Source organism: Bifidobacteriaceae bacterium, assembly GCA_031281585.1.
In the GTDB taxonomy this organism is placed as follows: Bacteria; Actinomycetota; Actinomycetes; order Actinomycetales; family WQXJ01; genus JAIRTF01.
In genome coordinates this window covers 1-57671 of the sequence record JAITFE010000020.1, presented here as the reverse complement: position 1 = coordinate 57671, position 57671 = coordinate 1, and the positions used below count along the sequence as shown (strand labels likewise).

The following is a 57671-nucleotide window of genomic DNA, read 5'->3' as shown; positions in this document are numbered from 1 at the left end:
CGCCGCCAGGATCCCGCGTGATGGCGTGAGCACATCCCAGGTGACGAGGGATTCGCCCACTGGCTCCCAGGACTCGAATGGCATGGTGTAATGGACGCTCGCCGTTGGCGGCCGGCCGCGAAAAGGCACGTCGCCCCAAGCGAAGGCCGCATGCTTGGCGTCGAGAACGGCCAGTGTGCCGGGTCCCCACACGTTCAGGGCCCGACCGGGCCCCGGCCGATGCGCAACCGTGCCGCGGATCAGCGGGGTCTCGGTCCACACCCTCACGATCGCGGGCGAAGTAGAACGCCCGAAATATCCAACCTCGGCTGCAGCCCGGTCAAGCCACAGCACGTCATCGTGCGTCAAGTCATGAGTCTCGATGTCAAAGGCGACCATTGGCACGTCGGGGGCGACGCGTGTAACTGGCTTGAGCGCCCGGGAAGTGGAGATTTCCGGGAACGAATTGGCCTTCACTCGGTTATCCATCCTGCCCACGTCCACCACGTTGACGCCCGTGCCGCCATAGTCGGGTATTACAGGCACAAAAGAGTCTCGACGGTGCGCCACGGCGTTCGAAGCGTGGATGGTTGGCGGCCCAGCGAGTTCGAGGCGCCGGAGCGCATCCACCGCCCGCTGTTCCGCTGCGGGCGACTCTGTTCGACGCAGCCCTGCGGCACCGGCTCTGAGAGCCGCGAACACCCGATAGGGCGACGGAGGCCACTCGTGGCGACCGGGCGAGATGTCGCCGTCAAAGAATCCTGCGATTAGGCGCACATCGATGCGGATGATGCCAGGCCGTTCTGGGCCGGCCATTAGTCAGTTTCGCCTTTGAAAATCGATGGTATGGCGTTCGAGGCGTCGATTAGCTCACGGTAACCTGGCGATAGCCGCATTGTGACGCTGTCCGCCTTGCCGCCAATCGAGAGTTGCCTGCCAGCCCCCTTGCTGGCGTCGTCGAGACTCTTCTTGGCTTCCGCTAGCGCCCCGCCCAAGGATTGGTCAGTCAGGTCGAGTTCCAGCCGCTCCGCCTTTCCATCATGGCGGATGGCTTCGATCACGCTTGTGCCTGGGACCGGCACCAAGTCGCAACCGGACCGCAGGAAGAGATCGGCCCTCGCGCGTCCTGCGATCGCCAGCACGGCGAGGGCCAGGGTCACCGAGCGCCGCTGCTGTGCGCTGACCCCTTCGCCCAGCGGTGTCTGGGCAAAACCGCGCAAACTGACGGTGGAGATCCACTCGATGACTTCGGCGGTGAAGCCACGTTCTCCAAACTCCCCAAGTATGGAGCCTGCCCCGACCGACGAGGGTTTCCCAACAGACACGGTCTTGTCGACCTTCTGCTCAGGAGGCACCACAGCAAACAGAAGGTCGTCGTCGTCGCTCAACGTTAGCTGAACGTCCTTGCCTTCATTGAAGAGCGCCCGTTTCGCGGTGCCACCAACCACGGGCTGGGCGTCACGCGCTATTATGGTTGACGTGTAGCGCCTGGCCAGACGCGCACGCTCGGCCGTGAGGCCAGTGCCATACGAGTGCCAAAAGCCGAACACCAATGAAGCGGGCGTGTGGCGCAGCAGCGCGGACAGGTCGTTTCCCGGCGCGGTCAGGATCGATTGGCCAATCTTTGTGCGGGCGAACGGAACGAACCCGGGCACAGGTTCCGCGACATTCTTCTCAGTTTCCGCCAAGGCGAATTCTTCCCTGGGCACCAGCCCGAACCTAAACAGCGGGTCCTGCTCGCGATGGGGAGTGTCGAAGATGGTGAAACGCCGTTCGCCGCGAATGCTCTCCAACTCGGGCACCGTGTCGGGCCGCTCCGGCGTGCAGCCGGGATTGACAATGACCTCGAGCTTGGGAAGGTCCAGCACTTGGCGTTCAACAAGGTCGGCGATCCCAGATTCCGCGCGATTCGCCTGACTTGGCTCCGAGTCCACTGTCACGCAGGTGATGGTCAGACGTTCCCCCCCGTGGAACGCGGCCGTTCCGTCCGGGTTCACCACGCCCTGTGCCCATGTCGCGTAGGAACGTGCCCTATCGCCCAGATAGGTGGCCGGTTGAAATGGTTGTCGGTGGCCCGCGGTGGGCTCGAGCTGGTCACGGAAACGGATCGCCACCGCGCCCCGGTCAAGCGCGGATGCGAGTTCGGCGAAGAGAGATGTCTCGGTCACTGGGGTTCCTTTGGCAATAGCGGCTGACAGCCTTTCAAGGCAACAGTAGTGCATCGCAATGTGTAAACTGTTTCGTAAACCAACAACTCAGTTGGGATCGCCGTCGGTGCCGTCGTCAGGAGCCAGACTTGGGAAGCCTTATTCAGCTAGTGCTGGTGCCGAAGGCACAGGACGAACCGTGGACCAGCCGGCGCATACATGACGTGAGCATGAGCCTGTTCCCAGACCGGATCCCGGCCCCAAACGCGCGCAGCTACGCAGGTGTTCTGTGCCAAGTAGTTGGGCACAGTCTGTTCGTCCAGTCGACGATCGCCCCGACGAAAGTCCCCAAGGGCTTCCATTTGCGGGGGCCGCGCCGTTGGAATCCATCGCCAGGCAGGTCGATGCGGATCAGCGTCATTCTGGCTGCAGAAGCCAACGGCTCAGGCGGGCCCGCGCTGTTGCCCCGCGAGCTTCGAGTTCGGCGGCGACCACAGGCGATCCCCCTTGCGGAACGAGAGCAATGGGCGCGGACGCGTCTGGCCTGCCATGGCCTGCTCATGGCCCCGGACTCAGCCGCGATCTGCGGCGAACAGGAATCTGGCTATCAGGACCGACCTCCAATTGCATGGGTCCGCCTCTCCGGCGTCGCGGAGGTTATCGATCATCGCGCCGCAACGGAGGCTCTAGTGAAGGGAATTGGTCGGGGAAAGCCATACGGGATGGGGCTAGTCAGGCTCATCGGGCCGCCAGACGGTGAGGTTATCCAGGCATAGTCTCGCTAAAGCGCTGCCCTACTCTGCGGGACAGCTTGGCGGTAACGGCCCCGCGTGTGCGGGGGTAGAGGTTGGGTCGTTGGTTTGCGCTGGGCTCTGGTCCAGGCAGTTCCCCGCGTGTGCGGGGGTAGAGGTTTCTGGCGGGTGCTGAGGGATCGCCCCGGCGAGCAGCCCCCGCGTGCGCGGGGGTGCCAAGGCGGCCGCGTGGTCAGAGGGCACCCCGTGCCGAAGAAGCACGAGCCAATGCACTCTGGGCCGCTGAGACGGCCGTCTTCGGCGGTCTCAGCGCGCATGGGAATGCGCGCCTGCCGACGGGAGTGGAGCGCCTACGTACGTGGGCTACAGGGGCCAGCGGGCGAGGAGGTGGCTGGCCACCGCCAGGGCCGCCGGGCCGGCCAGGCCCGCGCGCAGGATTTCCGGGCCCAGTCGCGCGGTGGCGCAGCCCGCTTGTTTCAGTGCGTCCAGTTCGTCGGGCCCGATCCCTCCCTCGGGGCCCGTGATCAGATAAACCGCCGTCGCGCCGCCGATGCCGTCCCGGTCGGTTGGGCCGCAGGCCTTGGTCCCCGCGTCTGCGGGGGTTCGGCCGCCCAGCCCTAGCGCGCCTGCCAAGCCCGCCTCCGCTTGCTCGTGGAGCACTATCGCGACCGCCCCCGATTCGACCGCCCCGGCCAGGCGCCCGGCCAACGCCGGGGAGTCCACCGCGGGGAGGACTTCCGGAACCCACGCGCGGCGGGCCACCTTGGCCTCCGCCCGGGCCAGGGTCTGCCAACGTTCGACGCCCTTGGCCGCCTTGGCGGCCGCGCCGTCCAGCCACCTTGTGACCGAACGGTCCGCCTGCCACGGGATGATCGCGTCCACGCCCAGGCCGGTCGCGGCGGCGACCGCCGCCTCGTCCCGGCGTTGCTTGGTCAGCGCCTGGGCCAGGATCAGCCGGGGCACCCGGATCGGCACATCCTCGAGGCTCTCCACCAGCACGGTCAATTCCGGCGCCCGGCCAGCCACAACGCGGCTGACGGAAGTGTGGGCGAGCCGGCCGGCGGCATCGGACACCAAGGCGGACTCCCCCACGCGCAAACGCTTGACGGCGACGGCGTGGTGGGCCTCCTCACCCGCAACCGTCAGGGAATCGCCGACGCGCGCGGCCGCCAACGCCGCTGCCGACGCCCAGAACAGCGGCGCGGTCACTTGCCGGTCAGCTTGTCCTTGAGGCGCGCGAACATGCCGCCGGTGGAGGCGAAGCGCGCTTCCGGGCGCTCCTCGTTTCGCTCCAGCGCGAGGCGTCTGAGCAGTTCGCGCTGGGAGTCGTCAAGGCCGGTGGGCACCTGCACGTCCAATTCGACGCGCAGGTCGCCGCGCGTGCGCTGGTTCAAGCGGCCGGCGCCCAGGCCCTCCAAGGTGATGACCGTGCCGGGCTGCGAACCAGGTTTGACGTCGACCTCGCGCGGCCCGTCCAGAGTCTGGATCACAATCGCGGCGCCCAACGCCGCCGCCGTCATGGGGATGGGCAACGTGGCCAACAGGTTGTCGCCGTCGCGGACGAAGTCGGGATGGCGCTTGACCTTGAACTCGATGTACAAATCGGCGGCGGGACCGCCCGCCGGGCCGACTTCCCCCTTGCCCATCAGGCGCAGCCGGTTGCCGTTGTCAACCCCGACCGGGACGTTGATTTGGACGCTGGTCTGGCCGCGCACCCGGCCCTGGCCGGAGCACTCCGGGCACGGCGTGGCGATCACGTTCCCGAAGCCCTGGCATTGGCGGCACGGATCCATGGTCCGGACGGTCCCCAGCAAAGAGCGGACCAGGCGCTCGCGCACGCCTCGGCCCTGGCAGGCGGAGCAGCGGGTCGGCGCGGTCCCGGCCGCGCAACAGCTGCCACCGCAAGAGGCGCAGGTCAAATAGGTCGAATAGGCGACCTCCTTGGCGCCGCCGAAGACGGCTTCCTCAAGCTCCACCGTCAAACGTTCCAACTGGTCGCGGCCGCGCGAGGCGCGGGACAGCGGACCGGACTGGCCCGCCGCGCCGCCCGCGGCGGCGCTGAACATGGCCTCGAAGATGTCGCCGAAACCGGTGAAAGAGCCGGAGAAACCCCCGAACGGATGGCCGGCGGGCTGGCCGCCGCCAGGGGCCAGCGGATCCACTCCCAGGTCGTACATTTCCCGCTTCTTCGGGTCCGAAAGGACCTCGTAGGCGGCGTTGATCTGCTTGAACTTCTCCTCGGCGGCGGTGGAGTGGCCAACAATGTCCGGGTGGTGGGCGCGGCTGGCTTTGCGGTACGCCAGCTTGATCTCCTCGGCTGTGGCGCCCTTGGCAACCCCCAGGATGCCGTAATAGTCGTTCATGGTCTCCTTCGGCTACGCGGCCAATATGCGTGAAAGGTACAGGGCGATGGCGCGCACCACTGCAATCGAGCCAGGGTAGTCCATCCGGGTGGGTCCCAGCACGCCCAGGTTGGCGACGGTCCGGCCCGGGCCGTAGCCGGCCGCGACCAGCGAGGTCTCCTCCAGACCCGCCTCGGTTGTCTCATGGCCAATCCGGATGGCGATCTGGCCCGAATCGGCGGACATCTCCGTCAGGACCTTGAGCAGCACCACCTGTTCCTCGATGGCCTCCAGCACCGGCATGAAGCTCCGGAAATCAGCCGAGGAGCGGGCCAGGTTCGACGTGCCCGCCAACACGAGCCGCTCCTGGTAGCCCGCCTTAGGGATCTCCTTCAACCGGTCCACGACCGCTTGGACGGCGGGCCTGACGTCCTCGGAGAAGCCGAGCCAAAGGCTGTCAAGGTCTTCGAAGGCCTCCTCCAGCGAGGGGCCGGCCGTGGCCTCGTTCAACTTCGCCCGCAGCATGGCCGCCGCGTCCGGCCCAAGCGGGCCGGGCAACTCGATGAAACGCTGTTCCACACGGCCCGCGTCGGTGATCATGACCAGCAGGCAGCGCGCCGGGGCCAACTCGATCAACTCGATGTGCCGGACCCTGGTCATCCGGAGCGACGGGTATTGGATCACAGCCACCTGGTGGGTCAGCTGCGCCAACGCCCGGACCGCACGGGACACGATCTGGTCCAGGTCGAGCGGCCCGTCCAGCAAGGTCTGGATGGCCCGCCGTTCCGCGGCGGAGAGCGGTTTGACCGTCGCCAACTGGTCCACGAACAGGCGGTAGCCCGCGTCGGTCGGCACCCGGCCGGCCGAAGTGTGCGGCTGGGTGATCAGGCCGGCCTCCTCCAACACCGCCATGTCATTGCGGATGGTCGCGGGCGAAACGCTGAGGTGGTGGCGTTCCACCAGGCCACGGGAGCCCACGGGCTCGCCGGTTGAGACGTAGTCTTCAATGATGGCCCGCAGCACGGCCAATCGGCGGTCGTCAAGCATTGGCGTTTCTCCCCTCCCCCCACGTCCGGTAGCACTCAAGTGGTCCGAGTGCTAATTCTACTAGGCCTGTCCAGACCGCGCTTGAAGACCGCCCGGCGCACGTTGGCCGCCCGCCGACTGGCGCCCGCAAGCGAAGCCAGGGCTGCCGGGCGACTGGTAGCCGCCGTTGACCGCAGGTAGGCTGGGCGAATGGGATTTGACCGCATTTCGATAGACTCTCGGCGCATGGGCGGCCTGCCCTGCATTCGGGACACGCGGGTGACCGTCACGGCTGTGCTGGGCCAACTGGCCGCTGGCAAAAGCCCCGCCGACATCATTGCGGACTATCCATATCTGGTGGAAGAGGATGTTCTGCAGGCCCTCGCATTCGCGGCTGAAGCCACCCAGGAGCGAGAACTGCCGCTATTGGCCGCATGAGACTTCTCATCGACGCGAACCTCTCGCCCCGCCTTGCCGAGCGGTTGAGGGCCGCAGGCCACGACGCGACCCATGTTGTTGATCATGAGCTACTCCGAGCGACGGATGAAGAAATCGCGGCGTTCGCTGCTGCCCTCGGATACGTTGTTGTCACAGCAGATAGCGACTTCAGCACGAATCTGGCTCTTCAAGGCGGGGCTGCGCCATCGGTGATTCTCCTTCGGTCTGCTGAAGGCCTGATCCCCGCCGCCCTCGCCGCGCTGTTGACTGCGAATCTGGCAACCGTCGAAGCCGAGTTGGAGATCGGCGCAGTCGTGTCCATCCGCCAAGGGAGAATGCGGGTTCGCCGATTGCCCTTCCGGTAGCCCGCACGTCACGCGCGGCGCGCTTGGAGACCGCCCGGCGCACGTTGGCCGCCCGCCGACTGGCGCCCGCAAGCGAAGCCAGAGTCGCCGGGCGCGAATTAGGCGGTGGGCGGTAAAAGAGTTACCCTCGATTGGTCAGTTTTTCGGCGCCCCGCCAGGCGCCGGGCCAAGGTCGCTCTCGCCCCCAAACTAGGCCGTCCGCAAACGCGCGAGCTGTGAGGAGCTTGAGAGAAGAATGATCGCCTGGCATGTCTATCCGCTTGGCTTTGCCGGCCTCCCAATCCGGCCGGAACCCGATTCCCGTACCCAAGGCGCGGGTGCCTTCAAACACCTGGCCAACTGGCTTGACTACGCCCAGGCGCTCGGCTTCGAGGCCCTCAGCCTGGGCCCGGTCTTCGAGTCTCAGACCCACGGCTACGACACCCTCGACCATTTCCGAATCGACCCCCGGCTGGGCGAGGAGGCCGACTTCCTGGACCTGGTCCAACAAGCCCACGAACGCGGGCTCAAGGTCTACCTGGACGGTGTCTTCAACCACGTTGGGGACCGGCACCGCCTTCATTTGGCCGCCACAACCCCCGGCCCGGATCAGCCCGCGGCGAAAAGGTTCTTCCGCTGGGACGGCCCGCGAGCCCAAGTTTTCGAGGGCCACGGCTCGCTGATCACCCTCAACCACGGCGACCCGGCGGTCGCCCACTTCGCCCAGGACGTGATGGGCCATTGGCTGGAGCGCGGGGTTGACGGATGGCGCCTTGACGCCGCCTACGCCACCGGCCCCGACTTTTGGGCCGGCGTTCTCCCAGGCCTGCGTGAACGTTTCCCGCACGCCTTCTTCTTCGGCGAGGTCCTCCACGGCGACGGCGCGGACTTCGTGGCCCGCTCCACCATGGATTCGGTCACCCAGTACGAATTGTGGAAGGCCATCTGGTCCTCCATCAAGGACTGCAACTTCTTCGAACTCGACTGGTCGGTCTCCCGCCACAACGAGTTGCTCGCCGCCTACTCCCCGGTGACGTTCATCTCCAATCACGACGTCACGCGCATCGCCAGCCAGGTGGGCCCCAAGGGAGCGGCCGTGGCCTTGTTCGCGTTGATGACTTTGGGCGGCCAGCCCCACGTCTACTACGGCGACGAGCAGGGTTTCACCGGCGTCAAGGAAGACCGCCTGGGCGGCGACGATGCCGTCCGCCCCGCCTTTCCGTCCCACCCCGCCGACCTGGCCCCCTGGGGTTGGTGGCTCCACGACTTGCACCGCCGCCTCATCCAATGGCGGCGCGCCAACCCGTGGATGGCCCGCGCGACCACCGAACGCCAGGAGCTCACCAACGCCCGCTACGTCTACCGCACCACGGCCGAAGGCAACGCCGTGACCGCCACCCTGGACCTGTCCGACCCGCTCCGGCCGTCAGGCCGCCTAGTCGCGGACGGCCTCGACCTGGCCCTGTGAGCGCCGTCAGGGCAGGCGTTCCCGGATGATCCGGCCGATCGCGCGGGATTGGGACCCAAGCACCGTGGCCACGGCCTGGGCCTTGGGCAGGCGGCGGGCGTAGAAGGCCGAGTCGCCGTCCCAGAAGCGCGCGCCCGTGAACTCCTCCAGACCGGCCAGGGATCCCTTGTAGACCATCTTCGCCCCGGCGGCCCGCAGCACGTCGCGCAATGAGACCACATGGCGGCGCTGGTCCAGTCCGAGCATCAGCGCGCAGTAGCTGACGCAAGTGTGGGCGGCCCGCGAACGGACGCGAAGACCCAAAGAGTTGGCGACGGCATCGGGCAAGTTGTAGAGGCATTGCTCCAACTCCGGACGAAGCCGCTCCAACCGCGACCGGACTTCGGCCTGGACGGCGGCCGGCAACGAGAACAGGGCCAGGGACGAGCACCGCCCGCCCTCGAAGGTGTAACGCTCGCGCCCCTCCTCGACGAAGGCACCGTCGAGGGGCGTGGACCACCGCCGCCGCGCGAACGAATAGGACCTGAGCTGGCCGTCCTCAAGGAACACGACCGCCAAGTGGCCGTGCACCGCGCCCGTGCCGAACCTGATCAGCCGGGAGATGACCGTGTCCGCCGCGGAGGAGAGCAGGTAGACGCCATCGGGAATGGTCACCGCCGCCGCCTCAGACGTTGAACCCGATGGCCCGCAACTGCTCGCGGCCGTCCGCTGTGATCCGGTCCGGGCCCCACGGCGGCGTCCACACCCAGTTGATCTCCACGTCTTCGACCAGGCCTTCCAGCGCGGTCGCCGCCTGCGATTCGATCAGCCCGGTCAACGGGCACGCCGCCGAGGTCAGCGTCATGTCCACGACCGCCCGCCCCTCCTGGTCGATCGCCACGCCGTAAAGCAGGCCCAAGTCCACCACGTTGATGCCCAGTTCCGGGTCGATCACGTCCCTGAGGGCCTCCTCCACGTCCGCCGCCGTGGGCCAGGCCGGGGACTCCGGCCGCGCTGTGGGCAGTTCCGGTTCCGCGTTGCCCGATGCCGTTTGGTCGCCCGCCGCTGCCGGCCCGCCTTGAACGGGGCCGGGCGGGGGCGCGAAGTCGCTGCCGGTGTAAGGCGATGGCGCCATTTCCTAGATCCCTTCCGGTATGCGCGCGGGGCTGGAGTCCCCGGCGGCGGCCTTGGCGGCGGCGTCCTTCAGGGCCATCCACCCAAGCAAAGCGCACTTTACCCGCATGGGATAGCGTGACACGCCCTCGAGCGCCACCGCGTCCCCCAACTGGTCGGCCTTCGCCTCGTCAATTCCGCGCCCGCGCGAGCGCATCAACTCGGTGAACACGTCTCCGAGGGCCGCGACCTCCTCCAGGGTCTTGCCTTCGGCCAGGTCTTTCATCATGGACGCGGACGCCTGCGAGATGGAGCAGCCCTGCCCGTCCCAGGTGATGCCCGAAACCTGCCCGTCCCCAAGCGCGACCCGTAGTTGGATGCGGTCGCCGCAGGTGGGGTTGACCTGGAAGGACTCGCCGTCGAAGCCCTCCGCCAGGCCGCGCCCGTGGGGGTGGCGGGCGTGGTCCATGATCAGCTCTTGGTACATCGCGTCGAGCGAGCTCATGCGGCGGCTCCGAAGTAGCCCCTGACTTCTGCGAGGGCGGCGAGGAACTGGTCGACCTCGGCGGCGGTGTTGTAGAGGCCGAGCGAGACCCGGGTGGAGGCGTGCACGCCCAGCGCCCGGTGGAGGGGCTGGGCGCAGTGGTGGCCAACCCTGACCGCAATGCCTTGGGCGTCCAGGTATTGGCCCACGTCGTGGGCGTGGACGCCCTCCACGTCCACCGCGACGGCGCCCAGGCGGTCGGAGGCGTCGGCGGGCCCCAGCACGCGGACGCCCTCAAGCCCCGCCAGGCCGTCCAACAGCCGCACGGTCAAACCGTGTTCGTGCGCGGCCACGCGGTCCATGCCCAGGTGGCCCAGGTAGCCGACGGCGGCGGCCCAGCCGATCGCGGGCGTGACCGCCTGGGTGCCCGCCTCGAACCGGTTCGGCGGCGGCAGGAAGGTCGCGTCCCGCATGGTGACGATCTCCACCATGGACCCGCCGGTGAAACCGGGTGGCAGCGCCTCCAGGAGTTCGGCCCGGCCGTACAGGCCGCCCACCCCGTTGGGGCCCAGCATTTTGTGGGCGGAGAAGGCCGCGAAGTCCACCCCCAGGGAGGGCAGGTCCAACGGCAGATGCGGGGCGGTCTGGGCGGCGTCAAGCACCGTCAACGCCCCGACCCGGCGCGCCGCGGCGGTGATCGCGCCCACGTCGCTGATCGCCCCCGTGACGTTGGAGGCGTGCGTGAACGCCAAGACCCGGGTGCGCTGGTTGATGACGCTGCGCAAGTCGTCCAGCCGCAGGCGGCCGTCCGCGCCCACCCGGAGCCACGCCAACTCGGCGCCGGTACGGGCGGCCAATTCCTGCCAGGGCACCAGGTTTGAGTGGTGTTCGGCCTGCGTGACCACTATCCGGTCGCCGGGCAGGATGGCGAAACGGCGGCCCAGCCCTTGCCCGCGCCCGTCCGAGGCCGCGCCCAGCGCGGCCGTCAGCAAATTGATCGCACCGGTGGCGCCCGAGGTGAAGACCAGTTCGCCCGCGCTGGCGCCCACGAACGCGGCGATCGCCTCGCGGGCGTCCTCGAAGGCGTCCGTCGCCTCGCCCGCCAGGGCGTGCGCGCCGCGGTGGACGGAGGCGTTGTGGTTCTCGGAGAAGTCCCGCATGGCGTCCATGACCACGCGCGGGCGCTGCGAGGTGGCCCCCGTGTCAAAGTAGACCAGCGGCCGCCCCCCCTCAAGGCGACGGCCCAGGATGGGGAAGTCGGCCCGGATGGCCGCGAGTTCTTGTTCAGTAGGTGCTAAGGAAACGGTCATATCCCTCTGCCTCCAGCCGGGCGGCCAGGTCGGGGCCGCCCTCTTCCGCCACCCGGCCGGCCACGAACACGTGGACAAAGTCCGGTTTGATGTAGTCCAGGATGCGGGTGTAGTGCGTGATCAGCATGACCCCGGCTCCGGTGGTGGCCTTGGCGCGGTTGACGCCCTCGGAGACCACCCTGAGCGCGTCCACGTCCAGCCCGGAGTCCGTCTCGTCGAGGATCGCGATCTTCGGCTTCAGCAACTCCATTTGAAGGATCTCGTGCCGCTTCTTCTCGCCCCCGGAGAAGCCCTCGTTGACCGACCGCTCCTGGAACTCGCGGTCAAACCGCAGCGAGTCCATCGCGGCGGCGACCTCTTTGATCCAAGGCCGCAGCGGCGGGGCCTGGCCGTCCACGGCGGTCTTGGCGGTGCGCAGGAAGTTCGCCACGGTCACGCCCGGCACCTCGACCGGGTACTGCATGGCCAGGAACAGCCCCGCGCGGGCCCGTTCGTCCACGGTCATGGCCAGCACGTCCTGGCCGTCCAACAGCACGCTGCCGCTGGTCACCTTGTATTTCGGGTGCCCCGCCAGCGAATACGCCAGCGTTGACTTGCCGGAGCCGTTCGGCCCCATGATGGCGTGCGTCTCGCCCGAGTTGATCGTCAAGTCGACCCCGTTCAGGATCGCCTTGTCGCCTTCCGGCACCTCAACGCTGACGTGCAGGTCGCGGATTGCAAGCGTAGTCATCTACTCCCCCAGTTCGATCATGATTTGGCCGTCCTCGATGGTGACCGGATAGGTCGGCACCGGCCGGTCGGCGGGCAGGTTCTCGGGTTCGCCCGTCGCCAGGTCGAAACGCGATCCGTGCCCCCAGCATTCCAGGGTGCAGCCGTCGAACTCGCCCTCGGACAAGAGCACTGGTCCGTGCGAGCAGACGTCGCCGATCGCGTACCAGCCCCCGGCCTCCGTGTGCGCCACGACGATCGCCGTTGTGCCGGGCGCGCCCTGCTCCTCCGGGGGCCCCAAGACCGCCGGTTCCGGGCCGAGCCGCACCTGCACGGCTTTGACTTCGCCGGGGCCGACCTCCTCGGCGGCCGCGATGGCAATAGCTGTCATGGGTTCCTCCGTTGATCCAGTTTCGAGTCGACCGCCACTCTCAGGGCGTCTTCAATTTCGCCAGCGCCCAACTGGCCGATCAGCTCCGCGAAGAAGGCGTGCACCACCAGGGAGCGCGCCAGTTCCTCGGGGATGCCGCGCGACTGCAGGTAGAACAGCTGTTCCTCGTCGAAGCGGCCGGTGGCGCTGGCGTGGCCGGCGCCCAGGATGCGCCCCGTTTCAATCTCCAGGTTCGGCACCGAGTCGGCGTGGGCGCCCTTGGACAGCACCAGGTTGCGGTTGAGCTCGTAGGTGTCGGTGCCCTCCGCCCGCGCCCGGATCAGCACGTCCCCAATCCAGACGGAGTGGGCCGCCGGCCCCAGCAGCGCGCCCTTGTAGGCGACCCGGGAGCGGCAGTTCGCCGCCGCGTGGTCCACGAACAGCTGCGCCTCGTGATGCTGGCCCGAATCCGTCACGTTGATGCCAAGCGCGTTCAGGTCGGCCCCTTCGCCCGCGAGTTCGAAGTGGGGCGTCACCCGCACCAGCGCGCCGCCCAGCGCGACCGTCGCGTGTTTCAGGCGCGCGTCTTTGCCGAGCCGCGCCCGGTGCGAGGCGGCGTGCACCGAGCCGTCGGCCCAATCGTGGACCGCGATCACGGTGACGTCCGCCCCCTCCTCCAACACGATCTCCACGCCCTCGGCCAGGTGGGCCAGGCCCGTGTGCTCCAGCAGGATGGTGCCGCGCGCCCCGGCTTTGGCCAGGATCGCCAGGTGGAGGGCCGACGGGCGGGCCGGGGACGATCCGTCGCCGCCGATCACGCGCACGGCCGTGACGGCATCGGCGGCGGTTCCGGACAGGGTCACCAGAGTGGCCGTTTCGCGCCCGGCCCAGGCGGCGGCCGCGACCCGGTCCCCCGGCGCCGGCGCCAGGCCGATGGCGGGATGGTCGGGGCCCACGGTGTCCACGGTCACGCCCGTGCCGGGCGGGCCCTGCACCTGGACCACCACCTCGGCCGCCAAATCGGCCGCCATCAGGTCGGCCAGGTCGCGGACCGGCGTGAAACGCCACTCCTCCTCGCGGCCCGTGGGGCGCGGGAAGTCGGCCAGGTCGAAGGAGGCCAGGCGGGAGCCGCGTGACTTGGTGACAATCCCCATTTAGCCGACCGACCCTTCCATTTGCAGTTCGATCAGCCGATTCAGCTCCAGCGCGTACTCCATGGGCAGCTCCCGCGCGATCGGCTCGACAAAGCCGCGCACAATCATCGCCATGGCCTCCGCCTCCGCCAGGCCGCGCGACATCAGGTAGAACAGCTGGTCCTCGGACACCTTGGAGACGGTCGCCTCGTGGCCCATGGTGACGTCGTCCTCGCGCACGTCGACGTAGGGGTAGGTGTCGGTGCGGGAGACGTCGTCCACCAGCAGCGCGTCGCAGATGACGTTGGACTTGGCCCGTTCGGCGCCGTCGTTGATCTTGACCAGGCCCCTGTAGGAGGTGCGGCCGCCGCCTCGGGAGATCGACTTCGACACGATTGAGCTGGACGTGTCCGGGGCGTCGTGGACCATCTTGGCGCCGGTGTCCTGGTGCTGGCCGTGGCCGGCGAACGCGATCGACAGGGTCTCGCCGCGCGCGTGGCGGCCGGCCAGGACGCAGGCGGGGTATTTCATGGACGCCTTCGAGCCGATGTTCCCGTCCACCCACTCCATGGTGCCGCCCTCTTCGACCCGTGTGCGCTTGGTGACCAGGTTGTAGACGTTGGTGGACCAGTTCTGGATGGTGGTGTAGCGGACGCGGGCGTTCTTCTTGACGATTATCTCCACCACCGCGGCGTGCAGCGAGTCGGTCTGGTAGATCGGGGCGGTGCAGCCCTCCACGTAGTGGACGTAGCTGTCCTGGTCCGCGATGATCAGGGTCCGCTCGAACTGGCCCATGTTCTCCGTGTTGATGCGGAAGTAGGCCTGCAGCGGGATTTCGACGTGGACGCCCGGCGGGACGTAGATGAAGGAGCCGCCGGACCAGACAGCGGTGTTGAGGGCCGCGAACTTGTTGTCCCCTGCCGGCACAATGGTCCCGAAGTACTCGCGGAACAACTCCGGATGCTCCTTCAGGCCCGTGTCGGTGTCCAGGAAGACCACGCCTTGAGCCTGAAGGTCTTCCCTGATCTGGTGGTAGACCACCTCTGATTCGTACTGGGCGGCCACGCCCGCCACCAGGCGCTGCTTCTCCGCCTCCGGGATGCCCAGCCGGTCATAGGTCCGCTTGATGTCCTCCGGGAGCGCGTCCCAGCTGGTGGCGGGCCGGTCGACGGGCCGGACGTAGTACTTGATGGTGTCGAAGTCGATGTCGGTCAGATCCGCGCCCCACAGCGGCAGCGGCTTCTTGTGGAACAGCGCCAGCGCCTTGAGGCGGTTTTCCAACATCCAGGCCGGTTCCTCCTTGATGCGGGAGATCTCCTCCACGACCCCTGTGGTCAGGCCGCGTTTGGCGGCCTGACCCGCCGCGTCGGAGTCATGCCAGCCGTACTGGTACTGGCCGATCGACGCGATGGCGTCGGCCTGGCTGAGCTTTTCGGTGCCGGGCGCTGGCGCGGTCATGAATCTCCTTTTGACGTTGGTATGCCCAGGGCGACCGGCACGCAGGTGGTGCAGACGTGTTCCCCCCCGGCCAGGGTGGCCAGGCGCTGGACGTGGACGCCCAGCAGCCGCGAGATGGCCCGCGTCTCCGCCTCGCAGAACTCCGGGAAGGCCTGCGCGACTTGGTGGACCGGGCAATGGCCTTGGCACAGTTGCAGCGTCAGGCCCTTCGGCCCCGGCCGGACGGTGGCGGCGAAGCCGTCCAGGTTCATCGCGGCGGCCAGCGCCTGGGTCCGCCCGGCCAGGTCCGGCCCGGCGGCTTCGACGATTGTGGCGTAGCGTTCCTCCAGCCGCTGGGCGCGTTGGCCGGCGAACCCGCCGATCGCCTCCCGCCCGGCGGCCTGGCCCAGGAACTCGATGGCCTCCACCGCCAGGGACGGCGTCTCCTGTTGGAGGGCCTGGTGGGCGCCGGCCGTGGCGACGAAGTAGCGGGCGGGGCGTCCCCGCCCGCGTTGGCGGGCGGCCGGGCCGGGGCCCGGATGATCCTCGATCAGCCCGGCGGCGGCCAACTCCCCCAGGTGGCGGCGGATCCCGGCGGCGGCGAGCGACAGCTTGGCGGCGATCTGACCCGCCGCGATCGGCCCGTCTGTGACGATCAGGCCGAGGATCTGCGCCCTGGTGGTGGCATCTGCGGTGGCTTCGTCAACCATCTCCCGCCTCCTTCTTCCACGCCCCTAATGCGCAACATCTGTGTATCAAAACTCCCCCGATGTTAGCCGCATTTGGGCCGCGACGCGAACTCTCAGGCGCGGGAGGCCGCCCGGTGGAACCGGCGCGGGTGGCCTCCGCCGGGCAGAACAATCATAGGGGCGCCCTCAGGCCCGATTGCGGCGGTAGCCGCCGCCCAGCAGGACAATCGCCAGGGCGGCGGCCAGAACGGCCGCCTGCACCGTGACCATGTCCCGCTGCGTGTCGCCCAGAACCGACAGCACAACCATGACGCCGGCCGTGAACCCCAGTTGGGTGGTGCCGATCAGCGCGCTGGCCGCGCCGGACACCTCGCCGTGGCGGGAGAGCGCGAGAGCCGAGGCGTTGGCCGGGACCAGGCCGTTCATGAACAGCATGGCCGCCATGCCGGCGATCAACCCAGGCAGGCCGCCCCAGCCGGTGAAGCTCAACCCCAGGCCGACCAACGCGAACGCCAACTCCACCGGCAACGCCACAAGCAGCAGCGTCTTCGGCTTGAACCGGTACACCAGGGCGGCGTTGAGCTGGGCGCCGCCCACCATGAACAGGCCGCACAAGGCGAAGATCAACGCGAACACGGCCGACGACTGCCCATATTGCGTGCGGACCAGGAAGGGCGAGGAGATGACCCAGGACATCATGGCGGACTGGGCCAGGCCCGGGATGATCCCGTAGCCCATGAACCGCAAGTCCCTGAACAGCCGCCAGTAGGCCCTGAAGGCCTGGCCCACGCCGGTGGCCGCGCGTTTGACCTCCTCGGTGCGCGTGTCCGGGACCCTGGCCCAAACCAACGCGCCCAGCGCCAACCCCACCGTGGCCAGGAACACGAACGCGTAACGCCAGGTTCCAAGCCCGGCCAGAGCCGTACCGATGGTCGGCGCGAACAACGGCGCCACCCCGATCACCAGCATCAGCTGGGACAGCAGCTTCGCGGCCGCGGAACCCGTGCGCAGGTCCCGGATGATCGCCATGGCCACCACGCCGGCGGACGCGTTCCCAATGCCCTGGAAGAACCGCAGGCCGATCAGCAAGCTGATCGAAGGCGTGAAGATGATCCCGATCGACGCGGCCACGTGCAGCGCCAAGCCCGCCAGCACCGGCTGGCGGCGCCCGTACCTGTCCGACAGCGGGCCGATCAGCAACTGGCCGACCGCCCCGCCCAGCATGGTCACCGTGATGGTGTTCTGAACCCATTCCCGGGAGGTCCCCAGGTCCTTGACGACCTCCGGCAGCGACGGCAGGTAGATGTCCCCCGCGACGGCCCCCAAAGCCGTCATCGAGCCGAGCAAGAGGATCAAACCGGCTTGGGAGCGGGGCAAAGCCGGGTGGGGCACCCGCCTAGCCTAGTGGCAGGCCCGGAACGTTAATGACCCGCCTCGCGCCACGAGGCGCCCCGCCCCACCGACACGGTCAGGGGCACTTTCAACTGCGCGGCGGCCGCCATCTCCCGACGCAAGATCTGCTCCACAAGCGGCGACTCGGCATCGGCGACCTCCACGACCAACTCGTCGTGGATCTGCAAAATCAGCCGCGACTTCGCGTCCGCCTCCCGAAGCGCGTCTTCGACCTTCAGCATGGCCACCTTGATGATGTCCGCGGCGCTGCCCTGGATGGGGGCGTTGAGCGCCATCCGCTCGGCCATCTCACGGCGCTGCCGGTTCTGGCTGCCCAGGTCCGGAAGGTAGCGCCGGCGGCCCAGGATCGTTTGGGTGTAGCCGTCGCGCCGCGCTTGCCTGACCACGCCCTCCAGGTAGTCGCGGATCCCGCCGAAACGCGCGAAGTAGTCGCCGCGCAACTCTTCCGCCTCGCTTTGCCCGATGCCGAGTTGCCGCGCCAGGCCGTAAGCCGACAGCCCGTAAGCCAAGCCGTAGCTCATCGCCTTGATGCGGGACCGCTGCTCCGCCGTGACGTCCTCCGGCTCCACCCCGAAGACCCGGGACGCGACCGTCCGGTGCAGGTCCTCGCCCTCGTTGAAGGCCGCGATCAGGCCCTGGTCGCCGCTCAAGTCCGCCATGATCCGCATTTCGATCTGGGAGTAGTCGGCGGTCATGAGTTCGGCGTGTCCCTGGCCCACCACGAAGCAGTGCCTGATCTGGCGCCCCACCTGGCTGCGGGCGGGAATGTTCTGCAGGTTCGGGTCGGAACTGGACAGCCGCCCGGTGGCCGCCACCGTCTGCCCGAAGGTCGTGTGGATGCGGCCGTCGTCCTGGACCGAGCCCAAAAGCGAGTCAACCATCTGCCGCAGTTTGATGGCGTCGCGATGGGCGAGCAGGTGTTCTAAGAACGGGTGCTCGGTGCGTTTGAACAGGTCCGCGAGCGATTCGGCGTCCGTCGAATAGCCCGTCTTGGTCTTCCTGGTCTTGGGCATGCTGAGGTCGTTGAACAGCACGTCTTGGAGGGCCTTCGGACTGCCCAGGTTGACTTGACGGCCCTCCAGGGCGGCGAAGGCGTCGCGTTCGGCCATTTCCACCCGACCCGCCAACTCGGCGCGGACGTCGCCCAGGCGGTCGGTGTCCACGGCGATCCCGGCCCGCTCCATTTTCGCCAGGATCTTGGTCAGCGGCTGTTCCAGTTCCACCAGCAAGCTGGTGGCCTGGCGGTCTTCAAGCTCTTGGGTCAGGGGCGCGACCAGCCGGGCCGTCGCCACGGCGCTCGTGGCGTGCCGCAGGTCGCCGGGGCCGTCGCCCAGGTCCAGGACGCCCTGGCCGCCCACTTCCTCCTCCGCCAGGCGTTCGCCCAAGAACCGCTCGGTCAGGTCGGAAAGCTCGTAACCGCGCTGGTCGGGCCAGATCAGATAGGCGGCTAGCTGCGTGTCGAAGACCACGCCGTCCAATCGCAGGCCGCTGCCGTGGAGTTCCTGGGCGGCGGCCTTCGCGTCGTGGACCGCCTTCGCGGAGTCGGGATCCGCCAACCACTTGGCGAGCGCCGCCTCGTCGGCCGGGTCGATCGACTGCGCCTCGATCACGGTCACGCGGCCATCGCCAAAGCCGACCGCGATCCCCCAGGCTTCGCCGGAGCCGGGCATGAGACGCCCGTCGATCTGGAGGCCGGCCGTCTCGCCTTCGTATTCGTCCAGGAAGGCGGCCAGGCCGCCCACGCCGATCACGATCGGCTTGACCGCCTCCGGCGGCGCCTGAAGCGGGTCCCTGACCGCGTTCGCGTCCCAGACCCCGGACTCCAAGAGCCGGTCCTTGATCCGGCCGAACTGGAGCGAGGCGAACAGCAGGTCCAGTTCCTGGCGGTTGACGGCCCCCAGCTTGAGGCCCTTCGGGTCGAGGTCCAGCGGCACGTCCCGCCTGAGCTCCCCCAATTGGCGGTTGAGTTTGACCTGGTCCAGGTGCTCGCGGAGCGAGGCTCCGACCACTCCTTTGATTTGGTCGGCGTGGGCCACCACCTGGTCCAGCGAGCCGTACTGGTTGATCCACTTGGCGGCGGTGACCTTGCCGACCTTGGGGACTCCCGGCAGGTTGTCGGACTGCTCCCCGACCAGCGCCGCCAAGTCCGGATACTGGGCCGGCGTCACGTTGTAACGCGCCTCGACCTCCGCCGGCGTGATCTCCGCCAACTCGGACTGGGCGCCGCGCCCCTGCGGATACAGCACCGTGACCTTGTCGCCCACCAACTGGAAGGTGTCGCGGTCCCCGGACATGATGAGGACGTCCATGCCCTCCCCGGCGGCCTTGGCGGCCAAAGTCGCCACGACGTCATCGGCCTCCACGTCCGCCACCTCGAAACAGTGGATGCCGAGCGCCCCGAGCACGTCCTGGATCAACGGCACCTGGCCCTTGAACTCCTCCGGGGTCTCAGACCGTCCGGCCTTGTACTCCGGGTAGACGTCCGTCCTGAACGAATGCCGCGACGCGTCGAAGGCGGCCGCCACATGCGTCGGCCGATGCCGCTTCAACTGGCCGGCCAGCATGTTCACAAACCCGTAAACCGCGCCGACCGGCTCGCCGGTGGTGGTGGTGAAGTCGGCGTCCCTGAGCGCGTAGAAGGCGCGGAAGGCCAGCGAATGCCCGTCGAGCAGCAACAGCTTCGGAGTCATCGCTCTAGGCTAAGGGCTCAGGCGTCCATCTGGGCGATCACCGCGTCCGCGACCTCCCGCATGGTCAGGCGCCGGTTCATGGACGTCTTCTGAATCCAGCGGAACGCCTCCGGCTCGTTCAACTCCATCTTCTCCATCAACAGGCCCTTGGCCCGTTCCACCCGTTTGCGGGTTTCCAGGCGCTCCTCCATGTTGGAGACTTCTTCTTCGAGCGAGACGATCTCGTCGTGGCGGGCGATCGCGATCTCGATGGCGGGCAGCAGGTCGGCCGCGGTGAAAGGCTTGACCACGAACGCCATGGCCCCCACGTCCCTCGCCCTCTCGACCAGTTCCTGTTGGGAGAACGCGGTCAGCATGACCACCGGCGCGAGCCGATCCTGGCCAATCTTGTCCGCCGCCGTCAGGCCGTCCATGACCGGCATCTTGATGTCCATGATCACCACGTCCGGGCGGAGCTCCTCGGCCAGTTTGACGGCCTCTTCGCCGTTGGCCGCCTCCCCCACCACGTCGAATCCCGCCTCGCGGAGGATCTCGACCGCGTCCAATCGAATCAGCGCTTCGTCCTCGGCCACGACCACCCGGCGCGCGGCCACCTCGTTTGCCTTCTTGTCATTCACAGCATGTAGCCTAGTGTCCCGGACGCATTCGATGCGTTGGCACCAGCCCTGGTGGCCCAACTGGCAGAGGCAGTCGGCTCAAACCCGGCACGGTGTGGGTTCGAATCCCACCCAGGGCACCTGTGGCGGCGGCTCTACGAATTGAACCAAATTGGAGGAGAGACCAGTGACGCCCCCCGCCAAGGACACAGGCAGCACATTCGTTGACGGCGTGAGTTTCGCCTACGGCAAGCGGAAAGTGTTTTCGGACCTGTCGCTGCGCTTGTCGGGAGGGGTGACCGGCCTGCTGGGCCCCAACGGCGCGGGCAAGACCACGCTGCTGAACCTGTTGGCGACGGTCCAGAAGCCGGCGGCCGGGCAAATCGTTGTGGCCGGCCACGACACCGCCACGGCCGAGGGCCTGAAAGCGGCCCGGAAGGCGCTGGGTTTCCTGCCGCAGCGGTTCGAAGTCATGGGCATGTCGTCCGCGGCGGACAACGTCGCCTACGCGGCCTGGGCGCACGGCGTCCCGGAGTCGGGTTGCGCGGCGGCCGCCGCCGACGCCCTGGCGGTGGTCGGGCTGGCCGACCGCGCCAAAGACCGCGCCCGCGCCCTCTCCGGCGGGATGCGCCAGCGGTTGGGGATCGCCTGCGCGATAGCCCACCGGCCCGCCGTGCTGTTGCTGGACGAGCCCACCGTGGGCCTGGACCCCGATCAGCGCGTGGCGACCCGGCGCTACCTGGAATCCGTGGCGCGGACCGCGCCGGTGCTCATGTCGACGCACATGGTCGACGACCTGGCGATGATCGCCTCAAACGTCGCCGTGCTGGCCGGAGGGCGGATTCGCTTTTCCGGCACGCTCGACGAATTCGAAGTGGTCGGCCGCTCCTCCGAACGCGCGGCCGGCCGGTTCGCGTCGCCGTTGGAGGTCTCCTACGGCGTGGTGAGCGCCCGCGCCCGCGAAGAGGGGGAAGCGTGACCCGCCTGGCGTCGGCCTTCCGGCGCGCCTGTTTCCCCGTGCCCGCCGGATGGGTCGCGGCCTACCTGGCCGGCGGCGTAGCCTGCACCGTGCTGGCCAGCGGTGTGATTGGGAAGTCGTGGGTTCCGATGACGTGGAGCCAGTTCGACGTCAACGCCCGCGAGACGACGGTCCTGCTCGCCCTCGGTTCGCTGGCGCTCGGCGGCGCGTGCCACCTCTTGTTCGCGCCCGCCAACGTGGCGGGGCCGCCCACCGCGGGCCGGCCCGTCGCCAGGCGCGTCGCCCGGGTGATGGCGGTTTGCTGGTGCGCCGGGCTGGTGGCGTACGCGGTCGGCATCGTGCCCCTTGCGGTCCGGCTCGCCTTGACCGCGACCGGCGGCTCGCCCGATCTGCTCGCGGTCGCCGCGGACGCCGCCGCCCTGATGGTCTGGGCGCCGGTCGGGCTGGCGGCCGCTACCCTGTTCAACTCCCTGTGGGGTGTGGCGGCCGGCGCCGTCGCGTTGGGCGCGGCGGCCATTCTTCCGGGCGCCGTGAGCACGGGCGGGCCGGACCACCGGGGGGTGCCCTGGCTGATCGCCGCGCCCTGGCGGCTAAACGGGCTCCCCCCTGAGGGCTGGGAACTGCCCGCGTCCGTTTCCGTCCCCCGGGCGCTCCTGTTTCTGCTGGGCGCCGGGGCGGCCGCGGCGGTCGCCGCCCTATGGCTGCGGCGGTGGACGCCGGCGTTCAGTCCCAGTTCGCTGGCCGCCCTTCTACTCCTGGCGGTTCCCCTCGGCGCGGCCGGCGGGCTGACCGCGCTCCAGGCGGGGGTTGTGCGACCGGACCCGGACGCCCCGGTGGTCTGCGCGCCGGTGGGAGGGGGCGGTTCGACGGCCTGCGTCAACGTGGAGGCGTCGGCCGCGCTGCCGGAGCTGACAGCGTTGGCGGAGAAGGCGTTGGCGCTCGCCGGACCGGACGGGGTGCCGGTCTTGGTGCTCGGCAACGGAGCAAGGGCGACCGAAGCCCAGGCCACGTCCTTTGGCCAGACGGTGGCCGCACCGGCCGACCTGCCCCAGGGGAGGGAAGGCTTCCGCAGGGACGTGGCAATCGAGCTCGCGCGGGGGCTCATCGGCGCCGACTCGCCCGAATGCCTCGAGGCTCAGTTCCAGTCGGGGGGCGAAACGAGCGAGGAGGAAATGAACGAGTACTCAGCGGCTCTCGAAATCGCGTTCCGCGTGAGCGGCCGCCGGGAGAACTCCCCACTCCCGACCGGCCTGGAGCAGCTGTCCGACGCGGATTTGGCCCGGTGGGTGAAAGCCCACCGTTCGGCCCTCGCCGTCTGCGCTGTCACGGATTCGGACATGCCGTGATCAAGGACTTGTCACGCTGGGCGAGCGGGCGGGGCGTCACTCCACTCCGGTTCGTGGCGCTGACCGGTGGCGGGGTGGCCGGGGTCTTGTTGACCTGGTGGTTCCCTCTCTACATCAGCAAAGGCTTGGGGCCGGAGGAAGTGGTGACCGTGTCCAACTGGGAGGCCGTGCCCGCGGCCGCGGCCGTGGTCTGGCTGATTTGGTGCGCGCCGCAGATGCCCACCTGGGAGAGGCTCGACCCAGGCAAACTGAGGTGGTACGCGGCGGCGGCCTTGGGACTCGGGCTCTTGATTCCGGCGCTCGTGTCCGCTCTGGCCTGGTGGTGGCTGAACCACGTGCCAAGCTCAATGGTGCCGTTCTACCACCGCGTCTTTGCGTCCGACGGGGAGCGGTTGGCCGACCAGTCGGGGGCCGGCCTCGCTTTGGCCCACTGGATCACCGGGGCGGTCGCGCTGACGGCCCTCGTCGGAATAGGGATTTGCCTCCTCGGCAAAATCGCGGGGGTCGCTCTCGCGGCCGGGCTGTGGATCTCAGTCGTCTTGGTTCAAACCTCCCTTGGCCAACTGTTGTGGCTGCGCGCGCCCAACTACCAGGCCTTCGGGAGCTCGCACGTCGTGGTCGCCGCCACGCTTGCGGCGTTCAGCCTGGTCGCCTGGTGGCTCACAAGGGGTAGCAAGGGCCGCCGCTGGCGGTGAGGCGCCCGTGACCTCCGTTGGGCCGGAGCCGTCAACTGTGCGGTTGGAAGACCTTGCCCAGCAACCCGGTGAATTCCGATTCGGGGCGCTCGAGGGCTACCCCGTCCACCACCAAGTCGACCAACTCGTTGTAGAACGCCAAGCGCCCGGCGATGTTTGCCGACGCCCTGATCGGCTCCTGGTAAGACCACACAAGGTTGTGGTAAATCCCGCGATCGGTGGTCACGGACCAATAGTTCGCATTCCCCTTGTAAGGACAGGCCGTCGCCAGGTCGGTTGCGATGAGATGGGAGAAGTCCACATCCTCGGGAGGGATGTAGTAGCGGATCGGCAACCTCGTCTCGAAAAGGAGCACCGGCCGCCTGGTGTCCGCCAGCTTGATTCCGTCGAGGTAAACCTCGACGTGGCGTGAGCTCGCGAGGGGATCGATCCGCTTGTACGGGTCGCGCGGGTGGACGAAGATCTCCTCGTCCTCCTCATACCAGTGCTCCACACCCTTCGCTTCGGTGCCGGGACGGAACCATTCGAAAGCCAAACGGCCGCGCAACCCGTCGACATCGTATTCGAAGACGAGTCCTGGATAGACGGCATCGTCCAGCACAAGGTCGTAACGTTGGCCGACCCGCGCGTGCTTTGCCACGATGTGCGCTGTGTTGGGACGCAGAAGGTCAGTGCGCACGTCCCCACGGTCGAAGACGTAACCAGGCACGGCGCGCCCCGGCTCCCAGACCAGCAACGGGTTGTGGGAGTCGACCACGGCGGTCGCCCCGATGACGCCTCGGACGTGGCGTTCGCTCAGCTCAAAAGTGAACTGGTCCGGCGGGACGGGATGGCGGCGGGAAAGTTCGGGGGTTGTCAGGTCGGAGGCGACCAAGGTCGGGGACATCGCAAGACTCCTTCTTTAGGCGGTTTCTCTAGGCGGTTGGGATTGCCCCGTTTGAGGGGCGTGGGGGGCGAACCGACCCGCTAGGCCGGCGCTGAAGTGGGTGTGAGGCCGCTCGACGGGAACTTGGTCCACCACCAAGTCGACCAACTCGTTGTAGAAGGCCAGCCGACCCGCGATCGCGGCGACGGCCGGCAGCGGTTCCTGGTAGGACCAGACGATGTCTCGGTACACGCCCCGGCCGGTCTCAACCGACCAGTAGGAGGCGGCGCCTTTGTAGGGGCAAGCCGTTCCGAGGTCGCTGGCGCGCAAACGGGAGAAGTCAACATCCTCGGGGGGTAGGTAGTAGCGGGTCGGCAACCGGCCCTCGAACAACAGGACCGGGTTGCGGGTGTCCGCGATCCGCTCCCCGTCCAAGAAGACTTGGACGTGGCGGGAGGACGGGATCGCGTCGACCCGCGAGAAGGGGCTACGCGGGTGGACGAAGACCTCCTCCTCTTCCTCGTACCAGTGCTCCACGCCGGGGCTGGTGCGGCGGAACCAATCGAATGCGAGATGCTCGCGCAGGTCCGCAGTCGGGTACTCGAAAACCAGCCCCGGATAGACGGTGCCCTCCAGTTCGAGGTCAAAGCGTTGGCCGGCTTCGCCCCCGGCCGCTGAGGCTTTGGTTGGACGCAGCAAATCAGTGCGCACGTCGGCGCGCGGGAAGGCGTAGGCGGGGACCACCGCGCCCGGCGCCCAGACCAGCACCGGCGAACGCGAATCGACCACGACAGTGCTTCCGATCAAACCGCGCACGCGTTTCAAGCTGGGCGCTATGGTGAACCCTTCCGCGTTCGGCGGGTGCAGGCGCGCGCCGGGTTGGGACTGATCAAGATCGACGATCAAGGCGCGAGCCGGTTCGCCACCGGTCTGCCCCGGATGGTCGCTCGGCGAGTCGGTGCCCTGGAACAGACCCGAGCCGCCGCCCTTCAGGTTGTCGCGCAACCCGTAGCTCCACTGGGTCACGGGCCGCTCTTTGGCCTGGCCGTCGACCTCGATGTCGACCAGTTCATCGAAGAACGCGATCAGCCCGGCAATGGCCCCGACTTCCGGATTCGGCTCCGGGTAGTACCAAGCGATCGGCGTCTCCGGATCCTCAACCAGCGCGAGATAGGAGGCGACGCCTTTGTGCGGGCAGCCGGTCTGCAGCGGGACCTCCGTCAGCAGGTCCAGCCTGACGCCGTCCCGTGGCAAATACCAGCGGGTCAGGCTTCCCTCAAACACCGCCACCGGCGCGGACGAGTCGGCCAACACCGTCTGCCCCCTGCGCACCACGACGTGGCGCGATGACCGCAAGGCGTCCACCCGACCCGACAGCGTGCGCGGATGCACGCGGACCTCGCGATCCTCCTCCAGCCACCGGTCAAAAGCGTCAAAGCGCAGCCCGACGTAGCCGCCGAGGCCGCCCTCCGGGTAGGACCAGGCCGCCGCGCGCCGCACTCCCGCGGTCACAAGATCGAAGTGGGCGTCCGCTCCGGGATGCGCCACCACTTCTACTTGGCTGTCGGCCGACCTCAACCGGCCGCCCCTCAGGTCCTCGACGGGCACCGCGAAGAACGGCACGACCTTGCCCTCCTCGCGAACCACCAAAGCCGAGTCAGATTCCACGATCAATTCGTCTCCGACAAATGCGCGCAGTCGCGGCCTAAAGGTTTCCCGCGTGACTTCTGCCAGTCGTTCAATTTCGAGTGTCTGGTTTGCCGCCATGGAGCCACCGTAGGGGCATGCCGCCCCCTTCCCATTTGCGGTCTCGCCATTCGGTAAGTCGTAAAAGGAGGCGGCACTCCTTTACAAATTGTTTGAACGCTGAACTGCGGGGCGGCCGCAGCGGCCGAGCCGCAGCACCGATCGTTACAATTGCCCGGCCCGCGAGATTCCCTTTCGGTTCTCTCGACGTGAATATCTAGGCCGCCGCTAAAGTGGCCGGGCGACCGAAGCCAAGCCCCGCCCACCCTCTGAGTCCTGCCTCTGGGCAAGACCACCGGCGATCGGCGGACCACTAAGCGTCAACTTTGTAAGGAGCCACATAATGAGCATTTCCCGGAGGACCAGCGCAATCTTGGCGGTTGTCTCCATGGGGTTGGCGCTTCAGGCTTGTTCCAGCACCGAAGAGAAGACGACCCCCGCCACCACCAGCGGCTCTCCGACCTCAGGTGGCGTGCTGCGGCAATCCAGCGCCGATCCGGGTTCGGAAATCGACCCGGTGACGGTCTCAAGCCCGGGCGGGACCGGGGTTGTCGACGCGATCACCGAGAAGCTGGTGCGGATTGACGTGAACTACCAGGTCCAGCCGTTGCTGGCGACTGAATGGTCGGTCGCGGACGACAACTTGACGTGGACTTTCAAAATCCGGCAAGGCGTGAAATTCAACAACGGGGCCGCCCTCACCCCCGCCGACGTGGTCGCCACGTTCGAGCGGCTGATCGCCGAAGACTCGGTGTCGCCCGCCAAGGGCTCGCTCGCGGCCCTTCATTCCGTCGAAACCAACGGCGAGGACGCGGTCGACTTCCAACTGAGCAAACCATTCTCCGACTTCCCCTACCTGGTCGCCGGTTCCAACACCCAAATCCTGCCGGCCGATTATGAAATCGGCACTTGGAGCCAGTCCTACGTTGGCACCGGACCGTTCCTGGTCGAAGCGTTCAACCCCGGCCAGGGGCTCACCCTGGTCCGCAATCCCGACTACTGGAACGCCGAGCACATCTACATTGACGGCATCGACCTGAAATTCTTCAAGGACCAGCAAGCGCAAGTCCTGGCCCTTCAGAGCGGCGAGATCGACGGACTGTTCGGCGAGCCGGTGCCGGCCGCGCTGACCTCCGCTCTGGACCGGTCGCAATACCAAGTCGCAACCAGGCAGTCGACCGGAATAGTGACGCTCGCGTTCCGGGTCGACACGCCGCCGCTGGACAACGTCAAGGTGCGCCAAGCCGTCGCTTGGGCGCTTGATCGCGACGCCATCATCGAGACGGCTTGGGGCGGCGAGGCCGACCCGGGCAACGACACCGTTTACTCTCCCCTATTTGGAACTACGCCGACCGGTTTGGAACAACGCTCTCAGAACTTGGCCAAGGTCAAGGAACTTGTCGGAGATGACGTGGTGGAGTTCACAATCACCACGAGCCCTTCTCAAGAAACGCTGGCCACGCTGATTCAGCAACAGTTGAACCAGACTGGCAGTTTCGACGTCAAAGTAGAAATTCTGGCCGACGACGTGTACTTCGCCCAGGGCGCCGACTCGCCCTGGCTGAGCGCTCCCGTCACCGTGACGGGTTGGGCCGGGCGGTCGACCCCATCCCAATTCATCGATCTGATCTACCGCACCGGGTCGGGCTGGAACGCATCCAAGTACTCGAACCCGCGCCTTGACCAATTGTCTGACCAGTACGACGCGGCCACCGATCCGGCCGAACGCCAGGAGATCGTCAACGAATTGGCGAAAATCCAGTGGACCGACGTGCCGGTGGTGATCGCCGGATTCAGGGGCTACACAACCTTCATAAACAACAAGGTGCATTGGCCCGAGGACGGCGGCTACACGGACTTGTGGATCGAAAACTGACACCGTTGGCGTCCAGACCATTCACGGATCGCCCATGTCAATCTTCACGGACGAACTGGCCGGGGCCGGAACCACCTCGCCCCGACTGGCGGCCGTCAAACGCCGGCCGATCGGGCGGATCATCTTCCGCCGGCTCATCCAGGTTCCACTCGTCCTGTTCATAGTCTCGGCAGCCATCTTCTGGCTGGTTCAAGTGGTGCCAGGCGATCCCGGCAGAGCCGTGTTGGGGCAATACGCCACCGACGACCAGGTGGCGCTGTGGAAAGAGCAGCACGGAGTGACGGGGGCCTCCTTCGAACGTTATCTGGATTGGTTGGGGGACTTCTTGCGCGGCGAATGGGGGACATCGCTGACCTACGGCGTCCCCGTTCGACCGCTGGTGGGAGGCTGGCTCGTCAATTCCGCCCTGCTCGGCCTGCTCGCCTTCGCCTTCGTGGTTGTGTTTGGGCTCGGTTTCGGCCTCTTCCAGGCCTTTCGTCAGGGCAGGCGTTCAGATAGGACAATCACGATCGGCCTGGTCTCCCTGTCTTCGACGCCCGAATTCGCCTTCGGCACCGTCCTGCTGGTGATATTCGCCGTCTTCTTGGGTTGGTTTCCGGTCTATTCTGCAATCCCCGACAACGCCGGCGCCTTCGGGCGGCTGCATGTGATGACGCTCCCAGCGGTCACGCTGGCGAGCGCTTCGGTGGGCTATGTAGCCCGGATCGTCCGATCCGGCACCATTGAGACCCTCGGCTCGGCCTTCTACCGCACCGCTGTCCTCAAGGGCCTCCCGCGCTGGAGGATCCTGACGGGCCACGTCGCCCGGAACTCGCTCATCCCCTCGGTGGCCGTGCTGGGCAGCCAACTCGCCTACCTTGTGGGGGGAGCCGCCATTGTGGAGACGCTGTTCTCCTATCCGGGGATTGGCCTTGCCATGGCCAACGCCGTTACCCGCAAAGACATCTTTGTGCTTGAGGCGGCAGTGATGGTCACCGCCGTTGTCTCGATTGTGTTGTTGCTGATCACCGACTTGATCTACATGGCCCTTGACCCCAGGATCGACATCTCGGAAGCCGGCGCCCGATGAGCGCCACCGAACTGGCCAATGCGGCGGCATTCAAACGCGCCCGCCGCAGCCATGTGCTGGGCCAATTGGTCCGCCGGCCGACATTTCTCCTCAGCGTGGCGGTTGTGGCCTTTTGGGTCCTCGCGCCGGTCGTGGTTGCCGTTGGCGGCCTTGACCCTTACGGCCAGGCCGGCCCCGTCAACCAACCCCCGGGGCCGGGCCACTTGCTCGGGACTGACAATCTGGGCCGGGACGTGCTGGTGCGCACTTTGGCCGGCGCCGGCCCGATTATGACGGTCGCGCCCGCAGCCACGCTGATCGCCTCCTTGGTCGGATCGGCTATGGGCCTCGCCGCCGGGTACTTCCGCCGGTTGGTGGACGACCTCCTCATGCGGTCCTTCGACATCCTCCACGCGGTGCCCGGAATCATCGCCATCCTGCTGGTCACATCTGCCTTCGGCCGCTCCGCGCTAACCATCACCATCGCGATCGGCCTTTTCTCCGCCCCGATGATCGCCCGGACGATCCGTTCAGCGGTCTTTGTCGAGACCTCCAAGCAGTATGTCGAGGCGGCCAAGAGCCAAGGGGAATCGACTGGGCGGATTCTTTTCGGCGAGTTGCTCCCGAACGTCGCGCCGACCTTGGTGGTCGAGGCGACCATCCGGCTCGGCTTCGCGGTGTTCGCCTCGGCCGGTCTGTCCTTTCTTGGCCTGGGACCGCAACCGCCCTCGCCCGACTGGGGTTTGGTCGTTTCTCAGAACCGAATCTTCATCCAAACGGCCTGGTGGTCGGTCGCTTCGCCGGCCATCGCGATCATGACGCTGGTCGTCGCGGTGAACCTTATAGCCGACAACCTTCGAGAGGTGCTGCAGCCATGACGCTAAATGTGCGCTCCCTGTCCATTGAGTACACCACCCCCAGCGGCCCGGTCCGGGCGCTCGACAATGTCACGTTCACGGTCGAACGCGGCGAGTTCTATGGTTTGGTCGGAGAATCCGGCTCCGGCAAGTCGTCCGCCGCCCTGGCGCTGGTCCGCTACCTGCCCCTAAGCGGGCGGGTCGCCAGCGGGTCGGTTCGCCTCGGCCAAACGGATGTTCTGGCGCTGGAGGGCGATGACTTGCGGGATTATCGCGGCCAAAAGGTGGCGATGGTCTACCAGGAGCCAGTCCGGTCGCTGAACCCGACCATGCGGATCGGCTTGCAGATCGCCGAGGCGTTCTCGATCCGCCAAGGCGGCTCGCCAACCGCCCGGCGCGAGCCCTCCGTCCACTCCCTGCTGGACCGGGTCGGTTTTGCCGATCCTCCGGCAATCGCCCGGCGCTACCCGCACGAACTGTCGGGCGGCCAAGCTCAGCGGGTTGTCATCGCCATGGCCCTCGCCGCCCGTCCGGATCTCCTGATCCTTGACGAGCCGACCACTGGGCTCGACGTGCAAATCGAAGCTCAAGTGCTCGAGTTGATTGAAGAACTCCGCGCCGAACTCGACGCGGCCGTGGTGCTGATCAGCCATAATCTGCCGCTGGTGGCCCACCGCTGCGACCGCGTGGGCGTCCTTAAGAACGGCGAACTGGTCGAAGAGGGCGAAGCCCGGCAGGTCCTGTCCTACCCCCAACATCCCTACACCCGCGAACTAATCGAGGCTCTGCCGGATATCGACCGCCCCAAGCCGTCTGCGCCGCCCGCGCCGAACCCAGGTGACGCGCCGGTTGTCCTGCAGGCCCGCCAAGTCCGCAAGCATTACGGCCGAACGGCGGCCGTCGACGGGGTCGACTTGGAGATCCGGCGCGGCGAGGTGCTCGCGCTGGTGGGCGAGTCAGGCAGCGGCAAGACCACGCTGGGACGGGCGATTGCGCGCCTCGCCGATCACGAGGGAGTCATTCAAGTCGACGCCCCCGCCGGCCAGGCCAGACCGGTGCAGATAGTGTTCCAGAATCCCGACGCGTCCCTGAATCCCCGCCGGACCGTTCGCCGAATCCTGCGGCGTTCCATCCGTCTGCTCGGCGGCGAGACCAGCGTCGAGTCCCTCTTAGAACGGGTCCAACTGAGCCCGAACCTGGCCGACCGGCTGCCCTCGGCGCTTTCAGGCGGCCAAAAACAGCGGGTCGCCATCGCGCGGGCATTCGCTGGACCAACCACCTTGGTCGTGTGCGACGAACCCGTCTCCTCCCTTGACGTGTCGGTCCAAGCGCAGATCATCCGCCTGCTGCGCGAACTCCAGGCCACCACCGGAGTCTCCTACCTGTTCATTTCGCACGACCTCGCGGTGGTGCGGGCGCTGGCCGACCGGATCGCCGTCATGCGGAACGGCCGGATCGTTGAGACCGGGCCGGCGGAACAGATCTACTCGGCGCCGCGCCACCCGTACACCGAAGCCTTGCTGCGCGCCGCACGGTACCAGCAGGCCGACCCGGACAACCGGCCGGCGACCGGCCGGACTGAATTGGCGCAGGTGGTGGGCGTATGAGCAAGGCAAATGACCAAGGCACCCGGAAGCGGTCGCCTTGGTTGCTGGAACTCTGGCGGCGCATCCGCCCCAGGGAACGCCGCCACGCGGTCCTCGCCCTGGTCGCGGGCATTAGCTGGTCATGCGTCGCCGTGGCCGTGCCCTACGTCGCGGGTTTGGCTATCGACCGCTTGAAAGAAGGGCCGACGGCCGCCTCGCTCGCACCGGTCCTGGCGATCATCGCGGCCCTCGGCGGGGCAAAGGCGCTGGCTCTGCGGTTCCGGCGCTCTCTCATGTTCACATCTTCGGCCCGCGCCGCGGGAAGCCTGCGACAGGGCCTGTATGCGTCACTGCACCGCGAAGACGCGCCGGTCCACGATCCGGACGGTCCAGGAGAAATCCTCGGCGTGCTGGGAGACGACACCGAATACATCGAGCAATTTGGCGTGCAGGTCCAGGTGTTGGCCAACAATCTGGTCTGGACCGGACTGATAGTCGGGGTCATGGTGACGATCGACCCTCTGCTGGCGTTGGCGGTGCTGGCGCCCCTGCCGCTCGTTCTGATTCTCTCTTTGCGGTTCCTGTGCGCGCTCGAGCCGGCCAACCGGACGCTGCGACAGGAGACCGTCGCGGCCACGGGAACGGTTGCGGACGCCATGACGGGCCTGGGCGTCATCCAAGGGCTCGGCCTGGGGCGGGTGTTCAGGCGCCGCTTCGGCGACATCACCGAACGCATCCGGCAGGCGGGAATCCGGTTGGCCAGGATTCGGGCGTTCTACACGGCCGCCGTGGAATTCGTCCCAACGGTGTCGGTCGCGATCGGATTGTTCCTGGGAGTCGCGCGGGTGCAGTCCGGCGGTATCAGCATTGGCGAGTTGACGGCCTTCAACAGCTATATCGTGATGGCGGTCTGGCCGCTCCGCTTCACCGCCGGCGCGGTGGCGGGCGCGTCACGGGCGAAACTCGCGCTAAAGCGGATGCGCCGTTTGGAGGGGGCGCCGGCCGCGTTCTCCCCGCGAACCGCCGTGCCCCACAGCGAACCGCCAAGCCTCGAATTGCGGGATGTCACCTTCGCCCACCCCGGCGGCGGCCCAATACTGGACCGGGCGCGGCTGCGAATCGCGCCCGGCGAAGTCGTCGCCTTGACCGGCGCGACGGGCGTCGGCAAAACCACCGTCCTGCGGCTGATCGCAGGCGACCTGGCCCCTGACTCGGGCGCCGTGCTGGTGGGCGCCGCGAAGATCGCGGAGCTGACGCCGGCCAGCCGAGGTGACCAGGTCTCGTTCGTGGCCGAGCACGGGTTCCTGTTCTCCAGGACCCTGGCGGAGAACCTCAGGCTGGCTCACCCCAAGGCCCCCGAATCCCAGTTGCGGACGGCGGCATCCTTGGCGGTGCTCGACACGGTGGTGGACGAGTTGCCGGACGGCTTCGAAACCCACTTGGGCGAACGCGGCGCGCGGCTGTCCGGGGGCCAACGCCAGCGGGCCGCCCTCGCACGCGGCATCCTGTCTCCGGCGCGAGTGCTGGTTTTGGACGACGTCACGTCCGCCCTGGACGCCGAGACGGTGGCCGCCTTCGCACGGCTGATGAAACGCGTCCGCTCCCAGCGGACGGTCGTCATGGTGACCGCCGAGCCCAGGCTCCTCGCAGCGGCCGACCGGGTCCTCGAACTCGCCGACGGCCGCCTGCACGCCGTCAAGCCGACACGGGGAGGGCCCAGATGACCGGGCGCGCCCTGGCGAAAACGCTGTTGGCAGGCCTGAAATGGCGTCTGGCCGGTTTCGCCGCACTGGGCGTTCTGACGGTCGCCGCCGTCCAGACCGGCCCCTTGCTGATCGCCCGCGCGGTCGACAACGCCCTTGGCGGCGGCGGCCTGAGAATGGCCGGGGCCTTGGCGATCGGCTACTTGGTCCTCAACGTGGTCGGAACGGTCCTTTCCGCGGCTCAAACCCGGCTCGCGGCGACCGCCAGCGAGACCGCCGTCGCCCGTTTGCGCCGTCGCCTCTTCACGCGCGCCTTGCGGCTCGACCCGCATGACCGTCGCCGAGAGGCGGACGGCGCCACAATCTCCCGCCTCACGTCCGATGTTGAGATCATCGCGATCTTCACCCGCATGGGACTGCTGCTGTCCGCCAACAACGCGTTGATCCTCCTGATCACCACGGTGTTCTTGTTCATCTTGTCGCCAATCCTGGCCGGCGCCGTGTTCGCCCTGGCCATCCCGGTGGTGATAGCGGCGACGCGGGCCTTCTTGCGCCGCGCGCGGGTCGCCAACGACGAGTTGAGGTCCGCGATCGCCTTGGCGACGGCCGAGCTAAACGAGGGCATCCACGGGATATCCGTCTCCCGGCGCCTTGGGCGGGGGTTGGAGCAGGTGAAGCGATTCGCCGCGCGCGACGACCGCCGGTTGGCCGCCGCCGTCGGCAGCAACGACCTCGCGGCCGTCTATTCAGCCGGCATTGACGCTCTGGGCGTGGGCGCCTACGTGCCCGTCATCCTGGGCGGGGCCTGGCTGTCCCAGGCTGGCCTGATGTCCGTCGGAGAAGTGGTCGGATTCGTGCTGTACGTGGGCAGCTTTTTCGAGCCAATCCAGTCGCTCACCCATGTGGTCGCCCAGGCGCAGGCCGCCCGTTCCGCTTTCGGCCGCGCGCTTTGGCTGCTCAGGGACGATGCCGTGCCGTCGCCTGTGGAGGACACGGCCAGTTTGCCGGCCGCCGGCGCCCTCCGCGTCGAGGGGGTGACGTACGCCTACGGCCCGGACTTGCCGCCAGCCGTCGTCGACTGCGACTTGACCATCCCGAGCGGCGATCGACTTGCCTTGGTCGGCGCGAGCGGGGCGGGCAAAACCACTTTGGCGCGGCTGTTGGCTCGGGCCATCCGCCCCACGGCCGGAGCCATCACCTTCGCCGGGGTCGACCTGGCCGGCATTGGGGAAGAGCCCATCCGAGAGCGGATCGGCGCCGTGTGGTCGGAGGGCCATGTCTTCGAGGGGTCCGTGCGCGAGAACCTGGCGTTGTCTGGCGCGAGCCCCGACAAAGTCGACGCCATGGTGGACCAGCTAGTCGGATTGGGCCTGTCACGGGAGGTGGTGGCCAAAGCCCGGCCGCGCTTGTCAGCCGGCCAGCGCCAACTGGTTTCGCTGGGACGGGCTTTGCTGCTCAACCCGGCCGTGCTGATACTGGATGAGGCGACCGGAGAGGTCGACGCCCGCACCGCCCAAGCGGTGGACGCCCTGCTCGCCGCCCAACCGCCCGACCGGACGATCGTCGTCATCGTGCACAGGATGGCCACCGCGGCCAGGATGGGACGGGTGGTCGTTGTGAGCGGCGGCCGGGTGGTTCAGGACGGGCCGCCCGACCGGCTTGAGCAGCTCGACGGCCCCTACCGCGACCTCGTCTTGGCGCACAGCGGCGCCGGTGATTCCGTATGAGCCAGGCGAGCTTTCTCTTGGCCGGGCCGGGCGGTCCGTACCAGGCTGGTCGCGGACCGACACTGCGCGCGCGCAACTGGCGCGCCGAGGGCCTGCTGCGGATGTTCGAAAACGTCCTCGAGGTTGGGGAGAACCCGGACGAGCTGATTGTTTACGCCTCCCTTGGCAAGGCGGCCCGGTCCTGGCCCGCGGCGGCCCTGATCGCCCGCGCCCTGCTGGACCTGGGCGAGGACGAGACCTTGGTGCTGCAATCCGGCCAGGCGGTCGGCGTGATCAAGACCGGAACCCACGCGCCGGCGGTGATGTCCGCCGTCAACAACACAGTTGGGCGCTGGTCAACGCCGGAGAGGTTCTACGAACGCGCGGCCAAGGGTCAGACCATGTGGGGCGGACTGACCGCCGGCGCCTGGCAGTACATCGGCCGGCAAGGCGTCTTGCAGGGAACCTACGAACTGCTCGGAACTGTGGCCCGGCGCCATTTCGGCGCCACGCCCGGCCTGGAGAGCCAAGCCCTGGCAGGACGGTGGCTGCTGACGTCCGGGCTTGGCGGCATGGGCTCTTCGCAGCCCATCAGCGCGCGCATGGCGGACCTGGCCTCGATCGTGGTGGAAGCCGACGGCGCGAAGGCCGGTCGAGCCGAAAGGGCCAGGATTGTCGACCTTGTGACCGACAACCTGGACCAGGCCCTCACAGCGCTCTTCCAGGGGTTGGACGCCGGCGGCGCGGCGCCGCAGATCGCCTTGGTCGCCAACGCGGCCGACGTCTTCGCCGCCGTGGCCTCCCGCGCGAACGGCCTTGCCCGCCTGCCGTCCATCGTCACCGACCAGACCGCCGCCCATGACGCCCGGTACGGCTACCTGCCCCAGGGATACAGCTTCGCCCGCTGGCTCCGCGAACGCGAAACCAACCCGGAGAGGGTGGAGCGGGACGCGCGGGCGTCCATCGCCGAACAGGTCCAGGCCATGTTGGAACTCGCCCAAGCGGGCTGCGTCGTCTTCGAGAACGGCAACAACCTGCGTGTTCAGGCCGCGGCCCATCCGGGCGGCCCGGCAGCGGAATCCATCTGGCGGATACCCGGATTCATGGAGGGGTACTTGCGGCCCCTGTTCGCGCGCGGGATTGGACCGTTCCGGTGGGTCTGCCTCTCGGGCGCGTTGGAGGACCTGGCGCGAATGGACCGCCTCGCCGCGTCGCTCTTCCCGCGGCGTCCTGAAGTCGCCCGCTGGCTCGCGCTCGCCCAACAACACGTCCCGATCCAGGGCCTGCCGGCCCGGTCGTGTTGGCTTGGCCACGGCGAACGCTCGGCGCTCGCGCGAGCCGCCAACAGCTTGGTCGGAACCGGCGAGTTGACCGCGCCGGTCGCGTTCACGCGCGACCATTTGGACGCCGCGGGCATGACCCATCCCCGGATCGGCACGGAAGGGATGCGGGACGGTTCGGACGGAGTCGCCGACTTTCCGTTGCTTGACGCCATGGCGCTGTCCGCGACCGGCGCCGACCTGGTCGCGATCCACTCCGGCGGGGGCGGCTATTCCGGGTGGATGCAATCGGCCGGGATGACGATTATCGCCGACGGACGGGACGACACGGCCGAACGGCTGGGCCGCTGTCTCGACGCGGACACCGGTCTGGGCGTGCTGCGCCACGCCGCCGCCGGCTACCCGGAGTCGCACCTATCAATTCAGCGGGGCGGCGAGACGGGCCAAACGTCCACCGTCTTCCTCTGCCCCGACCGACACCTGGAGGAACAGCCATGCGCGAATTGACCGAAACCGACGCCCGCCACGCAGTCCTGGGAGGCGGCGTCCTGGCCTGTGGCGGCGGCGGTTGGAAACACCACGGCGAATTGATGGGATCGCTGGCGACCAGCCTCAGCCATCCGGTGCTCGCCTCGGCCGAGGAATTGGCCTCAGACACCTGGGTGGCCACCGTCACCGCCATCGGGGCGCCCGCGTCAAAGCACTGGGAGATCCAACCCATCGACTACATCCACGCGCTGCAAGAGTTGATCAAGGTGGCCGACGTTCCAATCGGAGCGGTCATGACGGCTCAGAACGGCTATTCGACAACGCTCAACGGCTGGATTCAAGCTGCGGCGCTCGGACTGAGGGTGCTCGACTGCGCCGGAGACGTCCGCGCCCACCCGACCGGCAAACTGGGCGGCCTGGGCCTGGCGGAACGCCCCGGCTACGAATCGATCCAAGTTGTCGCCGGCGGCAACCGGGCTCGCCACGGTCGCTTCCTTTCGGTCAACCGCGGCAACCTCAACACCGTCGATGACGTGTTGCGCGACATCTCCGTCCGAACAGGTGGTTTCATCGCCTCCGCCCGCAACCCGGTGGAACTGGACTGGGTCAAGCGGCATGCCGCCCACGGCGCGATCTCACTGGCCCTCGACCTTGGGAAAGACCTCGAAGCGGCCCGCCCGTTCGGAGCCGATGCGGCCGTCGAGGCCGTCGCCGCCCGTCTGAAGGCCGACATCATAGACGCGGGGCCACTGCGGATCGCCAAGCGAACCCGCACCACCGGCGGTTGGGACCGAGGAGCCTTCCGGATCGGCGAGCACACCGTGAGCTATCTCAACGAGTACATGGCGGTGGAAAACGCAAACGGACGCGTGGCGACGTATCCGGACACAATTGTGGTGATCGACAAGGCCAACGGCGAAGGACTGGCCGTCAAGGACGCGGCCCGCGGCGGCCAAGACGTTGTGCTGCTGGTTTCGCCGGCCGGGCGCCTGCCCGTCTCCAGTTCGTCAATCGACCGAGCCGGGCTCGCCGAATGCGAGCAGATCATGGGGATCGGTTTCTTGGAATACCTTGACCCCGTGCTGGGGCCGGGTGCGCCTTACCGGGCGGACGAACGGTGAGCGGACCCGACAAGGGCCCGGTCGGCATCGGCGGACAACTGAGGCCGAGCGACGTGGCGCGCGTCGCCGACGGAGCGCCCGTACGGGTTGATCCCGGCGTCCGGGAGCGTCTGGCGGCAGAACGCGCGGTGGTCGAAGAGGCGCTGGCGGGAGGCGTGCCGGTCTACGGCCTCAACCGGGGGCTTGGGCCGCTCCGGGACAGTCAAATTCCGGACGACCGCGAAGAGGAGTTCCAGCGTTTCGTGATCGCTTCGCACGCGGCCGCGATCGGGCCGCCGTTGCCCAAGCGGATGGCGCGTGCCGCCATCTTAGTCCGGCTGGCCACCCTTTCGCGGGGCGGCTCGGGCGCCTCCCTTGGGCTGTTCAACGCGCTGGTGGAGCTGTTGAACCGCGACGTCATTCCGGTGATCCCGGCCGACGGGACCATCAGCGCCGGGGACCTTTCCCAACTGGCCGCGATCGGCCAGGTCCTCCTCGGCGAAGGATCGGCGTGGATCCCCGGCCCGGACTCGCCGCTGCCGGGCGCCCAAGCGCTGCGGGCTCGGGGGCTCGCGCCACTCCGGCTCGGGCCTAAAGACGCCCTGGCTTTAGTCGCCGCCAACGCCGTTTCGATCGCCGCCGCCGCGCTTCTCCAACAAAGAGCCGCCCGCGCGGCCCTCGGCGCGGACCTGGTCGCGGCTCTCAGCTTCGACGCGCTGGGCGCGAACCTCAGCCCTTTGGACTCGGCCGCTCTGGCCGCCCGTCCATTGCAAGGCCAGCAGACCTCAGGCCGGCGGCTGCGCGCGGCGTTGGCCGGCGGCGACCTGGCCCAGGGAAAACGCCCGCCGTCCTCAATTCAGGACCCCATATCGCTGCGCACCGTGCCCCAAGTCCATGGCGCGCTGCTTGATCAACTTGCCGCGCTTGAGACGGCCGTGGCCGCGGAACTGGCGAGTTCTCCCGACAACCCCTATCTGGACGCTTCCAGGCGGGCTTTCGTCTCAAACGGGAACTTCTCCATAGTCGGCCTCGCGATCAGCCTGGAAGCGCTGCGGGTGGCGTTCGCCCACGTCGCCATCTTGGCCGAGCGACGGGTCGCGCTGCAGATCAAACGCCTCAGGTCGGGCGTCGAGCTGGCCGCTCAGATGGCGGCGGCTGCCGCGCCGGGGACCTTCTCAGTCCCCTTCATCCTGGCTCAAACCGCCTCCGCCGAAGCCGCCCGAATCACGCAGGCGGCGGCCCCCGTAACCCTCGCCGGCTCCCCAGTCGGCGACGGCGTGGAAGACCATTCGTCACTGGCCTACAGCGCCGCCCAGTTGGCCGATCACGCGCTAGACCACCTCGAGCGGTTACTCGCCATTGAGGCGCTGGTCGCGGTCGGCGTGATCGCCTCGGAACAAGGCTCCCCCGTCCTTGGCGGCCAGGTCGGAGCCCTCGCCGAGGAAACCCGCGCCGCCGCCGACGCGTCGGCCAGCACCGCGGAGACAGTCGACCGCGTGGTGGCAGCCCTCCGCACAGCCGCGCAGAACGCCGCCGACGACGATCAGTGACCCGTTTCCAGCAACTGGGCCGCGCCGTCAGGGTCTGGGCCCCGAGGCCCGCTCCTCCACGAAACCGGCGCTGATTATGCCTGTCGGAATGGCCACCAGCGCCACGCCCAGCAACGCGATCACCGCGCCGATCACCTGCCCGACGGGCGTCACCGGATACACGTCCCCGTATCCAACCGTCGTGATAGTCGCCACCGCCCACCACAACGCGGCGAAGGCCGAATCGAAAAGTTCCGGCTGCGAACGGTTCTCGGCGTAGTACTCCAACACCGACGCGACGATCATCAACAGCACAACCACCGAAATTGACGAGGCGAGCGAAGGAGCCGACTTCCTGAGCACCCGCCCCACCGTCGCAAGCCCTTCGAAGTACCGTCCGAGCTTGAACACCCGAGCCAGGCGAACCAAACGCAACACCCGAAGAATCCGCAGATCCACCAGCATCAACGTGGCCAAGTAGAACGGCAGGATGGATACCAGGTCAATGACGGCCATACCGGACCGCACATAGCGGAACCTCGCCAAGGCGGGACTCGAATCGGGATAGAGAAGATCCGCTGTCCACAGTCTCAACAAGTACTCAACGCTGAAGATGCCCACAGAGACAACTTCCACGACCCTTGACGCCGCAGCCAACGTCGCCGGCTGCTGCCTCATGGTGTCCAAGAGCACAAAAACCACGTTCACAAGAATCAGCGCAGACATCGAAACACTGAAGATCCTGCCTGCGGCTGTGTCAGGGCGATCCTTGATCACGGAATACACCAGGCGTTTCACGGTCAGATGCTACTGCCATGGCGTGTGCCAAATCGGGATGGGATGCTTTACGGATGCCAAAGCCGCGCAAGACGCTTGGGGCCGTCGACTCGCCGTACATCGTCTCCCTGATGCGACTGATCGAGACGCAGAGCAAGCCGACGCTGATGAGCTGGTGCCTGGATTACGCCGAGGTTCGCATCTTGCCGATCTACGAGCGGCGCCGTCCCGGCGACAGCCGGCCCGCGCACGCCATAGCCGCCTCCCGCGCCTGGATAGCGGGACAGCTCAAACTGCCCGAAGTCAAGAAGATCATCCTCGGCGAGTGCCACGCGGCGGCCCGCGAGTTGGACTCCGATACGGCGGCTCAGGCCGCCGCCCGCGCGATTGGCCAAGCGGCCGGCTCGATCCACGCCCCGACTCACTCCCTCGGGATGGCGTTCTACGGCGCCGCAGCCGTCGCGTACGACCAGGTGGGCCTGGACCAGGCCGCCGACGTCTACGACGGCATCGCCGCGCGGGAATGCGCCAAGATGGAAGCGGCCCTCCGATCAATCGCCGTGGAGAACGAGCCAAACCCCGCCAAGATCAACTGGAACTGCTAGGTCAAGCGAGCCGATCGGGTTGGCGTTGGTAGACGAACCCGAGCGGGGTCGTGATGGTCGTTATCCCGGTCTCCGGGTCGCGCCCGTAATCCCAGCCGAAATGCGTCTTCAATTCGTGGCATCCCTTGGTCAAGTGCTGCAGGTTGGCGAGAACCGTCTGGTCCTCGGCCGGGGACGACGGGTCGTAGGGGTCTATGTGGTCGACCTCGCAACCAGCGTGTTTGCGCCCGCAGGCCGGGTTCGCGCAGGTGGGTTGACGCACCGCCAGCCACCGGCGCAGCCGCGCGCCGGGCGAGTAAGCGTTGTTCGCCTCCACCTCCATGGGCCAGTCTTTCGCCTCGCCCCACGGGTTGACGCCGACCGCCGCCATCGCAGACTCCGATCCCGTGCCCGGCGGGGAGCTTCCGCCCCCTTCCCCGCCGCAACAGCAACCGCTGTGGGCTTGATCGCCGTTGGTCCCACAGGCGTGTTCGAGACCCGCCTCCGGACCGTTCTGAGGCGGCCCCGCACCAGCCCTCTGTCCGGAGACCGCCCCGAACACCATTCCAGCCCGGAATCTCCTCTCCGACTGCCACACAGGGCGCCCCGACGCCGGGTCCACGAAAAGCCCCCGCCAGGTCGCGTCCTTCGCGATCGCACGGCCGACTTCTGCGGGAACCGGCCCGACGCCGAGAATCAAACCCGCTCTGTTGTCCAGCCCCAGCAGGGTCGTGGCGTCCATCCGCACGAGCACCTCGCACCGGGGCATCCGACCACCGGCAGGCGGGCGCCGCCTCGAGTTCGCTCCCCCTTCCGACCCGGTTTCGTCGCCCCCAACCGGATCAGCACCGGGTGAGCCGCCCGCCCCGGCCGCCTGCTCTAGAAAACACCCAACGAATGCGTCGTAGCGGCGCTGGTCGGCGGTCCTTGGGTCTCCCGGTCCACCGGCCCGTGCCGCAGCGCCGACCAGCTCTATGATCCGACTCAGCTCATGCGCGGCCCCGAAGACTGTGATCACGCCCATCGCGGCCGAACGCGACCGAAAACGGATGCTCCGCTCCAGATACGCGACCTCATGGGCGTGCGACAAGCCAGCCGGGTCCAGGTCTGTCGCCAACTGCTCGCAACCCTCCTGAATCCGGGGGCGGCTCTGCCCCTGGGCGGCCAGCGCCGCTCCGTGGGCCAGCACCCGGCGCTGATTGGCGGGGTCCTCCAAGCGCTCGGCGGCCCTCAGAATCGCGTTTCCGGCGCTGACCCCAAGAACCCCGGCAGCTAAAGCGTCGCCGATCGCCGGCTCATCCAAGCCAGCCTGCCCAACCCGGGCCGCCATGTGCGCCGCGTACGAGGTCAAACCCGCCACGAGCGCCGCTTCTGCGATCAGGGACCGCGGCGGGCTGACCCCGGCCTCATCCGCCCGCTCCTCCGCGTCCCGGCACGCCTTCGCCAGAGTCAGAGCCCCCTGCCCCGCGCACCACCGCGATTGCGCCTCCCATAGCCCCACCAACCGAATGCGGTCACGCTGCGAGACCTCATCCATGTCCGCGACCCTGGCCAACACCATTGCGGCCTGCGGACCCGGCCCAAAGGACGCGGCCAAATCCAACAACTCCGACGCGTCCAGACCCTCCCACCAGCAGGAACACCAACCAAGCTCATGCGCCTCGCACACGCCCGCCCGTGGGTCCCCCACCGGATCCGCCGGGAACCCCGACCAGTCGTCAAGCCGCGCCATCGCCATGCCAACAACCCTAGAACCCACCCCTGACACTCTAATGACCAGCCAAAACATCCCAAACCAGCCCAAACCGCAACGAGCCGAGGGGCGGTTGGGCGACCAAACGGCATCGGGCGCCGAAGCCCGAACCCGTCGGTCACCGGTCGGGGAGGCCGCCCGCCAGAAGGCTCCAAACGCGGTACACGTCCGCCTCGCCCAGAGGACCGGCGGCGCGGATGACGGCGGACAGCTTGTCCCACCACAGCGCGCGCACGCCTTTGGTCTTGATCGCGCCGCCGAACAAGGGCCAGTCGGCGTCGACAAAACAGAGCGCGCCGAAGACCGGGGCGCCCTCCCCGTGTTGGTCAAGAATGCCCTGCACAATGCCGACCTGTTTCAGCACACCGTCGACCAATTTGGTGCAGTCCCGGCCCCCAACAGTCAGTTTCTCAACCCGCGGCGACAGGATGCCGCCCTCGACACGCAGCGCCGGCCGGCCCTTGTACCGCTTGGCGTCCACCACCCAGACCCCGCTGCCGGCGACAACGATGTGGTCTATGTTCGCCGTCGAACGCGGAATCCGCCGATCATGCAGCACCCTGAACAGCGGTCCGGCCGCTTGGTTCATGCGTTTGCCCAGCACCTCCTCGCCGGTCGCGCCGGTGCTCCAGGCGGCGGTCGACTGCGGGTCGTCGCTGATCGCCAACAGGAAACCGCCGATCTTCGGGTGGGCGGTCCGGACACGGTCTTCGCGCTTCTTGTGCCGGCGTTCGAACTCCTGGCGCGCCGAACGCCCCGGATCGCCGATGACGTACACGTCGGCTGGGAGCGCCGGAGCGGGTTCATCCTTCGCTTTTGGGGCGGGGTCTTGGGCGCTTGGGACCGGATCCGGCGCACGTGGCGCCAGGCTGGCGGTCTCCGCGCCTTCCGTCTCCGCTCCCCCGGCGCCCGCGCATTCCAGGCAGAGCACCGTCTTGGAGGCGGGTTCGTAGACCGCCCGTGTCTTGGCGGCCAGCTCCTGGCCGCAGAGCCGACATTGGCCGGCGTAGCGCAGCCGCATTTCCTTTGGCGGGGGCGGGCCCGCAGTCGGTTCGTCGGCCATGGCCTTCTCCTAACTGAATCCGGACGGGGACAACAGCCACGTTACCCGCGCCTTACGCGGGCAGCGAAACGGGCCCTTCGAGGGGCATGGATCGGCGGCACCCGTGGTTGTATGGCAACGTGACGATAACTCAACAGGCACCTGCCTTGAACGCCCTCGACCGGTGCGATCGCTGCGGCGCGCGAGCCTACTTCCGGGTCGGCCTCATGTCCGGCGAATTGCTCTTCTGCGGCCATCACGGACGCGAGCTGCGGCCTGCCCTTGAGAAGCAGGCCATCAGCATTGACGACTTCACCGACCAAATCCCCGGCGTCGACTAGGCGCAGCCCGAGCACCGAAGGCCAAAAGCGCTCCGGATCCGAAAGGGTCCGGAGCGCTTTTCATTTGACAGGCCGCCCAAAGGCGAACTAATGTACGATGCCGCTCGGTCCCGCCAGCGCACCGTCTGAAACTGGTACCGTCCCCGTTTACGTCCCCGTTTAGGGGAACAAGTCCGGTGCCGTCAGCTCGTTCGGCAGCGGGTACGGGTTGAACGTGCAGCCGTTCAGGCCCTTCGACTGTTGCATCATCAGCGGCGCGACCCGGCCGGGTCCGGGGCAACTCGAGTGGTTGTGGTGGCCCAGCCAGTGGCCCACCTCGTGGTTGACGACCATCATGCGGTACTGGTCGAGGGGGACCTCGTCCATGACGCCGGGCGGCGCCGACTCGAGCCAACGCACTTCGTTGATGATGATGTTGCGGCCGATAGAGCAGGACAGGCCTGTCGAGCAGATGCTTGAGAAACTGGGCACCTGGGAGTCCTCGACCAGCCAGATGGTGATAAGGCCGCCGCTGTCCACCCGTTTGAACTCAACGCCGGCTCCCGGCCAGCCCAGCGGGTCGCTTAGGTAGCGCGCCACCTGCGTCGCGAAGTCCTCCAGGTCGGCGCTGACGGCGCCCCTTGACGCGATCTCATAAGTTACGGTCGCCCGCACGGGAACCGCTGGCGCGGGCGGGGCTGAGGAAGGGGAAGGCACGGGCGGGGACGGCGACGGCGGAGACCAATCCCCCGCCCGCACCGCCGACTGGTCCAAGAACCCGCTCTTCGCCGGACTCGGACCGGCCGGGCTCGGGCTGGTTGAAGGGGACGAGGTGGCCACTCGCGCCAGCCAGTCGGCCCCGGAAGGCCCCCACACGTTGGCGGCGCCCCAGACGACCAGCACCAGCGCCACTCCAGCCACCACGCCGAGCCCAGCCGAGCGCCGCACGGCCGTCCGCGCGGCGCTATCCCGCCCGGAGCCCTTGTCTCGGTGCAACCCCGACTGCCGTTTGGTCACTCAGTCAAGATAATCGCGCAGCACCTGCGAGCGCGAGGGGTGACGCAGTTTGGACATGGTTTTGGACTCGATCTGCCGGATCCGCTCGCGGGTGACCCCGTAGACTTTGCCGATCTCGTCCAGGGTTTTCGGCTGGCCGTCGGTCAGCCCGAACCGCATGGACACCACGCCGGCCTCCCTCTCCGAGAGGGTGTCCAGCACCGCGTGCAGTTGCTCCTGCAAAAGGGTGAAGCTGACCGCCTCGGCGGGCACAACCGCCTCCGAGTCCTCGATCAAGTCGCCGAATTCGCTGTCCCCGTCCTCCCCCAAAGGCGTGTGCAGTGAAATGGGCTCGCGGCCGTATTTCTGCACTTCGGCGACCTTTTCCGGGGTCATGTCGAGCTCGCGCCCCAGTTCCTCCGGAGTGGGCTCCCGCCCCAGGTCTTGGAGCAGCTGGCGCTGCACGCGGGCGAGCTTGTTGATGACCTCCACCATGTGCACCGGGATGCGGATGGTCCGCGCCTGATCCGCCATGGCGCGGGTGATCGCCTGGCGAATCCACCACGTCGCGTAGGTCGAGAACTTGAAGCCTTTGGTGTAGTCGAACTTCTCGACCGCCCGGATCAGCCCCAGGTTCCCCTCCTGGATCAGGTCCAGGAACAGCATGCCCCGGCCCGTGTACCGCTTCGCCAGCGAGACCACCAAACGCAGGTTCGCCTCCAGCAGGTGGTTCTTGGCCCGCCGGCCGTCGTTCGCCAGCCATTCAAGTTCGCGCCTCAGCTTCGGCTCCAGCCCGGACTCCGTCGCCAGCTTCTCCTCCGCGAACAGTCCGGCCTCGATGCGTTTGGCCAGTTCGACCTCTTGTTCCGCGTTGAGGAGCGCGACCTTGCCGATCTGTTTGAGGTAGTCCTTGACCGGGTCCGCTGTGGCCCCGGCCACCTGGACCTGGACCGCCGGCGCGTCGTCCTCGTCCGAGTCGGAGAACACGAATCCCCGGGCGTCCTCCTCCTCTTCTTCCTCCACAGCCGCGAGCGCTTCCTCTGGCGCGTCCGCCGGCGGGCCTTCCAGCTCCGGTTCGGCTTCGGGTTCGTCCCCGTCTTCCGGCAGGTCGGCCGCGCGTTTGGCCGCGGCGGCCTTGGCCGTGGTCCTTCTTGGCGCCCGCGTCCGTTTGGCCGGGGTTTGTTCAGCCGTGTCCGATGCCGTCGCCACCGCCTCTTCCTCGGCCGCCGTCGGGGCCGGGGCAGGCTTTTCGGCCTTGGCCTTGCGGGCGGGCGCTTTGGCGGCGGGAACCTTCGCCGCGGGGGCCTTGGCGGCGGTCCGCGTCCGCGCCGCCGGCTTGCTGGGTGTTGTCTTGGTCGAGGCGCGGCTGGAGCTCCGCGCCGAATCGGTTGGTTGGGCGGCTTCAGTCGAAGATGCTGTTGTAGCCTTCGCCACGTACCCACTCCTTATCCTCATAACAGCGGCCGGACCAGGCCGACCCTACGTTGCAATCGACGCCGTGGCCGACCCTCGGCATAGTCGAACGGAGGCGTCGACAGCCTGAACGAAGGAAGGGGAGGCACACGGAATCCCGGTAAGTATAACGACAGTGCCAGCCGGTTTGTTTCACTTGACACGGCGTCGAAGAGGAAATCTGGGCGGGAGCCCGCCCGTCAGGCCGCCAAGCGTTGGAGGGCGGCCGGGAAGATCTCGCGTTCAAGCACGGCCAAGACCAGGGCCGCCAGCTGGGGGCAGTCGTGGCAGTCCATGGCCGCCCGCGCCCATTCCTCCGCCGCCGGACCGTTGCCGCACCACCAGTGCCAGGTGGCGCCCAGCGCGTAGACGGCGCCCCGGCGGCGGGGCGTCAGATGGGAGGCGACCTGGGTCAACAGGTCCAGGCTCGCGTCCGCCAGGTCTTGGTCAACTCCGCGCGAAGCCCACGGGTCGAACAGGGCGGAGGCGTCCCCGCCGCACACGATCCGCTTGGGCGCCTCGCCCGCCCCGACGAAGGCGCTGGCCATGACCGCGTCCCGGGCGACCTGGTCGGCCAGCAGCGCGGCCAGCCGGCCCAATTGCGACGGCGGCACCGCCGCGCCGGGCCGTTGGAGGAGACGCCGCTGCCAACGCGCCCACACCTCCAGGCCCGCCAGGCGCCAGCCCCGCAGTTGCTCCGGCCCCAAGGCCAGGGTCTGATCGCGGGCGCGGAGCTGCGCCGCCCGGGCCGCCTTGCGGGCCGCCTCGGGCGCCAGTTCGATCCGCGCCAGGTCCTCCCGCCTGGCTTTGGGCGCCAGCCCCGCCAGCGCGAGGGTGGCGGCGGCCCGCGTCGATTGCAGGTCCTGGGGCCCGAAGACGGGCCCGATCCGCCGCCGGGCGGCCGGGTCCAGCTCCTGATGGGCTTCGCCCATGACGTCCCAGCAGCCGATCACGGGCAGCCGCTCCCCGAGAACGTCCGCCCAGACCCAGAACGCCTCGTCCTCCTCGACCGCCTCCGCGCCGGGAGGGGCGTAGCGGACCAGGAACGAGGCGCGCGCCCCGGACTGGCGCAGCCAATCGGCGCGGCCGGCGGCGAGTTCCCGCAGAACGTCGCGGTCGGCGCGCAGGCGGTCAAGGCGCACCACCACGCCCAGCCGTCCCCGAGGAGGATGCACGGCGCCCACGACAATGCTGTCCTGGGGCGTGAATCCGATGTGGGCGGGCAAGAGCGCAACGACGTCAAGGCCGCTGGCCTTCTCTAATAGGTAAGTTGGCGTGTTCACCCCAACACCCTGGCGGCCGAGCGGCAGCCTCACCCGCCCGGTGCCCGCAAGCCTGTGGACAAGCGGTTATCGGCGCGCGTCCAGCCCCGCCTCCCGGCAGATCGCCTCCGTCACCGCCGAAGAGTTGAGGGTGTAGAAGTGGATCCCCGGAGCGCCCCGCTCCAGCAGTTCGCCCACCAGTTTGACGGACCAGTCCACGCCGATCCGATCCACTTCCTCCGCGCCGCCCGCCCCGGCCACGCGCTCGGCCAACGCGGCCGGCAGCGGGCCGCCGGAGAACAACTCCAGCTTCTCGCGCCGGGCCGTGCCCGTCACCGGCATGATGCCCGGGATGATCGGCAGCGTGGCGCCGGCGCGGGTCATCCGCTCCACCATCCGCGAATAGGCGTCCGCGTCGAAAAGGACCTGCGAAAGCGCGAAGTCGGCGCCGGACTTTTGTTTGAGGGCCAACACGACGGCATCGTGCTCCAAGGAAGCCGCCGAGGGGTGCCCAAACGGAAACGCCGCCACGCCGATCGGGGCGGGCGACAACTCCCGGATCAACTCGACCAACTGGTAGGCGTACGTGAGTCCGTCGGCGACCGGCCGCCAAGGGGCGGACGGCCCCCCTTGGGGGTCGCCGCGCAAAGCCATGAAGCCGTCCACGCCGCCGGCCAGGAAATCCCCCACCACCTGCGCCAACTCCGAGCGGGAATGGCCGGCCAGCGTCAGATGGGCGAGGCGCGGAGCCGAAGTCGCCCCGGCCAGACGCCCGGTCGCCCTGAGCGACGCCGCCTGGCGGCTCGAGCCGTCCGCGCCGCCGCCCGCGCCGTACGTCACCGAGACGAAATCCGGCCGGAGAACCTCCAGCCGCGCGGCGCGTTCCAGCAACGGCCCGAACGTCACCCCGTCCCTAGGCGGGTAAAACTCGAATGACACCGACGGCGAGGCGGACCGGATGGCGTCGAGGATTGGCACCCCGACAACCTACCGGGCCCGGCGCCGCCGCCGCCAAATCCTTCCAGCATTTGGGATAACGTCCTGTGACGCAACACACAGCTAGGCTAGAACACGTGGTGGGGGCATACCGCGTGGACCAGTTCGTCAAACAGGCGGAGTACGAACGCGACCTCCACCTGGCGCAAACCCTCAAGAGCCTGGCCATGTACGGCCCGCTGCCCATGATGGGGTATGACGGCGTCAACCACGCCCGCACCGGCTCCAACCTGGTGGTGACCAGGCTCATGGGGGTGTCCTACCTGGTCCACGGAGGGCCGGGGGCCGGCGCCCTCCTGACGCCCCACCGCATGGCCCTGATGGCCACCGCCCATGAGATGTTCCAGGACGCCGCCCTGGTCCACGACGACCTCATGGACCGCTCCGCCACCCGCCGCGGGCGGAGTTCGTTGCACCGTTATTACGCCGGGGTTCACCACGACTCGAATTGGCTGGGCGAACCGGCGCGCATGGGCCGTTGCCTGGCGCTGATGATTGGCGACTGCCTGCTGGCCGCCTCCGGGGACTTGTTCTACCAAGCGCTTGACGGCGTGGGCGGCGAAATGGTCGACTACCTGGTCTCGTTGCACCAACTGACCCGTGTCGAACAGCTGATGGGCCAGTCGCTCGACACGATCCTCCCTTACATGCCCGGCATGGACGACCCGGAAAAGGTCATCCAAAACGCGCTCGACACCATCCGGACCAAGACGGCCCGCTACCTGGCCGGCACGCCGCTGGCGTTCGGCGCGGCGGGCGCCGGAGCGCCCAGAGCCGAAGTGGACACCATGATGGGGGTCGGACTGCTGCTCGGCGAGGCCTACCAGCTCAAAGACGACCTGATCGGGGCGCTCGGCGACCCGGAGGTGTCCGGCAAACCCGTCGGCCAAGACCTGGTCGACGGGAAACGGACGGTCCTGGTCGGCCTGACCATGCGACTGCTCGACCCGAAAGACCGGCGGGCCTTCACCGGGGCGCTCCTGCGCGGAGACGCCCCGCCGGTGGGGGCCAGGGTCCGCCATCTGCAGGGGATCATCCAATCCTCCGGCGCCGTGGACCAACTGGAGCAAATGATCCAAGACCGCCGCAACCAGGCGTTCGAAGCCCTCGAATCCTCGACCTTGGACCCCAAGGGCCGCGAAACCGTCCGCGAAATAGCGGATTGGTTCCTCGCCCCGGCGCGTGCGTAGGCTCTTCGAGGCCACACGCCGTAGACTCGCGCACGTGACATCCACCCCGTCGGATCCAATGCTCGGCCAGATCATAGACGGCCGCTACCGGATCGACGCGCGGCTGGCGCGGGGCGGGATGGCCACGGTCTACCAGGCGACCGACATGCGGCTGGACCGTCCCGTGGCGGTCAAGATCCTCCACCCGCATTTGGCCGAAGGCCCCCGGTTCGTGGACCGGTTCCGCCGCGAGGCGCGCGCCGCCGCTCGGTTGATCGACCCGGGGATTGTCTCCGTCCACGACCAAGGGACGTGGGGCGAGGCGCCCTACCTCGTCATGGAACTGGTCGACGGGCCGAACTTGCGCACCCTGATGCTCTCCTCCGGCCTCCCGAGCGTGGGGAAGGCCTTGGACTTCACCATCCAGGTGCTCCAGGCCCTGGCCGTGGCCCACACCGCCGGCTTTGTCCACCGCGACATCAAGCCGGAGAACATCCTGATCACCCGCTCCGGGCAGGTCAAAGTCGCCGACTTCGGCCTGGCCCGGGCCGTCTCCGAAGTCACCGCCGCCTCCTCCGGCGTGGTGCTGGGCACCGTCGCCTATCTCTCCCCCGAGTTGATCGCCGAGGGCGTGGCCGACAAACGCGCCGACGTCTACGCCGTGGGCGTGGTCTTGTTCGAATTGCTGACCGGCACCCAGCCCTTTGTCGCGGACGCGCCCATCCAGGTCGCCTTCCAGCACGTCCACGCCGAGTTCCCCCCGCCCTCCAGCCGGGTCGGCTGGCTCCCCCAAGAGATCGACTCCCTGGTTTTGGCCTTCACCGCCAAGGACCCGGCCCACCGCCCCGAGGACGCCACCGCCGGGTTGGCGCTGATCCGGGCGGTGCGCGCCGGGCTGCCCCCCGAAATCGCGGAACGCGTCCCCGAAGCGGCGGTGGTCCCGCCCCTCGAGGAAGGCGAATTCGAGCAGTTGCCCGATGCCGTCGCCGCGCCCCCAGCCCCCGACAACGCCGGCGCCGCGCCCGGTCCTGTGGACGATTCCACCGACCCGGTGCCCACCGCGCCGCCGGGTTCCGGCACGGGCGGCACCCAGGCGCTGCCGCTCGCCAAGATTCCCCCGACGATCCCCCCCGTCATCCCCCCGGCGGCGAGGGGTGTGCCGGGGCGGCGGAGACGGCATCGGGCGCTGTGGTTTGTGCTGGCCGCTCTGCTGGTGCTGGGCGGCGGGGCCGGCGGGACCCTCTACTGGTACTTCGAGCACGGGCCGGGTTCGCTGGTGGCGGTGCCCCGCCTGGAGGGGCTGCCCCAAGCGGACGCGGACGCGGCCCTGAAGGCGCGGGACCTGGCGGCGAAGGTGGCGACCGACTTCTCCGACGAGGTCGCCGAGGGGGTTGTCATCAGCGCCTCGCGCGAGGAGGGCGCCAGGGTCAAGCCGGGCACCATTGTGGACCTGGTGGTCTCAAAGGGCGTGCGGGAGGCGACCGTGCCGGAGACCGGGATCGTGGGGCAGTCGGCGGCGGACGCCCAGGCCGAACTGTCCGCGGCCGGGCTCGACGGGAAGGTGACCGAGGACGGCGTCTACCACACGACCATCCCCGAAGGGGTTGTGATAGAGGTGACGCCCAACGGCGGCGCGACCGTGCCGCACCACGAGCCGATCACTCTGACGGTCAGCAAGGGACCCGAGCCGGTGGTGGTGCCGGACCTGCGGGGGAAGACGCTCGACCAGGCGTTGGAGGCCGTGGCCGAATTGGAGTTGACGGTGGAGCCGGGCGACCCGGAATACTCCGAAGAAGTGGCAGAGGGCCTGATCATCAGCCAAGAGCCCGGGGCCCAGGGGGACAGCTTCCGCGGTCGCACCGTCACGGTGATCGTGTCCCGTGGAATGCCCCCGGTCGAAGTGCCCAAGGTCACCGGCCTGACGTACGAGGCCGCGGTCGCGGCGCTGGAGCAACGCGGCCTGTTGGCGGTCAAGCGGGTGCCGATCGGCCAGTTCCTGAACATTGTCCAGGCCCAGGACCCCGAGCCGGGCAAGACCGTCCCGAAGGGGTCCACGGTCACACTGACCGTGGTCTGACGCGGCCCCGCTGTTGGGTCGTGGCCCAGGTCATGCGCTAGGCTCGTGCCCTGGTGTTCTTGGCCGCGCCCGCGGAATGGAACGCCTTGACGGGCTGTGGCGCAGTTTGGTAGCGCACTTGACTGGGGGTCAAGGGGTCGTGGGTTCAAATCCCGCCAGCCCGACCGGTGGATGACTTTTAGCTCGTACATTTGTGGGCCTGTTTTCCGTGTTCTTTCACTCTTGCCTTGGGCGGTTCGGCGTGTGCGGGCAATACTTGCAGCCCCTGGGCGGCGACCGTGGCCTCCCAGCCGGGGGCGTCGCGCGCGGCGGCGGTGGCCATGGCCCCGCCGCGCGGGCTGGCCAGGAGCCTGGCCTCGGGGGCGTTGCCCGCGGCGAGCCGGCGGAGCGCGGGGTCCAACGCCTCCAGGATGGGGACGGCCCGGGCCTTGCGGCTCTTGGCCTGCTTGGCGACCAGGCCGCCCGCTTGGGCAAACGCGGCTTGTCCGCGAACGAACTCGTGGACTCGGTAGTGTCGTTCGATGGGCTCTTGCTCCACCTGACCCGGGCGCACCCCTGCACCATCCAGCAAGGCCAAGGCCGCAGGTCAGCAACGCTGATGTGGTCGGGCGCGGCAACAGATCCGGATAGGCCATACCTCTTGGGCGTCGAATCGCTCGAAGGGGTGCACCGCCGAATCGAGGAACGAGTTGGCGCTTCTCCTCGGGCCTTTCCGGATCGCCCGCAAGCGGGTGCCAAACAACTGGCGAGGATCCCCATCAAGTGCGAGAACCGGCCGCCCCAATGGTAAGACCGCGGCTGAACGACAGCGGGTGCCGGCCCCGGATTCCGCCCGCCACGAGGCTGTGCGGAGGATCGAGCAGGCGCGCGAGCCAGGCGGGTGGGCGAGGGCTCGCGAGCCTCTCGCGCTTCGATGGCGTTCGCCACAGGCTCAGCCGTGGAGCCATTTCTGCGGGAACCGGGGCTCCGCAGGAGGCGGGGATGGAGTGTCAGGCTTGGAAATGGGCGATCGGCGCCCAATAGAACGGGTTCGCCATGATCTCCGGACTTGACCGGCGAATGCGTTCGACAGCGCCGTGGACCGCACTGGGGACCCGTGCGACGGCTTCCGCGTCGGCCTGCCCGAGTTCGCGGTGGACAGCTTCGGCCACCTTGATGGCCGCTGCCCCGGCGACGCCTGTCAAAGCGCCGACCACGCTGCGGAAACCAGCGGCCTCCAACGCTCCCACCAGGTTCAACGCCTCATCGGGGACCGTCTCGACTTCCGTGCCGGAGTCGCAGGCCAACGTCACCGCGAGCCGGGCGTCGGCCAAACCGACCCCGGCCAGCCGCGCCAACGACAAAACCCCATCGGCCAGGTTCACGCCGGACTCGAACGGCCGTTCCCGGTCGCGGTGGCCGTGGGCGGCAAGGTGGAGCACCTGGTGTCCCGGCAACGCCTCCAGGAACCTTCCGATCAGCGCCCCAGTCCCCACCAGGCTGGTCACCGGGATCTCGGACGCCCTGCCCACGGTTTCGGCCTCGGCGGCTATCATCGCCGAGTCGCCCGACGGAGCGGGGCATTCCTCGCCGTCAGCGCGGTCGACGGCGGCCAGCAGGAGCCGGACCGGGCCAACCTCCTCGCGGCGGCTTAGCTTGGCCAGGTCCGCGACACGCCGCAGATACGACGACACAGCCAGGGACGGCATGTTGCGCTGGTCGTCGGGAGGCCAGGTCTCAGCTTGACGCGCGTTGCGGGGGTAAATCCCCGCGGCGTGCCACGGGAGCCCGGCGAGGTCGCCGACCGGCTGCCACCACACGCGCCCCACAGCCGGGGCGGCCGTCCGCGTCTGTCCGGCGCCTCCCTCGGGGAGGTCCGCGCCGATCCTCGCGACCACCGGCCCCGCGACATGCCGCCACAGGGATCCCAAGAGGTCCAAGAACGACCTCCTGGCGGCGACGGGTGCCACCAGCGCCCGGCCCTGCGCCGAGCGGTGCAAACCGAGCCACGCCCGGATCTCTTCCCGGCCGGCACCCAACGCGATCGCCTCGCGGCGGTCGTCCGGGCCGGCCAGGACAGCGACCATGCGGTCCACGCTGGTCGAATGGGCCAACGTCACAACCCACCCCTCCGGTGCGAACGCCTCGTACAACCCGAGATCGAGCACCGCCGGGGGCTCGCCCCGGTCCATGGCGCGGGCGGCCCGGTGCCTTGCCAAAATGTCGCCCGAAGTCGGCCTGGCCTCCGAGCCAGACGAGTCAGCCACCGCTGACCCGTCGTCGCCGGGCGAGCTGCGGAGCACAAGAAGGCTCCCCTCGAACACACCGAAGACTGCGGCCTTGCGTTCACGCTCGGTCAAACCCGCCTCCTCGGCATCCCCGGGGGTCGCCGCCAACTGCGCCCACACCACCGACTTCGCCACGTCGGCCCACGCCAGCGAACGGGCGAAGTCTCCCGCCTCGGCCGCGCACACGACCCCGTCACCGATCACCGCCGCCACATCGGCCGCGACCGCGAGACGCTCCGGGACCGAAAGGCCCCGCCAAACGGTCTGCGGGACCAAACCGGCCGCTTGGCCGTAGGCTTCCACCGCCTCGTCCGCCAAGCCATCGGCCTGCGCCCAATACGCCCACCGGGCGGCCTGCTCGAACCGCTCGTGGGCGCGGGCCACCGGCAGGGCGGTCGCGTCCCGCTGAAGAGCCCGCGCCGCGTCGGCCAGCCCGCGGTCGTCCGAGCCTGCGGCTTTGAGGCGCATCGCGAGCGCGAGGTTCGACATCACTTGCAAACGGTCCGGGTCGTCGGCTCCAACCATGCCGAGCGCTTCTCTTCCCAACGCGATCGCCTTCTCCAAACTGTGTGATGGGCGGGTGTCGAGGCCGGCCTCCGCCCGCATCCGCCACACGTCTGCGGCGTTCGACAACCGCATCGCCCGGTCCCGTGCGCCGGCCGGGCTGGCGCCGATCGACTGTTCCATCCACGAGACGGCCTCTTCCATCATGCCTGCGTCGTCTCCGACGACCGCCCGCTGGGCCAGAGCCAAACCCAGGTTCATCGCGTATCCAGCCCACAGGCTTGTCCTGTCTCTAGAGCTGTCGACCGCCATACGGTAGTACCCGAGCGCTTCGTCCAAATCCGCCAGGCGCCGCGTCGCGCCGAACCGTTCGGCCAAGGCGTTCGCCACCGTGGTGGCGAAGTCCGGGCGGGAGGGCGAGCCTGGGGTCACACGAGCCAGGATGCGTTTGCCGAGGCGGACCGAATGGCCGAGGTCGGCGACGTCTCCCGTCTCCCCGAACCGTTCCCGCAGCGCCTGGGCCAGATTCGACCAGCGTTCTTCTGTTCTGCCGTAGGCCGGGTCGTCCTCCGCCAGGGCCTGCTCGTACAGGTCGATGGCGACGTCCAGGTCGTCCAAGCTCAGGTATTCCTCGTACCGGTCGGACATCAGCACGGCCAGGTTCGTCAGCCGGCGGGCTTTGTCCGGGTCGCCCGGCTTTGTCCCATCGACCGCCTCCTGTGCCAAACCGAGCGCGCTGTCCAGGTCCCCGCGGTCGCCGAAACACCGGAACCTGTCCCGGTAGGCGTTCGCCGCCGTGGCCAGGACCGCAGGCCGCAGGCCGGTGTCCTCCGGCACGACCGCGATCTCAGACTCGGCGACCGCGACCGCCTCGTCTAGGGTTTCCCGCCGGGCCGACACGTCGGCGTCGGCAGCGTCGCGCAACGTGGCCGAGAGGTCGATCACGGCCATCGACCGTGCCGCGCTGCCCGCGACGGCGGCGTCGACAGCGGTCCGGAACAGGCTTACGGCGCTGACAAGGCCGCCGGGCTCGCCTGACTGCAACGCGAGTTCCCGCACCGCAGTACCCGCGCAGGTGAACACGTGGCAGCGGTCCGGGCTGCCCGGTTTCAACGCGCCGACGGCGGTCGCCACGAGGTCCGACGCGATGCGGAGATCCACCAACCGGCCCGTCTGGAAGTAGCGCGCCCGGTACGCCAGCATCAAGTTCCCGCAATAGCCCGCGAAGTCCTTGTGTTCTGGACCGATGCCGCAAAGCCCCTCCTCGAGGAGGGCTATGCCGTCGTCGAGGTCCGCCGCGGCGCGCGTCGCGGCGTTCAACGCCACAAGGGAGTTCCCGAGCAGGATCAACCGCATGGGATGCTCCGGGGATTCCGGGTCGCCGTCCGCGACGGCTCGGCGCGCGAACTCCACAGCCCGTCCGATGTCCCTTTCGGGGACGTCGCTTCTGCCCAGGGCAACCGATATGTCCGCCTCGATCGTCGCCCTCTGCTCGCCGGTTAGGTTCGTGCACTCCAACGCCTCGCGCAAGAGCGCGAGGGCGTCTAGCCGGTCCGCCGGATTTCCGAACAAGTCGAAGCGGGCCGCCAGTGCGCCGGCCAAGTTGGTGGCGATGTCGCTCCTGAGCGTGCTGTCGTCGACCTCGATAACGGCCTCGCCAGACGCCGGGTTGTCGGCGAACTCCAACGCCGACCTGAGCGTGTCGACACAGCGGGCCAAGACGGCCTCGTCGGACGTCATCTCCCACCACGCCCACAGGGTTATGGCCAAGTCAGCCATCAGGCCGGCCCGCTCCGGGGCGTTCTTCCCCAGTTCGGCGATGACGCTTTCCGCAACCTCGGCCGACTCCGCCAGGATCCCGTGATCTTCGTCGGCCACACCCACGTCAGACAACAGGTCGGCTAGATGCCAAGCGACCACCGATCGGTCTGGGTCGTCGGCCCCCAACTCGGCCAGGATCTGGCGCACGTCGTTGACAGTGTACGGCTCCTCGCCGGCGACGCTCACACGGGACTCTCTCCGGGGATCCGGTGCCCGGAGGCGCCGGTCATGCTCCCACCCAGAACAAGCACAGCGAAGCGGCCAAACCCAACACGGCGGCCAACCCGGCCCACCAGTGCGAACGGCGCAGCCGCAACATCCCTATCCCGGCTTCGTCCACTAGGTACTGCTCGAAACTCAAATGCGAGTCCACGATCTCGCGGAGGCCGACCAAATCGGTTTTCATCCTGACTTCCGAAGACATCGACATCCACAACGCCCCGCCCGCGCAAGCCATCGCCGCGCCCAGCAGCGACGTCAGCACCACCCGCCACACGAGCGCCGCCTCCTGATCCGCCAGAAGCGAAGCGGCCGCCACCGCGAGGGCTCCCAATCCGGTGAGCAACAAGACATACCCGTTCCGCCACACCCGCACCGCGTTGGCCAGGCGCGCCGGCGCATCCGAGGCGAACCTGGCCCACGCCTCCTGGTCCCGGCCCGTCGGGCGCGGCCCGCCTAGAGCCGGGGTCGGGGCGGGCGCGTCCGGGAGATCATCGGACGGCCCGTTCACGCCGGCTCCCCGTCGAGTTCAAGCGAAAAAGTGGCGCCACACCCGCCGCCGGCCGCCTCCAAGCCGCAGTCGCAGGCGAAGTCCGCGTAGCCAGGCGGCTCCGCCGCCGCCCCGCCTCGCATCCCGAACACGATCAACGAGACCGGACGGGTCTGGCTCAGCGAATGCCCGCAACGCGGGCAAGGGCCGTCGTAGCGGGCCGCCCGCCCGTAATCCGCCAAGCGGCTGTGCAGACGCGCCGCGCCTTCCCGGACTAGCCCTTCCGCGATCTCGTCCAACCCTCGGTCGACATCAGACATCGTTGCCCTTCCCCGCCATTGAAACCATCGGCTGTTGCCTCCCGAATCCTATCGGGGCCCGCGTCGGCAAGCGGGGGTGCCTTGACATCGCGACCGCCGGGCTGCTCTTCGAGTCGCTCACCGTCCACGACATTCGCGCTTACGCGGAGGCGTGCGACGCGACCGCGTTCCATTACCGGTCCCATGACAGCCGCGACGAGGTGGACTGCATTCTAGAGACCGCCTCCGGAGAGTGGGCCGGTTTCGAGGTCACGCTGGGCTCCGACAGCGCCATCGACGAGTTATGTTGAGTTCACATAACTCGTCTGATGTGAGGTTCTTCGTTATGTGAAGTGGCGGGCGTTGGGGCTGGTGGGGGCCTCGCGGAGGGTTTGGGTCTTCGCATAATCGGGGTGGTTC

General features: G+C 68.3%; 51 protein-coding genes and 2 tRNA genes (1 of these 53 running past the window's edge). 23 read left to right on the top strand and 30 right to left on the bottom strand.

Annotated features, from left to right (window positions below; all coding sequences use genetic code 11):
* Nucleotides 1-795, bottom strand: partial view of a type I-U CRISPR-associated protein Cas5/Cas6 gene (cas5u6u, locus tag LBC97_01635; protein MDR2564762.1) — the 5' portion only. 513 nt of this gene lie to the left of the window's left edge; the window shows 795 of its 1308 coding nt (coding positions 1-795); it begins with the start codon at nt 793-795; its stop codon lies off the left edge, out of view.
* A complete protein-coding gene (locus LBC97_01630) occupies nt 795-2201 on the bottom strand; it encodes a type I-U CRISPR-associated protein Cas7 (GenBank protein ID MDR2564761.1) in 1407 nt (468 codons plus the stop codon). The genes cas5u6u and LBC97_01630 overlap by 1 nt, the downstream gene beginning before the upstream one ends.
* A gap of 101 nt (nt 2202-2302) precedes the next feature.
* Between LBC97_01630 and LBC97_01625 the strand changes: the two genes are divergently transcribed.
* Nucleotides 2303-2902 (top strand): type I-E CRISPR-associated protein Cas6/Cse3/CasE, encoded by a 600-nt coding sequence (locus LBC97_01625; GenBank protein MDR2564760.1) that lies wholly within the window; start codon nt 2303-2305, stop codon nt 2900-2902.
* A gap of 339 nt (nt 2903-3241) precedes the next feature.
* On the opposite strand, the gene LBC97_01620 is transcribed toward LBC97_01625, so the two are convergent.
* Genes LBC97_01620 through hrcA form a run of 3 tightly spaced genes read right to left on the bottom strand, consistent with a single transcriptional unit; the run spans nt 3242 to nt 6267 of the window.
* Nucleotides 3242-4087 (bottom strand): 16S rRNA (uracil(1498)-N(3))-methyltransferase, encoded by an 846-nt coding sequence (locus tag LBC97_01620; protein ID MDR2564759.1) that lies wholly within the window; start codon nt 4085-4087, stop codon nt 3242-3244.
* On the bottom strand, nt 4084-5241 hold the full coding sequence (locus LBC97_01615) for a DnaJ domain-containing protein (protein MDR2564758.1): 1158 nt from the start codon (nt 5239-5241) through the stop codon (nt 4084-4086). Before LBC97_01615 ends, LBC97_01620 begins: the two co-directional genes overlap by 4 nt.
* A 12-nt stretch (nt 5242-5253) precedes the next feature.
* Nucleotides 5254-6267 carry a heat-inducible transcriptional repressor HrcA gene (hrcA, locus tag LBC97_01610; protein ID MDR2564757.1) on the bottom strand — a complete coding sequence of 338 codons (1014 nt, stop codon included), beginning with the start codon at nt 6265-6267 and terminating at the stop codon, nt 5254-5256.
* Nucleotides 6268-6456: 189 nt separating this feature from the next.
* Here hrcA and LBC97_01605 point away from each other — a divergent pair, with 189 nt between their 5' ends.
* From LBC97_01605 to LBC97_01595, 3 genes are all read left to right on the top strand, one after another.
* Nucleotides 6457-6684: a DUF433 domain-containing protein gene (locus tag LBC97_01605; protein MDR2564756.1), complete on the top strand. Its 228-nt coding sequence runs from the start codon at nt 6457-6459 to the stop codon at nt 6682-6684.
* Complete coding sequence (locus tag LBC97_01600) at nt 6681-7049, top strand: DUF5615 family PIN-like protein (protein MDR2564755.1); 369 nt, start codon at nt 6681-6683, stop codon at nt 7047-7049. The genes LBC97_01605 and LBC97_01600 overlap by 4 nt, the downstream gene beginning before the upstream one ends.
* A gap of 235 nt (nt 7050-7284) precedes the next feature.
* Nucleotides 7285-8496, top strand: a complete 1212-nt coding sequence (locus LBC97_01595) for an alpha-amylase family protein (GenBank protein ID MDR2564754.1) — start codon at nt 7285-7287, stop codon at nt 8494-8496.
* A 6-nt stretch (nt 8497-8502) separates the two neighbouring features.
* Here the strand turns inward: LBC97_01595 and LBC97_01590 are convergent, their stop codons facing one another.
* The 12 genes from LBC97_01590 to LBC97_01535 all read right to left on the bottom strand — a co-directional run bounded on the left by LBC97_01590 (nt 8503) and on the right by LBC97_01535 (nt 20439).
* The gene (locus LBC97_01590) at nt 8503-9150 is read right to left on the bottom strand and encodes a hypothetical protein (protein ID MDR2564753.1); all 648 of its coding nucleotides are present in this window, start codon (nt 9148-9150) and stop codon (nt 8503-8505) included.
* A 10-nt stretch (nt 9151-9160) separates the two neighbouring features.
* Complete coding sequence (locus tag LBC97_01585) at nt 9161-9499, bottom strand: metal-sulfur cluster assembly factor (protein ID MDR2564752.1); 339 nt, start codon at nt 9497-9499, stop codon at nt 9161-9163.
* Between the two features lie 114 nt (nt 9500-9613).
* Entirely contained in the window at nt 9614-10093 is a 480-nt protein-coding gene (locus LBC97_01580) for an SUF system NifU family Fe-S cluster assembly protein (protein MDR2564751.1), read from the bottom strand.
* Nucleotides 10090-11382, bottom strand: a complete 1293-nt coding sequence (locus tag LBC97_01575; protein MDR2564750.1) for a SufS family cysteine desulfurase — start codon at nt 11380-11382, stop codon at nt 10090-10092. Before LBC97_01575 ends, LBC97_01580 begins: the two co-directional genes overlap by 4 nt.
* A complete protein-coding gene (sufC, locus tag LBC97_01570) occupies nt 11357-12112 on the bottom strand; it encodes a Fe-S cluster assembly ATPase SufC (protein ID MDR2564749.1) in 756 nt (251 codons plus the stop codon). The genes LBC97_01575 and sufC overlap by 26 nt, the downstream gene beginning before the upstream one ends.
* A complete protein-coding gene (locus tag LBC97_01565) occupies nt 12113-12481 on the bottom strand; it encodes a non-heme iron oxygenase ferredoxin subunit (GenBank protein MDR2564748.1) in 369 nt (122 codons plus the stop codon).
* Nucleotides 12478-13614 carry a Fe-S cluster assembly protein SufD gene (gene sufD / locus LBC97_01560; GenBank protein MDR2564747.1) on the bottom strand — a complete coding sequence of 379 codons (1137 nt, stop codon included), beginning with the start codon at nt 13612-13614 and terminating at the stop codon, nt 12478-12480. The genes LBC97_01565 and sufD overlap by 4 nt, the downstream gene beginning before the upstream one ends.
* The gene (gene sufB / locus LBC97_01555; protein MDR2564746.1) at nt 13615-15051 is read right to left on the bottom strand and encodes a Fe-S cluster assembly protein SufB; all 1437 of its coding nucleotides are present in this window, start codon (nt 15049-15051) and stop codon (nt 13615-13617) included.
* Nucleotides 15048-15740 carry a helix-turn-helix domain-containing protein gene (locus LBC97_01550; GenBank protein MDR2564745.1) on the bottom strand — a complete coding sequence of 231 codons (693 nt, stop codon included), beginning with the start codon at nt 15738-15740 and terminating at the stop codon, nt 15048-15050. Before LBC97_01550 ends, sufB begins: the two co-directional genes overlap by 4 nt.
* A 165-nt stretch (nt 15741-15905) precedes the next feature.
* Nucleotides 15906-17111 (bottom strand): multidrug effflux MFS transporter, encoded by a 1206-nt coding sequence (locus LBC97_01545; protein ID MDR2564744.1) that lies wholly within the window; start codon nt 17109-17111, stop codon nt 15906-15908.
* 29 nt (nt 17112-17140) lie between these two features.
* Nucleotides 17141-19822: a DNA polymerase I gene (gene polA, locus LBC97_01540; GenBank protein ID MDR2564743.1), complete on the bottom strand. Its 2682-nt coding sequence runs from the start codon at nt 19820-19822 to the stop codon at nt 17141-17143.
* 17 nt (nt 19823-19839) lie between these two features.
* Nucleotides 19840-20439: a response regulator gene (locus tag LBC97_01535; GenBank protein ID MDR2564742.1), complete on the bottom strand. Its 600-nt coding sequence runs from the start codon at nt 20437-20439 to the stop codon at nt 19840-19842.
* A 45-nt stretch (nt 20440-20484) separates the two neighbouring features.
* Between LBC97_01535 and LBC97_01530 the strand changes: the two genes are divergently transcribed.
* The 4 genes from LBC97_01530 (at nt 20485) to LBC97_01515 (ending at nt 23438) form a co-directional block, all read left to right on the top strand.
* A tRNA-Leu gene (locus tag LBC97_01530) sits at nt 20485-20558 on the top strand.
* A 47-nt stretch (nt 20559-20605) separates the two neighbouring features.
* A complete protein-coding gene (locus LBC97_01525; protein MDR2564741.1) occupies nt 20606-21397 on the top strand; it encodes an ATP-binding cassette domain-containing protein in 792 nt (263 codons plus the stop codon).
* Nucleotides 21394-22743 (top strand): hypothetical protein, encoded by a 1350-nt coding sequence (locus LBC97_01520; protein ID MDR2564740.1) that lies wholly within the window; start codon nt 21394-21396, stop codon nt 22741-22743. The genes LBC97_01525 and LBC97_01520 overlap by 4 nt, the downstream gene beginning before the upstream one ends.
* Complete coding sequence (locus tag LBC97_01515; GenBank protein ID MDR2564739.1) at nt 22740-23438, top strand: hypothetical protein; 699 nt, start codon at nt 22740-22742, stop codon at nt 23436-23438. Before LBC97_01520 ends, LBC97_01515 begins: the two co-directional genes overlap by 4 nt.
* A 31-nt stretch (nt 23439-23469) precedes the next feature.
* On the opposite strand, the gene LBC97_01510 is transcribed toward LBC97_01515, so the two are convergent.
* Complete coding sequence (locus tag LBC97_01510) at nt 23470-24324, bottom strand: DUF427 domain-containing protein (GenBank protein ID MDR2564738.1); 855 nt, start codon at nt 24322-24324, stop codon at nt 23470-23472.
* Between the two features lie 15 nt (nt 24325-24339).
* Nucleotides 24340-25971 (bottom strand): DUF427 domain-containing protein, encoded by a 1632-nt coding sequence (locus LBC97_01505; GenBank protein MDR2564737.1) that lies wholly within the window; start codon nt 25969-25971, stop codon nt 24340-24342.
* A 421-nt stretch (nt 25972-26392) separates the two neighbouring features.
* On the opposite strand from LBC97_01505, the gene LBC97_01500 reads away from it, so the two are divergent.
* Genes LBC97_01500 through LBC97_01460 form a run of 9 tightly spaced genes read left to right on the top strand, consistent with a single transcriptional unit; the run spans nt 26393 to nt 39244 of the window.
* Entirely contained in the window at nt 26393-27925 is a 1533-nt protein-coding gene (locus LBC97_01500; GenBank protein MDR2564736.1) for an ABC transporter substrate-binding protein, read from the top strand.
* 34 nt (nt 27926-27959) lie between these two features.
* Nucleotides 27960-28994 (top strand): ABC transporter permease, encoded by a 1035-nt coding sequence (locus LBC97_01495; protein ID MDR2564735.1) that lies wholly within the window; start codon nt 27960-27962, stop codon nt 28992-28994.
* Nucleotides 28991-29851 (top strand): ABC transporter permease, encoded by an 861-nt coding sequence (locus LBC97_01490; protein ID MDR2564734.1) that lies wholly within the window; start codon nt 28991-28993, stop codon nt 29849-29851. The genes LBC97_01495 and LBC97_01490 overlap by 4 nt, the downstream gene beginning before the upstream one ends.
* On the top strand, nt 29848-31437 hold the full coding sequence (locus LBC97_01485) for an ABC transporter ATP-binding protein (protein ID MDR2564733.1): 1590 nt from the start codon (nt 29848-29850) through the stop codon (nt 31435-31437). Before LBC97_01490 ends, LBC97_01485 begins: the two co-directional genes overlap by 4 nt.
* Complete coding sequence (locus tag LBC97_01480) at nt 31434-33140, top strand: ABC transporter ATP-binding protein/permease (GenBank protein ID MDR2564732.1); 1707 nt, start codon at nt 31434-31436, stop codon at nt 33138-33140. Before LBC97_01485 ends, LBC97_01480 begins: the two co-directional genes overlap by 4 nt.
* Nucleotides 33137-34846, top strand: coding sequence for an ABC transporter ATP-binding protein/permease (locus tag LBC97_01475; protein MDR2564731.1), 1710 nt, complete (start codon nt 33137-33139; stop codon nt 34844-34846). Before LBC97_01480 ends, LBC97_01475 begins: the two co-directional genes overlap by 4 nt.
* Nucleotides 34843-36612 carry a urocanate hydratase gene (gene hutU / locus LBC97_01470; GenBank protein ID MDR2564730.1) on the top strand — a complete coding sequence of 590 codons (1770 nt, stop codon included), beginning with the start codon at nt 34843-34845 and terminating at the stop codon, nt 36610-36612. Before LBC97_01475 ends, hutU begins: the two co-directional genes overlap by 4 nt.
* On the top strand, nt 36600-37715 hold the full coding sequence (locus tag LBC97_01465; GenBank protein MDR2564729.1) for a DUF917 family protein: 1116 nt from the start codon (nt 36600-36602) through the stop codon (nt 37713-37715). The genes hutU and LBC97_01465 overlap by 13 nt, the downstream gene beginning before the upstream one ends.
* A complete protein-coding gene (locus LBC97_01460) occupies nt 37712-39244 on the top strand; it encodes an aromatic amino acid lyase (protein MDR2564728.1) in 1533 nt (510 codons plus the stop codon). The genes LBC97_01465 and LBC97_01460 overlap by 4 nt, the downstream gene beginning before the upstream one ends.
* A gap of 27 nt (nt 39245-39271) precedes the next feature.
* Here the strand turns inward: LBC97_01460 and LBC97_01455 are convergent, their stop codons facing one another.
* Complete coding sequence (locus tag LBC97_01455; protein MDR2564727.1) at nt 39272-40021, bottom strand: ion transporter; 750 nt, start codon at nt 40019-40021, stop codon at nt 39272-39274.
* Between the two features lie 53 nt (nt 40022-40074).
* Between LBC97_01455 and LBC97_01450 the strand changes: the two genes are divergently transcribed.
* Nucleotides 40075-40605 (top strand): hypothetical protein, encoded by a 531-nt coding sequence (locus LBC97_01450; protein ID MDR2564726.1) that lies wholly within the window; start codon nt 40075-40077, stop codon nt 40603-40605.
* Between the two features lies 1 nt (nt 40606).
* Here LBC97_01450 and LBC97_01445 read toward each other — a convergent pair whose 3' ends face one another.
* Together LBC97_01445 and LBC97_01440 are read right to left on the bottom strand one after the other, a co-directional pair.
* Nucleotides 40607-42343, bottom strand: coding sequence for an HNH endonuclease (locus LBC97_01445; GenBank protein ID MDR2564725.1), 1737 nt, complete (start codon nt 42341-42343; stop codon nt 40607-40609).
* A gap of 112 nt (nt 42344-42455) precedes the next feature.
* On the bottom strand, nt 42456-43400 hold the full coding sequence (locus tag LBC97_01440) for an NERD domain-containing protein (GenBank protein ID MDR2564724.1): 945 nt from the start codon (nt 43398-43400) through the stop codon (nt 42456-42458).
* A 119-nt stretch (nt 43401-43519) separates the two neighbouring features.
* On the opposite strand from LBC97_01440, the gene LBC97_01435 reads away from it, so the two are divergent.
* Complete coding sequence (locus LBC97_01435; protein ID MDR2564723.1) at nt 43520-43720, top strand: hypothetical protein; 201 nt, start codon at nt 43520-43522, stop codon at nt 43718-43720.
* A gap of 159 nt (nt 43721-43879) precedes the next feature.
* On the opposite strand, the gene LBC97_01430 is transcribed toward LBC97_01435, so the two are convergent.
* The 4 genes from LBC97_01430 to LBC97_01415 all read right to left on the bottom strand — a co-directional run bounded on the left by LBC97_01430 (nt 43880) and on the right by LBC97_01415 (nt 48387).
* Nucleotides 43880-44716 (bottom strand): DUF3152 domain-containing protein, encoded by an 837-nt coding sequence (locus LBC97_01430; protein ID MDR2564722.1) that lies wholly within the window; start codon nt 44714-44716, stop codon nt 43880-43882.
* Nucleotides 44717-46150 (bottom strand): RNA polymerase sigma factor, encoded by a 1434-nt coding sequence (locus tag LBC97_01425; protein MDR2564721.1) that lies wholly within the window; start codon nt 46148-46150, stop codon nt 44717-44719.
* A gap of 197 nt (nt 46151-46347) precedes the next feature.
* Nucleotides 46348-47430 carry a DUF4192 domain-containing protein gene (locus tag LBC97_01420; GenBank protein MDR2564720.1) on the bottom strand — a complete coding sequence of 361 codons (1083 nt, stop codon included), beginning with the start codon at nt 47428-47430 and terminating at the stop codon, nt 46348-46350.
* 66 nt (nt 47431-47496) lie between these two features.
* Nucleotides 47497-48387 carry a methylenetetrahydrofolate reductase gene (locus LBC97_01415; GenBank protein MDR2564719.1) on the bottom strand — a complete coding sequence of 297 codons (891 nt, stop codon included), beginning with the start codon at nt 48385-48387 and terminating at the stop codon, nt 47497-47499.
* Nucleotides 48388-48482: 95 nt separating this feature from the next.
* On the opposite strand from LBC97_01415, the gene LBC97_01410 reads away from it, so the two are divergent.
* The 3 genes from LBC97_01410 (at nt 48483) to LBC97_01400 (ending at nt 51815) form a co-directional block, all read left to right on the top strand.
* Complete coding sequence (locus LBC97_01410; protein ID MDR2564718.1) at nt 48483-49595, top strand: polyprenyl synthetase family protein; 1113 nt, start codon at nt 48483-48485, stop codon at nt 49593-49595.
* Nucleotides 49596-49629: 34 nt separating this feature from the next.
* Nucleotides 49630-51651: a PASTA domain-containing protein gene (locus LBC97_01405; GenBank protein MDR2564717.1), complete on the top strand. Its 2022-nt coding sequence runs from the start codon at nt 49630-49632 to the stop codon at nt 51649-51651.
* A 90-nt stretch (nt 51652-51741) separates the two neighbouring features.
* Nucleotides 51742-51815, top strand: a tRNA-Pro gene (locus LBC97_01400).
* A gap of 14 nt (nt 51816-51829) precedes the next feature.
* Here the strand turns inward: LBC97_01400 and LBC97_01395 are convergent.
* From LBC97_01395 to LBC97_01380, 4 genes are all read right to left on the bottom strand, one after another.
* Nucleotides 51830-52204 carry a hypothetical protein gene (locus LBC97_01395; GenBank protein ID MDR2564716.1) on the bottom strand — a complete coding sequence of 125 codons (375 nt, stop codon included), beginning with the start codon at nt 52202-52204 and terminating at the stop codon, nt 51830-51832.
* 436 nt (nt 52205-52640) lie between these two features.
* Nucleotides 52641-56429, bottom strand: a complete 3789-nt coding sequence (locus LBC97_01390; GenBank protein MDR2564715.1) for a CHAT domain-containing protein — start codon at nt 56427-56429, stop codon at nt 52641-52643.
* A gap of 40 nt (nt 56430-56469) precedes the next feature.
* The gene (locus LBC97_01385; GenBank protein ID MDR2564714.1) at nt 56470-56973 is read right to left on the bottom strand and encodes a hypothetical protein; all 504 of its coding nucleotides are present in this window, start codon (nt 56971-56973) and stop codon (nt 56470-56472) included.
* Nucleotides 56970-57272 carry a hypothetical protein gene (locus LBC97_01380; protein MDR2564713.1) on the bottom strand — a complete coding sequence of 101 codons (303 nt, stop codon included), beginning with the start codon at nt 57270-57272 and terminating at the stop codon, nt 56970-56972. The genes LBC97_01385 and LBC97_01380 overlap by 4 nt, the downstream gene beginning before the upstream one ends.
* 2 nt (nt 57273-57274) lie before the next feature.
* Here LBC97_01380 and LBC97_01375 point away from each other — a divergent pair, with 2 nt between their 5' ends.
* Nucleotides 57275-57562, top strand: a complete 288-nt coding sequence (locus LBC97_01375; GenBank protein MDR2564712.1) for a DUF4143 domain-containing protein — start codon at nt 57275-57277, stop codon at nt 57560-57562.
* The last annotated feature ends 109 nt before the right edge of the window (nt 57563-57671 follow it).

Excerpts from the sequence above, each read along its gene's own strand:
- LBC97_01630 (MDR2564761.1), bottom strand. The coding sequence starts at position 2,201 with ATGCACTACTGTTGCCTTGAAAGGCTGTCAGCCGCTATTGCCAAAGGA.
- LBC97_01615 (MDR2564758.1), bottom strand. The coding sequence starts at position 5,241 with ATGAACGACTATTACGGCATCCTGGGGGTTGCCAAGGGCGCCACAGCC.
- hrcA (MDR2564757.1), bottom strand. The coding sequence starts at position 6,267 with ATGCTTGACGACCGCCGATTGGCCGTGCTGCGGGCCATCATTGAAGAC.
- LBC97_01605 (MDR2564756.1), top strand. The coding sequence starts at position 6,457 with ATGGGATTTGACCGCATTTCGATAGACTCTCGGCGCATGGGCGGCCTG.
- LBC97_01600 (MDR2564755.1), top strand. The coding sequence starts at position 6,681 with ATGAGACTTCTCATCGACGCGAACCTCTCGCCCCGCCTTGCCGAGCGG.
- LBC97_01595 (MDR2564754.1), top strand. The coding sequence starts at position 7,285 with ATGATCGCCTGGCATGTCTATCCGCTTGGCTTTGCCGGCCTCCCAATC.
- LBC97_01580 (MDR2564751.1), bottom strand. The coding sequence starts at position 10,093 with ATGAGCTCGCTCGACGCGATGTACCAAGAGCTGATCATGGACCACGCC.
- LBC97_01575 (MDR2564750.1), bottom strand. The coding sequence starts at position 11,382 with ATGACCGTTTCCTTAGCACCTACTGAACAAGAACTCGCGGCCATCCGG.
- sufC (MDR2564749.1), bottom strand. The coding sequence starts at position 12,112 with ATGACTACGCTTGCAATCCGCGACCTGCACGTCAGCGTTGAGGTGCCG.
- LBC97_01565 (MDR2564748.1), bottom strand. The coding sequence starts at position 12,481 with ATGACAGCTATTGCCATCGCGGCCGCCGAGGAGGTCGGCCCCGGCGAA.
- sufD (MDR2564747.1), bottom strand. The coding sequence starts at position 13,614 with ATGGGGATTGTCACCAAGTCACGCGGCTCCCGCCTGGCCTCCTTCGAC.
- sufB (MDR2564746.1), bottom strand. The coding sequence starts at position 15,051 with ATGACCGCGCCAGCGCCCGGCACCGAAAAGCTCAGCCAGGCCGACGCC.
- LBC97_01550 (MDR2564745.1), bottom strand. The coding sequence starts at position 15,740 with ATGGTTGACGAAGCCACCGCAGATGCCACCACCAGGGCGCAGATCCTC.
- polA (MDR2564743.1), bottom strand. The coding sequence starts at position 19,822 with ATGACTCCGAAGCTGTTGCTGCTCGACGGGCATTCGCTGGCCTTCCGC.
- LBC97_01510 (MDR2564738.1), bottom strand. The coding sequence starts at position 24,324 with ATGTCCCCGACCTTGGTCGCCTCCGACCTGACAACCCCCGAACTTTCC.
- LBC97_01500 (MDR2564736.1), top strand. The coding sequence starts at position 26,393 with ATGAGCATTTCCCGGAGGACCAGCGCAATCTTGGCGGTTGTCTCCATG.
- LBC97_01495 (MDR2564735.1), top strand. The coding sequence starts at position 27,960 with ATGTCAATCTTCACGGACGAACTGGCCGGGGCCGGAACCACCTCGCCC.
- LBC97_01490 (MDR2564734.1), top strand. The coding sequence starts at position 28,991 with ATGAGCGCCACCGAACTGGCCAATGCGGCGGCATTCAAACGCGCCCGC.
- LBC97_01485 (MDR2564733.1), top strand. The coding sequence starts at position 29,848 with ATGACGCTAAATGTGCGCTCCCTGTCCATTGAGTACACCACCCCCAGC.
- LBC97_01480 (MDR2564732.1), top strand. The coding sequence starts at position 31,434 with ATGAGCAAGGCAAATGACCAAGGCACCCGGAAGCGGTCGCCTTGGTTG.
- LBC97_01475 (MDR2564731.1), top strand. The coding sequence starts at position 33,137 with ATGACCGGGCGCGCCCTGGCGAAAACGCTGTTGGCAGGCCTGAAATGG.
- hutU (MDR2564730.1), top strand. The coding sequence starts at position 34,843 with ATGAGCCAGGCGAGCTTTCTCTTGGCCGGGCCGGGCGGTCCGTACCAG.
- LBC97_01465 (MDR2564729.1), top strand. The coding sequence starts at position 36,600 with ATGCGCGAATTGACCGAAACCGACGCCCGCCACGCAGTCCTGGGAGGC.
- LBC97_01450 (MDR2564726.1), top strand. The coding sequence starts at position 40,075 with ATGCCAAAGCCGCGCAAGACGCTTGGGGCCGTCGACTCGCCGTACATC.
- LBC97_01440 (MDR2564724.1), bottom strand. The coding sequence starts at position 43,400 with ATGGCCGACGAACCGACTGCGGGCCCGCCCCCGCCAAAGGAAATGCGG.
- LBC97_01425 (MDR2564721.1), bottom strand. The coding sequence starts at position 46,150 with ATGAGGATAAGGAGTGGGTACGTGGCGAAGGCTACAACAGCATCTTCG.
- LBC97_01380 (MDR2564713.1), bottom strand. The coding sequence starts at position 57,272 with ATGTCTGATGTCGACCGAGGGTTGGACGAGATCGCGGAAGGGCTAGTC.